Source organism: Acinetobacter sp. AOR12_HL, from assembly GCF_027855275.1.
Classification (GTDB): Bacteria; Pseudomonadota; Gammaproteobacteria; order Pseudomonadales; family Moraxellaceae; genus Acinetobacter; species Acinetobacter baumannii.
In genome coordinates this window covers 402,343-458,895 of the sequence record NZ_JAKTIJ010000020.1, presented here as the reverse complement: position 1 = coordinate 458,895, position 56,553 = coordinate 402,343, and the positions used below count along the sequence as shown (strand labels likewise).

At 37.8% G+C, this 56,553-nt stretch carries 49 protein-coding genes and 1 pseudogene (1 of these 50 only partly in view); 24 read left to right on the top strand and 26 right to left on the bottom strand.

Translation table 11 applies throughout. The features are described 5' to 3' along the window. The first annotated feature begins 76 nt into the window (after positions 1–76). A protein-coding gene (locus tag MKL36_RS10615; protein WP_085944219.1) for an IS3 family transposase occupies positions 77–1,221 on the top strand; the annotation gives its coding sequence in 2 pieces (ribosomal slippage) (positions 77–341 and positions 341–1,221; 1,146 coding nt in all). A 115-nt stretch (positions 1,222–1,336) separates the two neighbouring features. On the opposite strand, the gene chrA is transcribed toward MKL36_RS10615, so the two are convergent. From chrA to MKL36_RS10590, 5 genes and pseudogenes are all read right to left on the bottom strand, one after another. After that, the gene (gene chrA / locus MKL36_RS10610; protein ID WP_002040866.1) at positions 1,337–2,758 is read right to left on the bottom strand and encodes a chromate efflux transporter; all 1,422 of its coding nucleotides are present in this window, start codon (positions 2,756–2,758) and stop codon (positions 1,337–1,339) included. Positions 2,759–2,804: 46 nt separating this feature from the next. Next, positions 2,805–3,743 (bottom strand): chromate resistance protein ChrB domain-containing protein, encoded by a 939-nt coding sequence (locus MKL36_RS10605; protein WP_002065076.1) that lies wholly within the window; start codon positions 3,741–3,743, stop codon positions 2,805–2,807. Positions 3,744–4,076: 333 nt separating this feature from the next. Further along, a complete protein-coding gene (locus MKL36_RS10600; RefSeq protein ID WP_000027438.1) occupies positions 4,077–4,955 on the bottom strand; it encodes a TIR domain-containing protein in 879 nt (292 codons plus the stop codon). Between the two features lie 72 nt (positions 4,956–5,027). Next, a pseudogene (locus MKL36_RS10595) lies at positions 5,028–5,384 on the bottom strand (tyrosine-type recombinase/integrase); the annotation flags it as partial. Positions 5,385–5,700: 316 nt separating this feature from the next. Next, on the bottom strand, positions 5,701–6,231 hold the full coding sequence (locus tag MKL36_RS10590; RefSeq protein ID WP_021511104.1) for an SgcJ/EcaC family oxidoreductase: 531 nt from the start codon (positions 6,229–6,231) through the stop codon (positions 5,701–5,703). Between the two features lie 606 nt (positions 6,232–6,837). Here MKL36_RS10590 and posA point away from each other — a divergent pair. Next, positions 6,838–10,836, top strand: a complete 3,999-nt coding sequence (posA, locus tag MKL36_RS10585) for a delta-poly-L-ornithine synthetase PosA (RefSeq protein WP_021511103.1) — start codon at positions 6,838–6,840, stop codon at positions 10,834–10,836. 72 nt (positions 10,837–10,908) lie between these two features. On the opposite strand, the gene MKL36_RS10580 is transcribed toward posA, so the two are convergent. After that, positions 10,909–11,604, bottom strand: coding sequence for a hypothetical protein (locus MKL36_RS10580; RefSeq protein WP_000143391.1), 696 nt, complete (start codon positions 11,602–11,604; stop codon positions 10,909–10,911). 65 nt (positions 11,605–11,669) lie between these two features. On the opposite strand from MKL36_RS10580, the gene MKL36_RS10575 reads away from it, so the two are divergent. Beyond that, the gene (locus MKL36_RS10575; protein WP_021511102.1) at positions 11,670–12,308 is read left to right on the top strand and encodes a hypothetical protein; all 639 of its coding nucleotides are present in this window, start codon (positions 11,670–11,672) and stop codon (positions 12,306–12,308) included. A gap of 13 nt (positions 12,309–12,321) precedes the next feature. After that, positions 12,322–13,122 (top strand): hypothetical protein, encoded by an 801-nt coding sequence (locus tag MKL36_RS10570; protein ID WP_000075503.1) that lies wholly within the window; start codon positions 12,322–12,324, stop codon positions 13,120–13,122. A 563-nt stretch (positions 13,123–13,685) separates the two neighbouring features. Here the strand turns inward: MKL36_RS10570 and MKL36_RS10565 are convergent. Together MKL36_RS10565 and MKL36_RS10560 are read right to left on the bottom strand one after the other, a co-directional pair. Further along, positions 13,686–14,192 (bottom strand): GNAT family N-acetyltransferase, encoded by a 507-nt coding sequence (locus tag MKL36_RS10565; protein ID WP_021511100.1) that lies wholly within the window; start codon positions 14,190–14,192, stop codon positions 13,686–13,688. Between the two features lie 32 nt (positions 14,193–14,224). Beyond that, positions 14,225–14,482, bottom strand: a complete 258-nt coding sequence (locus tag MKL36_RS10560) for a YjhX family toxin (protein WP_021511099.1) — start codon at positions 14,480–14,482, stop codon at positions 14,225–14,227. A gap of 278 nt (positions 14,483–14,760) precedes the next feature. On the opposite strand from MKL36_RS10560, the gene MKL36_RS10555 reads away from it, so the two are divergent. Together MKL36_RS10555 and MKL36_RS10550 are read left to right on the top strand one after the other, a co-directional pair. Next, a complete protein-coding gene (locus tag MKL36_RS10555) occupies positions 14,761–15,180 on the top strand; it encodes a hypothetical protein (protein WP_000750918.1) in 420 nt (139 codons plus the stop codon). Positions 15,181–15,317: 137 nt separating this feature from the next. Then, entirely contained in the window at positions 15,318–16,058 is a 741-nt protein-coding gene (locus MKL36_RS10550; protein ID WP_086374103.1) for a hypothetical protein, read from the top strand. A 111-nt stretch (positions 16,059–16,169) separates the two neighbouring features. On the opposite strand, the gene MKL36_RS10545 is transcribed toward MKL36_RS10550, so the two are convergent. Next, positions 16,170–16,985 carry a hypothetical protein gene (locus tag MKL36_RS10545; RefSeq protein ID WP_021511097.1) on the bottom strand — a complete coding sequence of 272 codons (816 nt, stop codon included), beginning with the start codon at positions 16,983–16,985 and terminating at the stop codon, positions 16,170–16,172. Positions 16,986–17,341: 356 nt separating this feature from the next. Next, positions 17,342–17,803 (bottom strand): hypothetical protein, encoded by a 462-nt coding sequence (locus MKL36_RS10540; RefSeq protein WP_005109554.1) that lies wholly within the window; start codon positions 17,801–17,803, stop codon positions 17,342–17,344. Positions 17,804–18,489: 686 nt separating this feature from the next. Here MKL36_RS10540 and MKL36_RS10535 point away from each other — a divergent pair. Beyond that, entirely contained in the window at positions 18,490–19,068 is a 579-nt protein-coding gene (locus MKL36_RS10535) for a TetR/AcrR family transcriptional regulator (protein WP_021511096.1), read from the top strand. A gap of 79 nt (positions 19,069–19,147) precedes the next feature. Here the strand turns inward: MKL36_RS10535 and MKL36_RS10530 are convergent, their stop codons facing one another. Beyond that, on the bottom strand, positions 19,148–20,011 hold the full coding sequence (locus tag MKL36_RS10530; protein ID WP_021511095.1) for a metal-dependent hydrolase: 864 nt from the start codon (positions 20,009–20,011) through the stop codon (positions 19,148–19,150). 108 nt (positions 20,012–20,119) lie between these two features. Between MKL36_RS10530 and MKL36_RS10525 the strand changes: the two genes are divergently transcribed. Continuing rightward, positions 20,120–20,737: a TetR/AcrR family transcriptional regulator gene (locus MKL36_RS10525; protein WP_002156263.1), complete on the top strand. Its 618-nt coding sequence runs from the start codon at positions 20,120–20,122 to the stop codon at positions 20,735–20,737. A gap of 114 nt (positions 20,738–20,851) precedes the next feature. Here the strand turns inward: MKL36_RS10525 and MKL36_RS10520 are convergent, their stop codons facing one another. Together MKL36_RS10520 and MKL36_RS10515 are read right to left on the bottom strand one after the other, a co-directional pair. Beyond that, a complete protein-coding gene (locus tag MKL36_RS10520) occupies positions 20,852–21,457 on the bottom strand; it encodes a nitroreductase family protein (protein ID WP_021511094.1) in 606 nt (201 codons plus the stop codon). A gap of 37 nt (positions 21,458–21,494) precedes the next feature. Then, on the bottom strand, positions 21,495–22,277 hold the full coding sequence (locus tag MKL36_RS10515; RefSeq protein WP_021511093.1) for an SDR family NAD(P)-dependent oxidoreductase: 783 nt from the start codon (positions 22,275–22,277) through the stop codon (positions 21,495–21,497). 122 nt (positions 22,278–22,399) lie between these two features. Here MKL36_RS10515 and MKL36_RS10510 point away from each other — a divergent pair, with 122 nt between their 5' ends. Then, positions 22,400–22,966, top strand: a complete 567-nt coding sequence (locus MKL36_RS10510; protein ID WP_021511092.1) for a TetR/AcrR family transcriptional regulator — start codon at positions 22,400–22,402, stop codon at positions 22,964–22,966. On the opposite strand, the gene MKL36_RS10505 is transcribed toward MKL36_RS10510, so the two are convergent. Next, on the bottom strand, positions 22,963–24,120 hold the full coding sequence (locus MKL36_RS10505) for a glycerate kinase (RefSeq protein WP_021511091.1): 1,158 nt from the start codon (positions 24,118–24,120) through the stop codon (positions 22,963–22,965). The two genes, MKL36_RS10510 and MKL36_RS10505, sit on opposite strands and share 4 nt — an antisense overlap. Before the next feature lie 394 nt (positions 24,121–24,514). Between MKL36_RS10505 and MKL36_RS10500 the strand changes: the two genes are divergently transcribed. The 5 genes from MKL36_RS10500 (at position 24,515) to epmA (ending at position 30,448) form a co-directional block, all read left to right on the top strand. Further along, positions 24,515–26,923: an FdhF/YdeP family oxidoreductase gene (locus MKL36_RS10500; RefSeq protein ID WP_021511090.1), complete on the top strand. Its 2,409-nt coding sequence runs from the start codon at positions 24,515–24,517 to the stop codon at positions 26,921–26,923. Between the two features lie 78 nt (positions 26,924–27,001). Continuing rightward, positions 27,002–27,793: a formate dehydrogenase accessory sulfurtransferase FdhD gene (gene fdhD / locus MKL36_RS10495; protein ID WP_000187643.1), complete on the top strand. Its 792-nt coding sequence runs from the start codon at positions 27,002–27,004 to the stop codon at positions 27,791–27,793. Positions 27,794–27,912: 119 nt separating this feature from the next. Further along, the gene (locus MKL36_RS10490; RefSeq protein WP_000119198.1) at positions 27,913–28,305 is read left to right on the top strand and encodes a YkvA family protein; all 393 of its coding nucleotides are present in this window, start codon (positions 27,913–27,915) and stop codon (positions 28,303–28,305) included. Positions 28,306–28,409: 104 nt separating this feature from the next. After that, positions 28,410–29,477 (top strand): 4-phosphoerythronate dehydrogenase, encoded by a 1,068-nt coding sequence (locus tag MKL36_RS10485; RefSeq protein WP_021511089.1) that lies wholly within the window; start codon positions 28,410–28,412, stop codon positions 29,475–29,477. After that, positions 29,474–30,448, top strand: a complete 975-nt coding sequence (gene epmA, locus MKL36_RS10480; protein ID WP_021511088.1) for an EF-P lysine aminoacylase EpmA — start codon at positions 29,474–29,476, stop codon at positions 30,446–30,448. The genes MKL36_RS10485 and epmA overlap by 4 nt, the downstream gene beginning before the upstream one ends. A 58-nt stretch (positions 30,449–30,506) precedes the next feature. Here epmA and MKL36_RS10475 read toward each other — a convergent pair whose 3' ends face one another. Then, positions 30,507–31,487 carry a Tim44 domain-containing protein gene (locus MKL36_RS10475; protein ID WP_000451853.1) on the bottom strand — a complete coding sequence of 327 codons (981 nt, stop codon included), beginning with the start codon at positions 31,485–31,487 and terminating at the stop codon, positions 30,507–30,509. 82 nt (positions 31,488–31,569) lie between these two features. Continuing rightward, the gene (radA, locus tag MKL36_RS10470) at positions 31,570–32,958 is read right to left on the bottom strand and encodes a DNA repair protein RadA (RefSeq protein ID WP_000048860.1); all 1,389 of its coding nucleotides are present in this window, start codon (positions 32,956–32,958) and stop codon (positions 31,570–31,572) included. Positions 32,959–33,447: 489 nt separating this feature from the next. On the opposite strand from radA, the gene MKL36_RS10465 reads away from it, so the two are divergent. The 4 genes from MKL36_RS10465 to dapF all read left to right on the top strand — a co-directional run bounded on the left by MKL36_RS10465 (position 33,448) and on the right by dapF (position 37,343). Beyond that, complete coding sequence (locus MKL36_RS10465) at positions 33,448–34,854, top strand: amino acid permease (protein WP_000070815.1); 1,407 nt, start codon at positions 33,448–33,450, stop codon at positions 34,852–34,854. Between the two features lie 140 nt (positions 34,855–34,994). Continuing rightward, positions 34,995–35,219 (top strand): LPS translocon maturation chaperone LptM, encoded by a 225-nt coding sequence (lptM, locus tag MKL36_RS10460; protein ID WP_001255198.1) that lies wholly within the window; start codon positions 34,995–34,997, stop codon positions 35,217–35,219. Between the two features lie 22 nt (positions 35,220–35,241). After that, on the top strand, positions 35,242–36,492 hold the full coding sequence (gene lysA / locus MKL36_RS10455; RefSeq protein WP_000011144.1) for a diaminopimelate decarboxylase: 1,251 nt from the start codon (positions 35,242–35,244) through the stop codon (positions 36,490–36,492). Positions 36,493–36,497: 5 nt separating this feature from the next. Further along, complete coding sequence (dapF, locus tag MKL36_RS10450; protein WP_000923480.1) at positions 36,498–37,343, top strand: diaminopimelate epimerase; 846 nt, start codon at positions 36,498–36,500, stop codon at positions 37,341–37,343. A gap of 85 nt (positions 37,344–37,428) precedes the next feature. Here the strand turns inward: dapF and MKL36_RS10445 are convergent, their stop codons facing one another. Beyond that, entirely contained in the window at positions 37,429–38,052 is a 624-nt protein-coding gene (locus MKL36_RS10445; RefSeq protein WP_000125206.1) for a LysE family translocator, read from the bottom strand. A 162-nt stretch (positions 38,053–38,214) separates the two neighbouring features. Between MKL36_RS10445 and xerA the strand changes: the two genes are divergently transcribed. The 4 genes from xerA to gyrA all read left to right on the top strand — a co-directional run bounded on the left by xerA (position 38,215) and on the right by gyrA (position 44,318). Beyond that, positions 38,215–39,102, top strand: coding sequence for a site-specific tyrosine recombinase/integron integrase (gene xerA, locus MKL36_RS10440; protein ID WP_162564713.1), 888 nt, complete (start codon positions 38,215–38,217; stop codon positions 39,100–39,102). Positions 39,103–39,538: 436 nt separating this feature from the next. Beyond that, on the top strand, positions 39,539–40,288 hold the full coding sequence (locus MKL36_RS10435) for an electron transfer flavoprotein subunit beta/FixA family protein (RefSeq protein ID WP_000646179.1): 750 nt from the start codon (positions 39,539–39,541) through the stop codon (positions 40,286–40,288). Positions 40,289–40,305: 17 nt separating this feature from the next. Beyond that, complete coding sequence (locus MKL36_RS10430) at positions 40,306–41,238, top strand: electron transfer flavoprotein subunit alpha/FixB family protein (RefSeq protein ID WP_000025985.1); 933 nt, start codon at positions 40,306–40,308, stop codon at positions 41,236–41,238. 365 nt (positions 41,239–41,603) lie between these two features. Beyond that, positions 41,604–44,318: a DNA gyrase subunit A gene (gene gyrA / locus MKL36_RS10425; protein WP_021511086.1), complete on the top strand. Its 2,715-nt coding sequence runs from the start codon at positions 41,604–41,606 to the stop codon at positions 44,316–44,318. A 54-nt stretch (positions 44,319–44,372) separates the two neighbouring features. Here gyrA and MKL36_RS10420 read toward each other — a convergent pair whose 3' ends face one another. The 8 genes from MKL36_RS10420 to MKL36_RS10385 all read right to left on the bottom strand — a co-directional run bounded on the left by MKL36_RS10420 (position 44,373) and on the right by MKL36_RS10385 (position 53,287). Then, positions 44,373–46,019 (bottom strand): ArnT family glycosyltransferase, encoded by a 1,647-nt coding sequence (locus tag MKL36_RS10420; RefSeq protein ID WP_021511085.1) that lies wholly within the window; start codon positions 46,017–46,019, stop codon positions 44,373–44,375. Between the two features lie 9 nt (positions 46,020–46,028). Beyond that, positions 46,029–46,409: a GtrA family protein gene (locus MKL36_RS10415; RefSeq protein WP_021511084.1), complete on the bottom strand. Its 381-nt coding sequence runs from the start codon at positions 46,407–46,409 to the stop codon at positions 46,029–46,031. Then, complete coding sequence (locus MKL36_RS10410; RefSeq protein ID WP_001022407.1) at positions 46,409–47,389, bottom strand: glycosyltransferase family 2 protein; 981 nt, start codon at positions 47,387–47,389, stop codon at positions 46,409–46,411. Before MKL36_RS10410 ends, MKL36_RS10415 begins: the two co-directional genes overlap by 1 nt. Then, positions 47,386–48,180 carry a ChbG/HpnK family deacetylase gene (locus MKL36_RS10405; RefSeq protein WP_021511083.1) on the bottom strand — a complete coding sequence of 265 codons (795 nt, stop codon included), beginning with the start codon at positions 48,178–48,180 and terminating at the stop codon, positions 47,386–47,388. The genes MKL36_RS10410 and MKL36_RS10405 overlap by 4 nt, the downstream gene beginning before the upstream one ends. Before the next feature lie 263 nt (positions 48,181–48,443). Then, entirely contained in the window at positions 48,444–49,535 is a 1,092-nt protein-coding gene (locus tag MKL36_RS10400) for an A1S_2622 family ABC transporter permease subunit (protein WP_021511082.1), read from the bottom strand. Next, positions 49,532–50,662, bottom strand: a complete 1,131-nt coding sequence (locus MKL36_RS10395; RefSeq protein WP_000458055.1) for an ABC transporter permease — start codon at positions 50,660–50,662, stop codon at positions 49,532–49,534. Before MKL36_RS10395 ends, MKL36_RS10400 begins: the two co-directional genes overlap by 4 nt. Positions 50,663–50,665: 3 nt before the next feature. Continuing rightward, entirely contained in the window at positions 50,666–51,787 is a 1,122-nt protein-coding gene (locus tag MKL36_RS10390) for an HlyD family secretion protein (RefSeq protein ID WP_001070874.1), read from the bottom strand. Between the two features lie 12 nt (positions 51,788–51,799). Beyond that, positions 51,800–53,287 (bottom strand): TolC family protein, encoded by a 1,488-nt coding sequence (locus MKL36_RS10385; protein ID WP_001142049.1) that lies wholly within the window; start codon positions 53,285–53,287, stop codon positions 51,800–51,802. 379 nt (positions 53,288–53,666) lie between these two features. On the opposite strand from MKL36_RS10385, the gene serC reads away from it, so the two are divergent. Then, a complete protein-coding gene (serC, locus tag MKL36_RS10380) occupies positions 53,667–54,746 on the top strand; it encodes a 3-phosphoserine/phosphohydroxythreonine transaminase (protein ID WP_001203181.1) in 1,080 nt (359 codons plus the stop codon). A 237-nt stretch (positions 54,747–54,983) separates the two neighbouring features. On the opposite strand, the gene MKL36_RS10375 is transcribed toward serC, so the two are convergent. Continuing rightward, a complete protein-coding gene (locus tag MKL36_RS10375; protein WP_000795874.1) occupies positions 54,984–55,925 on the bottom strand; it encodes a hypothetical protein in 942 nt (313 codons plus the stop codon). Positions 55,926–56,181: 256 nt separating this feature from the next. On the opposite strand from MKL36_RS10375, the gene MKL36_RS10370 reads away from it, so the two are divergent. Then, a protein-coding gene (locus MKL36_RS10370) for a YaiI/YqxD family protein (protein WP_086374099.1) crosses the window boundary here: on the top strand, positions 56,182–56,553 show its 5' portion. It continues 114 nt past the right edge of the window; the window shows 372 of its 486 coding nt (coding positions 1–372); it begins with the start codon at positions 56,182–56,184; its stop codon lies off the right edge, out of view.

Sequence of the window (56,553 nt, the reverse complement as noted above, 5' to 3'; positions counted from 1 at the left end):
AGAGGTGGATCAGGAAATTTGAACAACACTTATAAGTGATATTTTGCTCCCCAAATGATGTTATAAACATCAATATATGGAGTATTTTATGGCACGTAGACCAAGAAGAAATCATTCAAATGATTTTAAAGCTAAGGTAGCACTTGCTGCGATTAAAGCAGAAAAAACACTTGCTGAATTGAGTGCTGAATTTGATGTTCATCAAAACCAAATTATCGACTGGAAAAATCAACTGATTTCAGCTTCCTCGCAAGCTTTCGATCAATCAAAAGCTCCAACAGAACCACCCATCGATCTAAAAAAACTACATGCAAAAATCGGTGAGCAGGCATTAGAAATTGATTTTTTAGAAGGTGTGTTGAAGAAACTGGGCCGCTTCAACCACAAAAGTTAATCGATGACTCACTTCAGATTTCAGTATCTAAGCAAGCTCAGCTGCTGAAAGTCTCCCGTGGTTGTTATTACTATCGCCCAAAACCTGTGAGTGCATCAGATCTGAAGCTGATGCGGTGTATGGATGAGTTACATATGCAATACCCTTTTGCAGGTAGCCGTATGATGCGTGATTTGTTGAATCGTCAAGGACATCATATAGGACGACGTCATACACGTACTTTAATGAAGAAAATGGGCATTAATGCGTTATATTGCAAACCAAATTTAAGCCAGGCTAATCAAGCTCACCGCAAATATCCATATCTGCTCAAAGGATTGGCTATTCAGCGCAGTAATCAAGTGTGGTCTACGGATATAACGTATATCCCTATGGCAAAAGGCTTTGTTTATTTATGTGCTGTGATTGATTGGCATAGCCGCAAGGTACTTGCGCATAGAGTATCGATTAGTATGGAGGTTACATTTTGCATAGAAACATTAAATGAAGCTATTGAAAAATATGGTCGACCTGAAATATTTAATACAGACCAAGGCAGTCAGTTTACCAGTGATGCATTTATTGATGTATTGAAATCAAATGACATCCAAATCAGCATGGATGGTAAAGGTCGATGGGTTGATAATGTGATGGTTGAACGATTATGGCGGAGCGTTAAATATGAAGAGGTGTATCTCAAAGCCTACAGCAATGTTTTGGATGCGAAGAAGCAATTAAACGCATATTTTGAATTTTATAATTTGAAACGACCTCATTCGAGTCTGGACAAAATGACTCCAGATGAGTTTTACTATGACCAGCTACCACAACAAAATAAGGTAGCTTAACTAGAGCAGAGTATCACTTATAAATAAGCTTTTAGTTGTTCAAACATGTGGGACCACCTCTGTTTTAGTTGGACAAATAAGTCCAACTAAAACATTTTTATATAGTTATAAGTGATTAGCCGCTTATCCCGAAAAAGTGAAGAATAATTCCTATAGCGCAGCAACCAGCTAAAGTAGTCATCATTCCAAGTTTGAAACGGAATAAAGCAAGCATAGCTATGATTGATAACATTAGTGACCATGGGTTAATGCTGGATAAAACTGGAACTTGTAAAACCATTCCATATTTATGAATTACATTAACTTCAGCAAATAATGTATGTAATGCAAACCACACTGATAGATTAAGGATCACTCCAACAACAGCTGCTGTAATTGTCGAAAGTATGGCATTTAAAGCCTTATTATTTCTTAATGCTTCAATATATGGAGCACCAATAAAAATGAATAGAAAAGAGGGTACAAATGTTACCCATTTCGCTAATATACCTCCAAGAGTACCAGCCAAGGCAGGATTCAATGATCCTGGGTCTCGATACGCTGCCATAAAGCCTACAAACTGAACTACACTAATCAGGGGGCCAGGGGTGGTTTCAGCCATACCAAGTCCGATCAGCATTTCACTAGGTTTAAGCCAATGGAAGTTTTCGACGGCTTGCTGTGCAACATAAGATAAAATTGCATAAGCACCACCAAACGTAAGTACGGACATTTTGCTGAAGAATAGAGCGATATGCGTATAAACATTATCTTTGCCCATTAAAGTAATAAAAGCTATAAGTGGGCCGAGCCATAAGACCAAACCAATGAGAGTAATTTTTAGAGCTCTTGTATGGGAAGGTTGTACATGCTCTGGGATCTGCTTAGCAAAAGCAGCATCAATAGCTGCTAATGAAGCATTAGAGCTATTAGCGTCAGAATGAGATGAGGAGGCGTTAAATGCTTTACTTCCACTTTTATTTCCGATGTAACCGATAAGCGCAGCAACTAAAATAATAAATGGAAAAGGCAAAGCAAAGATAAAGATGCCGATAAATGACAAGATAGCGACAATGACCATCACCTTGTTTTTTAAGGCTCGACGACCTACACGCATGACAGCTTCAAGAACTACTGCAAGTACGGCTGCTTTTAATCCAAAGAATAATGCTTGAACAATACTAATCTGACCATAACTTGCATAAATCCAGCTTAGTATTCCTAATGCAAGTAGACCCGGTAAAATAAAGAGAGTACCCGCAACGAGTCCGCCACGTGTTCGGTGTAATAACCAACCTATGTATACAGCCAACTTATGTGCTTCAGGACCAGGAACAAGTGTACAGTAATTTAAGGCATGTAAAAAACGCGTTTCACTAATCCATTGTTTCTCTTCAACTAAAATTTTATGCATTACTGCGATTTGCCCCGCAGGTCCACCAAAGCTAAGCGCAGCTACTTTAAGCCATACCCAAAAAGCTTCACGAAATGAAACACCATGAAGTTCATGTGGGGGAATGCTTTCAGCTAAAGCAGTGGAATCTTCATTTGTATTCATTGCTATTTCACCTAAATTTTTGAAATTTAAAAAGTATTTGATGCGTTTAATCATTCAGTACAGAGCTATTTTTATTAAAGCTAGACAATAGGCCATTAAAGATTGCATTTGATGCGACTAATAATTGGTCATCATCTGTAATGTTTTCATGTATTCCTGCAAAGACGGTTTCTATGCCTGAAGCTTCGGGTGGCTCAATCCCGCCAATATCAAGATAGTGGACAATCTCTGCAATTTTTTTCAAAGCAGGTGTTTCTAAATTAAAACTATGTAAAAGAACTTCGAAGGTAACCCAGTGATTGATATGACTGAAAGCTGCACCATCAAAATCGAATCCTAAAGCTTCTTCTGGACATTCACTTGGTGTTTCTAACCAAATAAATGTAGGAGTTGAATCAATAAAAGTCTTGATTAGCCATGCAGAGGCTAGACGATCAATCCAAGGTCTCTTACGAGTTGCCCATATTTTGTTTTGATAACTATTTTTATCTAGAAGTTGAATATGTGCTTGTATTGCTTGAGGCTCATTCACTTCACCAAGTCGAGCTATTGAAAGCTCTAAAGCAGAAAGTTCATTTAGTACCTGTGCTTGAGTCTCATCGGGGTAATAGTCAATTTCTACGAGTGCATCGATACTTTTTCTTAATTTACGGATTTGCTTGAGCAGCTCTTTCTTTTCATCTTTAGATTGACGATCTCTTAACTCAGAGAGTTGTTTATAGAGGACATCGTATTCTTCTTTTCGACTGAAGAAAGGAGCTAATTCAAGGTTTAAAGGCTGCTCCGCATGGAATACATACGCAGAGCCTTGCTCTGAAATAACGTCACTTGCAATAGGATCAAATTTCTCGCTATGAGAAATGGGAAGTAAATACACACCATCTCTAAGGATTGCGGCTCCACTTGCTTTAAGAGAACGCCATACTCTCATACGTGTAGATGTGTTCTGTGTAGGCAAAGAGGATATGAGTAAAGATATTTTCATGTTGTATACTCAACTTATTTGTTAAATATATAACATTAATTTGGCTTGGATACAAATATGAAGAATCGATTTCTTATATCAAAAGAAATATTAAAGGGCGGAAATGGCTAAAGAAGAATTTTTTAAGTTTTTGATTTTATATAAATTATTTGGTTTTATTGTTTCAATATACATCAATATTTGTGAATTCAGTATTACTCATCACAAAAAAAATTGTTTTAGTTATAATTAAATTATTGATTGTAAAGTGTCTAAATTGTAGGGTGTTCAAAAGTTGACTGAGAATTAGGTTATTTGTAAATCTCAGTCAAAATTTTAATTTTTAGAAGGCGCTTATCGATTTAAGATAACATCAGCTAATTGATGGGCAATTTCCTCAATACTATTTACAGAAGTATTTAAGGCGACTTTATCGGCTAAATTCGGACTATAATCTAAAACGTCATTTTTAGTAATTTTGTGCCAAATCGGTAAAATCATTTTATGGCCATTCATTTCTCGAGCTACTAAGCCATCAAGTTCATAGTTGGTCCAGTCTTTCTTAATAAAGTCAGTTGAAAGAACAACGGTACCGTATTTAGAGTTTCGGAGACCACTATCAATTTTTTGACGTAAACTGTCCCCAACTTTTAACGTGAATTCATCGTACCAAACGTTTACTCCAAGTTGCTGTAATGTCTCTGCAAGCGGTCTGACAAAATCTTCTTTATCTTCTGAAGCGTGTGAAATAAACAAATCATATTCTGGTTCCGTCTCAGGTATTGTATTGTTGTAAGATGATATTGAAACATCAGTAATATATTGGGTAGAAGCTTTAATAGCATCAATTTCACGTTTCAGCTTCTTTTGATGTTCAATTTCGTCTTTCTGCTGTTTTTTAGTCAGGACCTCTAATTTTTTTCTTTCCAGTATTTCTTCTTTTATAAGGTTCTGCTTTTCTTTCAGCAGCTTATTATCAATATCAATCTTTTTCTTTTGTAAGTCTGAAAGTTTTGATTGTATACGAGCGTTTTCTTGTTCTTTCCTACTAATTTCTGATAACTTTGTTTTTAATGTAGAGGGGCTAGTTGTCTTCCCGATAGAATTTTGAATTTGTAAAATTTTAGAAATTATATCAGCTCCCTTTTTCTGCTCTAAGCTCATTCGATGAGTAATATCTGCTAACTCCTTATTTAACCTTGTTATGGTACTGCTTATAGTTTGTATTGACATGTTGGCTCTATGATAAATATAAAGGGTAAGATTATTATTTGGTTAGGCGAAATACAAGGTTTATGTGTTACATCACTCTGTAAGCGTAGAGCAGTGCTCTGCCCAATCTGCCATTAATTCTTTACGTTTATCTAGATAATCTCCACGCAAGTAAGAAGCTTCAACTTTATCTGGTAGTTTGTGCGCTAATACATGTTCACAGACTTCACGCGCATAATTAGTTTTTTCCGCAGACCAGTCACGAAAAGTAGACCGAAAGCCATGTGTGGTAATTATACGATTCTGTTTTGGATCAATATAGCCTAAGCCATTTTTTAGTTCTTGTTCATGCATACGCTTGATTAGTGTAGTCAATGGCATGTCGGAAAGCATTTCACCACTACGTGGGGCGGGGAATATAAAATCTTCTAATTGAATATATTCTCGAATGAACTCTTAATTGAGGTAAAATTACATGAACTGTCTTAGAATGGGTAGTTTAAGATGATTTGTAATTTACAATCATTAGCTTACTAAGCAAGAATAGTGTCAGGTGAATGAAATATAAACAAATGATTGGTTGAAATTTTATTGTAGTAAAAATAACAGTAAAAAACTAAAATTAAATTATTTTTTGTATGTTTATCAGTGGTTTGGTTGTTTAATTTGACTAACACCGCTTCCGCCAAAATTCTTAAAAAGCCCTTGTTAATGACAAGGGCTTTTTTTATGCATATAAATTACTAAAAAATGATCGTGCTCCCTTCTATATATTTCTAAGTATGATCTCTCCCGTTCGAGGGTTCGTTAAAGTGACATTTTCTAGCGCCTGAATGTACCAAGAATGATTCTTCTGGGTGAGCACCGTAAGAATGAGAGTATCAATCTGATGAGGCCCTTGAGGATGAGCTACGCCCGCAGTGAGGCGGCTCCAAAAATGTGAAATACATATATCCTCACTCATAGGTATGAGGTCTATCAGCTCATTCTCTAGTGTTGAATCACGATAAATGGTTTCATGAATAGGTTGATGCATTGCAATAATTTCATCAACTCCTTTAACGTAGTGACCGAAACGGTTAACGAAAGTCGCCTCTTTATCAAAAAGAGCAGCAAAGGCCTGCATATCATGCTTATTCCAAGCGGTTTGAAATGCTAAAGGTATTTCTTTTGGGGTTATTATGTGTTGACTCATACCAGCACCACTGTTTAATTTTTTAAGTCCATTTTTAAATATTATAAATAAAGATACTTCGTCATGCTTAAATGAAACAGGTGATCTTAGCTCGCCTTCCAAGAGTATCTTTGTTTAACCCTCACAACTCACCACACCAAATAGGGTCGGTTGAGTTATGAGGAAAGTAGATAAACAACTGCTCGCTCAATCCGCTTAATGGAGTTAAGTTTTTATAAAATCCAGATAAAGATATAAGTTAAAAAGAATTGATGCATACAATTTTAATATAATATTAATAATCAACCATCATGCATAAATTTAAATACACTCTTTTATTTTTTAAGAACTCTTTTAATAATTCAGAACTAAACAATTAAGTTTAAAATATGGAGAATTTGTATACAGGATGGCTTTTATTAGTTTAATTAAAATGAGAACTATATAAATCTTGTGAATTCTAGCTTTTTACTTCATTAGTTTTGTACGTTTTTATCTTAAAGATAATCATAAAATTAGAATAATAATATTAAATATTTGATTTTTATTTATAAATTAAAATTAGTAGCTAAGGTTCTTACTGTGTTGAATAAACAGCAAAACTAAAAAATTTAATCTTGCTTTAAGTTCTCTTAATTAATTTATGGCCTATCTAGATTTCGTTAATGGGTCAGAAAAATAAATTATGACTTCATTTAAGCCAAATCAGAAAATTAAGAGAGTATAAAAATGAACCAGTTTGTAACGAACACGAAAAATGTAATTCGTGGAAAGTATCATCCGGAATTTTTGCAGAATGAAGTCTTATCCGATATTTTTACTCATACTGCACAAACTCTTCCTGATAAAACGGCTTTAATTGAAGCAGATAAAACGCTGAGTTATGGTGAGCTGTATCAGCAAGCCTTAATTATGGCTCAACATCTGGCTTTAAAAGGGGTAAAGCCGGGTCATATTGTAGGGCTATGGCTGCCGCGTGGTATTGAGCTTTTAAAAGCTCAACTGGCCATTTGTTTAAGCGGTGCAGCTTGGCTTCCTTTTGATATGGATACGCCCGCGGACCGTATTGCGGTATGTCTTGAAGATGCCGAAGCAGTAGGAATGATTACTACAGATGAATGGTATGAACATTTAGCTGAAGTGCTGCAAACAAAATGGACCAACACTGAGCTGCAAAAACCACTAAGCGAAAGTGTAAGTTTAGCGAAAACCACTCCAGATCAACCTGCCTATATTATTTATACCTCGGGTTCGACAGGTAAACCCAAAGGAATTGTGATTACTCAAAAAAATATTTGTCACTTTTTACGTAGTGAAAATAGTATTTTGGGTATTCAAGAGCAAGACAAAGTCTATCAAGGCTTTTCAGTCGCTTTTGATATGTCGTTTGAAGAGATTTGGCTTTCTTATTTGGTAGGTGCAACGTTGTGGATTGCACCGAAGTCACTTGTCAGTGACCCTGAGCGGTTATGCCAAACCTTAAAGCAGGAACAAATTACAGTACTGCATGCTGTTCCAACGTTACTTGCCTTATTTCCTGAAGACGTACCTAATTTAAGAATTATTAATTTAGGTGGGGAAATGTGTCCGGACTCACTGGTTGACCGCTGGGCATTACCTCATCATCAAATGTTTAACACCTATGGACCAACCGAAACCACGGTTTCTGCAAGTCTTGAGTTATTAGAACGCGGCAAACCTGTCACCATTGGCAAGCCCTTACCAAACTACGGTATGTTGGTCATTAACTCTGAAAGAGAGTTGCTCGAGCAAGGTGAAACAGGGGAGTTATGTATTTTTGGTCCAAGTGTGGCACAAGGCTATTTAGGACGACCTGATTTAACCGCAGATAAGTTTATTGAGAACCCTTGGGCAATGAGTGTAGAGGAAGAATTACTCTACCGTACTGGGGATTTGGCTAAAATTGATGAGTTTGGTCAAGTACACTGTTTAGGTCGTGCCGATGACCAAGTTAAAATCCGTGGTTTCCGTGTAGAGCTTGGCGAGATCGAAGCTGCGCTTTGCGATATTGACGGAATTGGTACGGCAGCCGTTATTCTTCGTCCTGAAGACGGCATTGATCAACTTATTGCGTTTATTGCACCAGAAATTGATGCAAAGCAAGCTATAGAAATTAAAGAACTACGTCATAACTTGAGTCAGCGATTACCGCCTTATATGGTGCCAAATCGTTTTGAGATTATTGAAGAAGTTCCACGTCTATTATCTGGGAAAATTGACCGTAAAGCTTTAAAAGCAAGACCGCTCACGAGTGTGATAGATCGCAGTGAATCTGACCAGCCACAGAACCCAGCCGAAGAAATCTTGTTTGAAATTTTGAATCGCTTGTTCCCAAACATGCCGATTAAACTCGATTCCGATTTCTTTGATGATTTAGGCGGGCATTCACTACTCGCCGCTGTTTTAATTTCAAATCTGCGTGAGCATGCGGAATATAGCCATCTGACCATTCAAAACTTATATCAAGCGAGAAGAGTAGGCGCGATTGCTGCACTCATGTTAGAGCAGCCTGAGCCTACTTTATTTGATAGCCAAATTGGACAAGATAACCCTCGTAATCAGACCTATAAATGGTTATGTGGTATTGCCCAGCTCGTTACTATTCCGGTTTTAATCTCGATTAATATTTTGCAGTGGTTAGCGCCATTCTTTACCTATCACTACTTTACCGGTGGAACTCGCGACAGTATTCCGTATGCGATTGCGTTGTCTTTATTGGTTTATGTCAGTGTTATTATTAGCAGTTTTGTACTGTCGATTACGGTAAAACGACTATTAATGTTAGGAATTGGCGCAGGGCGTTATCCATTATGGGGATTAACCTATTTCCGTTGGTGGCTAGCAGACCGTATTAGTAATATTTCACCTGTTTATCTTTTATCTGGTTCGACTTTACTTAACTTATATTTGAAAGCACTTGGCGCAAAAATCGGCCACGACGTTACCATTAGTTCTGTACATATTCGTATGCCATCTTTACTGACTATTGAAGATGGCGTGAGTATCGGTTCTCAGGTGAATTTAGAAAATGCCAAAGTTGAACATGGCCACTTGGTTTTAGGTTCAATTCACCTTAAACAAGACAGTTATGTAGGTTCGTATGCTGTATTAGAAGAAAATACAGTGTTAGAAAAACAGGCCCATGTAAATGCCTTAACTTCAATTGAATATGACACGGTTGTACCTGAGGGCGAAATTTGGGATGGAACACCTGCTCAGAAAATAGGGCATATAGATGAGCAAGCTAAATTACCAGAGCGTCCTAAACTATCGTTTATACGTAAAATTGCTGAATATGGATACTATGGCGTTAGCGCATTAATTATTGCCTGTCTTTTCTTTATTCCAATTTTTCCAAGCTTCCTTTTGGTCGACTGGTTAGATGTAAATGTATTTAATATTAACCCGAACAACCATTTGCAAATCGCGCTTTACTATTTCATTTTAGCGATTCCGGCTAGTGCAATGATGATGATGATTACTGCGGTGATTTCTTCAGGCCTACGTAAAATCGCATTGCCGCGTCTTGAAATTGGAACCTATGCGGTTCATGGCAGCACGTATTATCGTAAATGGTTTGCCGCCCAAATTTTAGAAACCAGCTTACAAACCTTACATGGCTTGTTTGCCACTATTTATGCGCCTACATGGTTTCGTATGCTGGGAGCAAAAGTTGGTAAAAATACCGAAATTTCTACCGCAACTGGTGTCATTCCAGAAATGCTGACTTTGGGTGAAGAAAGCTTTATTGCCGATGCGGTAATGCTGGGCGATGAAGAGATTAAAGGCGGTTGGATGTCTTTAAAAGCAACCAAAATCGGTAACCGTAGTTTTGTGGGAAATAGTGCTTATATTGCTGATGGGACAGTGTTACCAGACAATGTTTTAATTGGCGTGCAATCAAAAACACCAGATAACCGTGAAATGTATGACGGACAAACTTGGTTTGGTTCTCCGGCATTGCTGTTACCTGCACGTGAAGCTGCTGAAAAATATCCTGACCATTTAACCTTTAAACCAAGTATTAAGCGCCGTTTAATGCGTGGTTTTATTGAAGGGCTTCGTATTGTATTGCCGGCCGCACTTGCGATTGGGGTGGGTTATATGATCGTACTAGACGTTATTGATGTGATTAATAACTACAATATTGAGACAGGACTGGTTGCATTAACGCTCGCAGGGCTGCTTTATGGCGTTGGCTGTTTTCTTATTGTTGCGCTATTAAAGTGGATTTTGATTGGTCGCTATCAACCGCGTTCGGCACCTATGTGGACCATGTTTGTATGGTTAAGTGAAGGGATTACCAGCTTATATGAATCAGTTGCGATTCCTAACTTCTTAAACTACTTAAGAGGAACACCAATGTTGCCATTCTTCTTGCGTATTTTAGGGGTTCGTATTGGTAAAGATGTTTATATGGATACGGCTGATATTACCGAGTTTGACTGTGTCAGCATTGGTGACCGTGCCGAGTTTAATAGCTTTTCAGGGCCGCAAACTCACTTGTTTGAAGACCGTATTATGAAAATCGGGCAAGTGAACGTGGGGCATGATGTAGTGGTCAATGCGCGCAGTATTATTTTGTATAACGCAAACGTGAGCAATCATGCAGTGTTAGGTCCATTAACACTGGTCATGAAAGGTGAAAATATTCCGGCTAAATCTGCGTGGATTGGTTCACCGGCTGTGCCTTGGGTTCATAAATAATAAATTGTTGAATTGAAAAAAAGCCTCTGTAGAACAGGGGCTTTTTTTATATTTCATATAAATCTTATTATATTAAATAAAGTCAATATTATTAGAAATTTCATTTAATTCAATTATGGTGCTTTGGTCATTTTCAATATGTTTATAAAAATATTGATCTTTTGTTTGGAAAAAGATATCAAAACTACGGCTCATTAATGAATCCACACGACTTTGTTTTATGTAAATTTCTGAAATAGCTGAAATATAGTGATCAACCCAATCTTCTATACGATCAAATGAAGCACGAGGACGTGGATTAGTATAAAGATTTCTTAAATTTTCCGAAATATTTTGAATATTAGGATTAAAGAGCCAAATGATGAGATCATTTTCTCTAAATTCTGATGTTTGATAGATACCTGATTCTTCAGTTGGTTCTACAGAAAAAAGTTTTGCTCCATTTTTACTATAACTAGAATACAGAATTTTAGATAATTGAATCTGTTCATGGCATCCTATTTCCATTTCTCTAACTTGTTTTGAAATATTTAAACATATGGGAAGCTTTTCAATTTCAGAGTTAAAATTATTAATGAAAAGATGAATTGCTTTATCAATGACATAATGCTCACCTACACCAGTAATAAACCCACTGTGCCATGTATACAGTTTAGAGTCCAAATATTCCATATATTGATCTAAACTTTTATATTTTAAAATTAAATATTTATTGTCTATTGCAACAACAATACTATCTTTTAGTTGAACAGCAATAAGAAAAGTCATATTTATAAAGATAATTAAGTTATGCTAAGATTGATTTTATCTATAATAATATAAATGGCATAGTCATGGCGGGTGGTTCACAAATTATAATTTCCTCTGATGGTATTACTATAAAAACACCAAAAGAATTTAAAGTATTTGCAGAACAACATATTTTTTCTGGGCCATCTGTAGCTAGTTTAAAGAGTACTCATATACAGCATTTATTACCATCAGATCAGATAACTCCTAAAGCTAAAATTACACCAAATATACACTTTCCTATAACGGGAGTTCTTGCTCGGATAGAGAGATTAGATGGGAAAAAAATAAATTCAACAGATAAATTGGTGATTAATGGAACTCCATTAAAGGAAGTATGGATTAGTGAAAATGGAGTGGCTTACTTTATTCCTCCTAAAAATATACCCCAAGTCAAAAGTATTGAAATTAATGGGGAATCATTGAATTTAGAAAAAAATTTAAGACAATTTCATACAAATAAAGAAGGAATTGATTCAATTTCTGAACAAGTTGAAATATTGAATGAAGCTTTACGTGAGCATAAGAAACAATTTTCAAGTGAAAATAAATCTGATGTTATTGTTATGCAAGGTGTTTTTAGGTATAGCCTTATTTTGGATTATATTGACCAATTGGATTGGGATTATGAAAGTCAGAAGTATTTATTGAGTAAAAGATTAAATTTGAAAGTAGATTTTTAAATGAGGAATAACGATGTCTCCAGTAGAATATAAAAAGGAAAATGACCTTCATATTATTAAAATTACAGGAAAATCTCGCTTAACTCCTATTGTCCGCGATGGTGAAGAACTTTTTAGTGCAACTGTGCAAAGAGCACAATCAAAAGCAAAATTAACGGTGTGTATAAATGGTTGTTGGTATGGTTTAACAGATTCAGGAAAAGCGGATGCATTTGTTGGACACGACCCAGTTCCAAGTGCTGATACATTAAATGAAGGTTTTGCATTATTAGGTACTGGGGCTTTACATGGTCATAGTGCGCCTAATATGTTTTATATTGCTCAGAAACTAGATTATACATGGTTTATGGGACAAGGGGATTTAACAAAAAATCGGGGTTATTATACGGGTATTGGTGGATTATGCCCTTTGGTATTCAAAGGGTTAAAATATGGTGACGGTAATTTATATAGTAAAGAATTACCAAATGCGAAGTTAACAGGGGAGCCTCTACCTGCTCATAAACCTTTTTTGACTCAAAGAAATAATAATAGATATGCTGCGCTTTCACGTTTAGACAATAGAACAGGGCGAGGGGGAATAGGATTTACACCTACTGCTGATATTGTGGTGATTGCTCAAGAGCACGGTGTAGGATCAGTTTCTTTTGATACCTTTAGAGATACTTTTATTAAACATGGTTGTACAAATGCCTGCGCTGTAGATGGTAGCGATTCAGTGTTTTTATGGTATGACGGAGGATTTAAATTTATGTCAGCAGAGAATAAAGATGAAACACAAACTTTTGGTATTGGAATAAGAGCAGAAACCTAATGTTAAAAAAAGCTTTATTTAGCCTAATCATTTCAGTTGTAGTATTGCTCACAATTTCATTTGTAGATTTGTATTGCACGCATACATCTTTTAAATTTTTTAAAGTTTGGTTAGTAGAATTTAACGAAATTAATAATTATTCAATTTTTATCAATAACTCTATAATTAATTTATTAATTATTTTTTTAATCATTTTTCTAATTGTATATTTTATAAAAATTAAGAATAATTTTATTTATATAGCCTTGGTTCTACTATGCCTTTCACTTGGGAACTTCCTTATGAAAACATCTATAAATTTAACTATGGATAGTAGAAAAGAGGTTCCATCGAGGAATTTGGTTGATAAAAGTTTAGCTTTTTTATTGATGCATAAAAAAGTTGAGTGTGAAGACTGAAATATGGTTAATTCTAGAAGTTAGAGTTAATTTAAAGCTAATGTATGAATTTATAAAAATGAATAATTATTTGTTTTTTAATGTTTTATATAACTTTACGATGTTAAAGTAATACAAAGCCTCTATAAATAGAGGCTTTTTACTATGTGTGGTAAGCGAACTTATTTATTTAGTTGCCGTAAAAGCATCATGGTAAGTAACTTCACCTGAGGGAATATGATTGCTGAAACTTAGAGCTTGAAAGTATTCATTAGGTACATCAGGTAAATTTAAATCAGGGTAAGATTTAAAACCAAATCGTCTGTAATAATTTGGATCACCTAATAGAACGCAACCTTTTCCGCCTAATTCTTTTAACTTTTGAAGAGCTGCATTCATTAAAAGAGAACCAATGCCAATTCCTTGTTTCTTTGGACATACAGAAATAGGGCCTAGGCCATACCAACCAGTTTCATCTGACGTGATTGTAACTGGTGAAATAGCCACATGACCTATAATTAAGTCATCTTCTATAGCAACCAAAGAAATCGTAAGTTGCTTATGTTTCCGAAGGCTATTCACAATGAATTGTTCAGTGTGGCTAGAATGCTCTTCATTTAAGAATGCGGCTTTCGTCAACGCTTCGATATTTTTAATATCTTCGGGTTGTTCATCTCGAATTATAATATTCATATTTTCTTTCTCTTAATAAATAGCAACTTATATCAACGATTGTCTAGTTGAGGGCGGACAGTCTGGAGTCCTAACAATGTAATTTGATAAGGTTGGCTATTTTTAGACTTGATTAAACGTTTTGCTTTTAGCTTTTTAAATACATCTAAGGAACAATCAGATAACACGAAACCTTCTCGTGTATAGCATTCAACGAAATAGACTGTGCCTGATGCGTCACGTTGGTATTTAATATGTCCGCCTTTAACAAGGACATGGAGAGTTCGCTGTTCGAACTTTGAAAGATTCATGTTGGAGCCTTGATAATAATCAAACGTGCAAATAGAGGTGATCAGAAATATGACCACAGAAAAATTGCGACATTGATAATCAACTCAATAATAGAAATTGAGAGTGATTATCAGATGATTACTATCTCCAACATATAAACCTCTTTGAGAAGGGGGATACTTTTATTCAAAGGATATATTAACTGTATATATTACTTAATAACAAATGTTTTTTATATTAATAGACCTTTCATTTATATAAAATCAGGCAACAAAAAATTATGTATGAGTTTTAGTAAATGAAAAAAACAATTTTTAGCCTAATTTTCGCTACCTGTGCAGCTTTTTCAAATAGTATTCAAGCAGAAGAAGTTTATTATCAACAAGAAGATATCGCTTATGCTTTTGAATTAGATTCAATCGAATTTTATTTACCAAGTAAAAGTAAATTTAAAATTACTGCTACCAGAAAACTAGTTGGCGTACCTGAAACAAAATTTTATACAGGTGATTTTGATAAAGATAATATCGCACAATTCCATATGGCTTTTGACTGTTCACATAAGACGATACAGATTTTAGACTTTATGATTGGTGATAAAAATAATGGTGAACTTAAGTACAAGAGCGATAAAAAGAGTGAAGTAATGAAAGCCACGGGTGATAATGATTTAGCTATGCTTAATTTAGTGTGTGAAAATGCTAAGGCTATAAAATAGTGTCTGTGCATCATAAGGCTTGTTTTTAATACTCTTATATACAATTTTCTTGGCGACCCATCCTTTGAAAAAATGAAATTAAAGATTTAACAATTATGATACCTGTACAGACATTCTCGGTTTTTGCAATTTTTTTGTTGTTTATTACTCCATTGATTGATGTTGTACTAACGCTAGGTTTATTAGTGAAAGCACTATTCTTTTGGCGAAATAAGGCTCAAAAGCCTGTGAGGTTTTTCTCTCAAAAAACATTATTCATTACGCTAGTGGCATTAATATGTGACCTGTGGGCAGGTTATTTATTTTATATGGCTGCATCGGTAGAGTATGAGTTCGCACTTAAGCAGCATTACAAGGAACGTCGCAGTCATTTCGTTTTATCTCAAGATGCACAATATGGCGAACTGTTGATTCCCAAAGGGAGTTTAATTAGTCGTTACGATGCTTTTGACAACGGCGAGCCACAAGTACCCTTTAGCTTATGTGGATTAGAGGCTGTACGTTTTCCTCATCCTGTACAGGTTGCAGGAATGTGGGTAACTGCGATGGAGCCTCCTCGAATGGAATTGGCATGGGATCAGCATGTAGGTCCAGTTATGCGCTTTGATCCTAATGAGGCCGATGGCTATGGTAAATGGGTTTACGATACGAAACGTCCTACCATCGCTTGTTCTCGTGGAGACATCGTGCTACTTGAAATTCCACTCATTGATTATGATATTCAAAAAGAGTTTGGTAAACCTGAGCCTGATGGAGCTAATGCACGTTTTCGCCCGAGTGAGTGGGGTGTTCAACAATGCGAAAAAGGTCAGGGACCAATTAAGGTTAATCCTGCATATACTGGGACTGCACCAAAGAAACCTTGGTTTTATAAATAATAAGTTGTTGAATTGAAAAAAGCCTCTGTAGAACAGGGGCTTTTTTTATAATTTAGATAATGCCCATAATATTAAATTGATCAAAAATTAGGTTAAATATTGGGAGTCAGTTCATTTATGCACATTCCAAGCCTTTAATAAACGCCAGATATTTTTATCTACCTTTTTCCAATCTTTTAATGATTCGTAAGGCATTGTCCATTTTATACTTATATTTGGATATAGAGGTGTTTCAACTTCTGTAGTCACTACAATTTGATTATTTCCATCATGTTGTTTAGCAATTGTCATTAAAAATTCAGAATGATAGGAGTCTGATGCATTTCCTATACAATGATAAAAACGAGAAATATGAGCTTTCAAATTCTTAAGTGAGTAACATTCTAATTCAAATTTTTTGAATAAATCTTCATCTTTAATAACTTCTTGAGAAGTAAAATAATTTATCCACTCTCGTGGTGTTTTTTTATATCTTAAATATATTGGATCAGCAGTACTAAAATTTTCTACTATTACTTTTACTTGGTTTTGATGACTTGTATCATAGAAATTATTAATTTCTATATTTTTAGTATTATTCAAAAGTAAGTTAAATTGCATAGGATTTTCAGGGTCTGCAACATTTTCGATGGTATCATTTTTACTTAGATTTTTTATTTTAGGAATAAAGTTAATAGGAAACTGACCAAGAAAAGGGCTCTTTAAAATAGTACCTTTTGCAATATTTGTTTTATCACCTACAACTGTTTTTAAAATTAAATTTGATGAAATACCCCAAACAACTAAATCCCCTTGTTTAGAAGTGTCTTTATAATATTTGACATTAGATTTTTCAGATAAATGTTGAGATGCTGTTTTCGATGAGTCTGTGCATCCGAATATAGCAGTACATTGTATTAGAATAATTATAATTTTCATAAAGTTCATAATGAGAATTTTCCATTCATGTCTAGATTAGAATATATAACTATGTGGCTTATAGAGAAATTCAGAGATAAATAAGAATATTTACTTATTAAATTTCTATAAAATCAAAGTAATACACCTTATACGGATAAAAAATGGGAGCACTCAGCTCCCATTTTTTATTTTTGCTCATGTTCTTTGCAGTATTGATGTGCTCTCTTAGAATTATGCTTCCAACTTTTAGCCACTTTGTGGAAATATGTTAGAAGATCATCCCAAATAATTAATTATAAAGGGATTTTATTGTCATATTCTATGGGGTACCCATTATGTTAAATAGACCTTTGGTCTATTACTACTTTTAAATCTCAATCAGATTAATGGGAAGGCTTTTGAAACGCCTTTCTATATTTTTCTTGATCCTGATACTTACTAAAGTTTTGTAATCTTTGTACGACTTTTGGATCATTCATCATGGATTCCGTTGCATAACGTCCTAAATACTCAAATGATTGTGTTAGCGCATTAGTTCCTTCATTTTCTACAACTGCATTAACTGCTTGAGTACAACTTTGCGTCATGATTTTATCAAAAATATTCGCAACCCTGCGGTCTACACGTTCTAAATCTGCGGCTGATATTTTTGCGTAGTTTGCTAAATCTTGTTTTGCAGCAAAACCAAAAAACATCCATTGCACCATATCCTTACGGTCTTGTTCGGTAACTGAACTTTTTAAACACTGAACTAATTTATCCTGATATTCCCCAGCATGGCTGAATGAAGTAATAAATAGAGAAGACATTAGTAATAAAATAAATTTTAATTTGTATGAATGCATAAATAAGCTCTAGCAAAACAACTAATTGATATTGAAAATTAAAATAACATATTCTTTGTATATAATGTTAGTGGAAGATAAAAATCCCAAACAGTGATATTTTGATTTTATAAACCCCCATTTAACAATAACTCACCCATTATTTATCCTTACTTTTTAATGATCTAATTTAAAACAAATGTCATTTTGTGTGCTTGACTGCAAAAGGGTTGAGCACTATTCTTTGCCTGCTGGCCACATTGCCAGCCGGCTTTGACAGGCTGATTCAAACGAGCATTAAAGGTTTTATACTTTTAGTGTGTACACCCTCGTGCCCCCTCTGCGGCGGAACGGGAGGGGGACACCTTTGGGTGTGCTGGCCTCGTTTGACCAGTCTGTCAACCCTCTTTCGTTCTGCCACCATAATTCCTATTCATGTCTGGCAGAACTCCCAATAAAAAGGAGTTGGCTTTGCACATCCATTATTTCTTGGCAAGCTTTGCCAAAAGCTATAACGACACCACATAAGCTTTAAAGCAGTTTGAGGGCCATTAGCGCTTTCAGGCTTTAAATCGTCACAACCAAAAACTTAGCAACAATAAAACTTGAGATGTGCCAAGCACAGTCTTTATAGGCTTTGCTGTGCCTTTTTTTCTCCCAAAAAAGTATCTCATTTACAAACAACAAGAATTTATAACGGTAAAATTATGCGAAATGTAGTTCTCCCAACACGTGCCTTATATGTTGTAAATAAAGCAATTGATCTGTTTCACCACCGTGGATTTCATCTGATTGGGGTCGACAGAATAGTGAAAGAATCAGAGATTACAAAAGCGACTTTTTATAATTATTTTCACTCTAAAGAAAGGCTTATTGAAATCTGTCTGATGGTGCAAAAAGAAAAGCTCCAAGAACAAGTAGTCGCAATGGTCGAATATGACTTAAGTACCTCCGCAATAGATAAACTCAAAAAACTTTATTACTTACATACCGATGTAGAAGGGCCGTATTACTTATTATTTAAAGCCATTTTTGAGGTTAAAAATAGCTATCCCAACGCTTATCAAACCGCGGTACGCTATAGAACATGGTTGATCAATGAAATTTATAGCCAACTTAGATTGCTTAAACCCGATGTCTCTTTTACCGATGCCAAACTATTTTTATATATGGTGGAAGGCATAATTATTCAGCTTTTAAGCTCTGGTGGGGTAGATGAAAGGGAGAGATTACTAGATTATTTTCTTGGTCTAAGTGATCTGGGCCGATTCAAAATAGAAAGTTAAGGTCAATCAAAATGCATAAAAATTAAAAGAGTTATTTCTATAAAAGCCCGCTGATGAGGGCTTTTATAGATTAGTTTTTTTAGCTGAGGTAGTCTCTAAGAAAGCCTGCTTGGCCAAATAGTTTTTCTCGGAATTCGGCTTCTAATTGTTCTGTTTGCATGTTTAACGGGTCAAAATTTTCTGCTCTAACATCCAGCATATCTACAAATGCTTTAGACAAAATTCCGACCCGATTGATTCCACCAAAACCTAAGTAAATACCATCCTTCAACTGTTTCAAAGTGAAGTTAATATCTTTTCTTTTTAAGATTTTTATCCAATATTTAAAAATAATAGGCGTGATGAGTTTTGCAACTCTAGCTAAAGCTACTTTTCTGTTTCTGCTAGAATTTCCTCCTATCGCATTTAGTACATCAAACGCGACCGATTTATGCTCAAGCTCTTCGAGGGCATGCCACTCCCACAGATTTCTGCTCTCTTGCGTGGTTTTTGCTTTAATTAACGAGTCTGTGAGTAATAGACGGGCAAGTGTGGCGGTATAGTGTTCCATCACGACTGTAGCAGCGACTTGTTCGACTGCTGAAAGTTGACGTAATTTATCCAAGCGTGCTTTGGTTTTGGCCTCAATTTCGACAACTTCAGGATAGTTCGAATGGATGAGGTGATTGTTTAGCGTTTTATGTTCGCGGCTATGGAAAGCTTCTTGAGCAATAAAGGCTTTTATATCTTCTAAAAGTTTTTCATCCTTAATTTGATTGCGAACGTTTCTAATGCTTTCTATAAAAAACATTTCACCAGCGGGAAACATCGCTGAAAGTACAACGAACAAGGAAGTAACAACAGGATTTTCCTCATAATAAAAAGAGTAACTTTTATGATGATCGTAAGTCAGTTCAACATTACGACGAAAAATTTTTTGATCCGATTTTAGAGCTGTATTCATTTTTTTAAACTCATCTTTATAAAATAATTGATCAAATTTTGATTTATACTAGAATTTATCAATGAATTTATACAGAAAAAAGACGGATTATTAGAAGGATAAATCATTATGGTAACTATAAGAAAACCAAAACAAAATAGAGCAATAAACACCTTTGAATCTATAGTTAGTGCCGGATTTATATCTGTTATGAAAAACGGCTTGGACCATACAACAGTACTTAAAGTGTGTGAGATAGCAGGCGTAGGATCGGGGAGTTTTTATGAGTACTTTAAAAATAAAGAAGCACTTTTTGTTGAGATGCAGCAGCACTTTATTGCAGAAATCTCAAAAGTTATTTATGGCGTGATTCCTGAAATTTTAGATTTAGAGATCCCTGAAGCAATCAGAACAATTTTTTTAAAAATTGGTGAGTTTTTGGCGAAAGATAATAATAAATATTTTTATTGGCTCAGTGTTTCTTCTAAATATAGTACTGAGGCAAGTCATGTAAAAGCCGTAAAAGCGATCAATGTCTTGGCCATTGAATATGCCATGAAGCATCCTGAAGTATTAAAAATAAAAAATTTAAAAATGATGGTTTATATTTTAATTCATTCAAGTATTGCTTTAACAATGAACTTTTTTACTTCTGAAAATATGGGTTTTACTTTTGAAGAGTTAGTGGACTGCTTAATTAATATTACGATGTCATACATAGAAGATGATAGAAATAAGGTCGCTTAATTTCCATTCGCCAATTTATGATTTTTAGCGCCTAAATGTATGCCAAATTAAAGGCTTCCATCTATTTATCATAAAACTAAAAATAGAATGAAAGCCTAAAATTTCAATTACAACTTAGAATGTATTTTGAATAATGACATCATCGTAAGGGAGTTTGCCCACACGTGGATAAGGTTCTGAAGCAGATTTACCAACCGCAATCATTAAACACACCACGTGATCTTCAGGTAAGTTAATGAGCTTTGCCATTGCATCAAAGTCAAAACCATCCATTGGACAGCTATCTAAACCATGCTCTTGAGCAAGTAACATAAGGGTTTGAGCAAAGATACCCGCACTACGCATCACTTCGTCACGTTGGGTTTGTGGGCGGTCACGGTAATACTGGTCGATTGCACCAACCATAATATCTTGAACTTCTGGAGAAGCTCCATCCCATACACGTTTAGCGTCAACTTCCCATGTATTTACTTTGGCACATAACACAATCAGTAATGATGACTCTGTTACTTGTGGTTGGTCCCAAGCAATCGCGCGAATTTTTTGTCTTAACTCTGCATCTTCAACAATGACCGGACGCCAATGCTGCAAGTTAAAAGCGCTTGGTGCATTTGCTAAAACTTCTTGCAATAACTGCTTCTTGTCATTTTCAGAGAGTTGAAAAGCAGGGTCGAAGCGTTTAACTGCACGGCGTTTGCGGAGAGCATCAATAACATTCATAAGATTTTCCTACTTGAGAGTTGGGTAGCCGTAGTCGTTAGTTTTTATAACGTTGGGCTACTTCAGCCGAAGAGAAGTTTGGTAATAATGTCATACGCGATTTTTCAAAATTATTCCATTGATTTTCATCTTTCAGCACAGGAATTGTAATTGTTTCTTTACGATCAAAACCAATCAGGGCTGCATCGACCAAATCATTGACATCCATTAATGGCGGAACTTGGCTTAAATCTATACCTGAACGTTCCCAAATTTCGGTTTTAGTGGCAGAAGGCAATACCGCTTGAACGTGTACCCCATGATCTTTTAGCTCTAAATGTAAGCCTTGGCTAAAAAATTGGATGAAAGATTTACTTGCGCCATAAATGGTAGAACCAAATTCAGGTGCTAAGCCAAGCACAGAGCCTAAATTAATAATGGCGCCTTTACCTTTACGTATAAGGGATTGCGACATTGCATGAGACAACCGCACCACCGCAGTCATATTTAAAGTCAAAAGTTTTTCAATCTCATTACGATCTTGAGTTAAAAAGTTTCCGTTCAGGGCAATCCCAGCATTATTTACCAAAATTTCAATATCAGCATCGTGTTTGAGTACATCTTCAATTTTGCGAATGTCTTGATCATTTGATAAATCGGCTTGAATAAACTCGACCTGTACGCCGTATTTTTCTTGAAGATCTTTTGAAATTTTATCTAAACGGTTGGTGTCTCGTGCCACCAAGATTAAGTGATAGCCACGTTGAGCAAATCGATCTGCATAAACAGAACCAATTCCTGACGAAGCCCCTGTAATAAGTACTTTTGATTGAGCTGACATGTGATGTCTCCACGCTTTAATTTTTAGATGATGATCATAATCTAAAATATGTAGGTTTTGATGTCAATCATAATCAATGTATAATGATGACGAGTAGGGTAAATAAAAGTGAGCGCACCAACATGAAAGTCAGTAAAACTCAGGTAAAAGAAAACCGAGATAAAATTGTTGAAAAAGCGACTCAACTGTTCCGTAGTAAAGGCTACGACGGGGTGGGCATTGCCGAATTAATGTCTAGCGCAGGCTTTACTCATGGTGGGTTTTATAAACATTTCAGCTCGAAAACAGACCTTGTTACTATTACTGCCAAACATGGTCTTGAGCAGGTTTTAAAAAGAATAGAAGGTTTAAACTTAACCCAATTTATTCAAATGTATGTGTCTCGTACACATCGGGACAACCGTGATCAGGGCTGTACCTTAACAGTGCTATCTTGTGATGCCGCAAGACAGCCCGACGAAGTAAAAGTCGAGTTTGAAGAGGGCATTGAGCAGCTTATTGAGTTCATTATGAATGAACGCGCAAAACAAGTTTCTTTAGAAACAGAAGAGCTGAGAAAGCAAGCTATTAATATTCTTGCTCAGTCAGTAGGGGCAATTGCATTGTCACGTGCATGCCCAGACCAATCAAACCTTAGCGATGAAATCTTGGAGAGCTGTAGAGAGAGTCTTTTAAAATTAGCCGATTAGGCTTTTTTATCATTTAAGCTGGTTTGGCTAAACTGAATTAATCTCGCTATATCGACTGTTCGCTCATAAATGAGTTCTGCTGCATGTTCGCAGGCGTGTTCTAGGGTAATGGGACCATTGGCTAGTGAAAAAGCAGCGCTTACACCGTGCTCATAAAGTGCTTGGTAGTCTTCACCTAAAGTCCCTGCAATCACAATGACCGGAACATTGTGGGCTTTGGCAATTTGGCTTACCCCAAAAACGGTTTTACCGCTTAAGGTTTGTTGGTCAAATTTACCTTCACCCGTAATTACCCAATCTGCGTTAGAGATTTTATGCTCAAGCTGATTCAGTTCAGCCACAACTTTAACTCCAGCTTTAAAGTCTGCATTTAAATAACTTTTGGCGGCAAAGCCCAAACCACCAGCAGCCCCAGAACCCGCTTCATCTCGTTTGTCGAAACCTAAAAGCTCAGCAGAGACATCGGCAAAATGGGCAAGGGCTGCATCGAGTAACTGGACTTGAGCAGGAGAGGCCCCTTTTTGTGGGCCAAAAATATGTGATGCGCCGTTTGGACCGCAAAGTGGATTGGTTACATCGGCAGCCAATAAAAACCGTGTGTGCTGAATACGTGAGTCGAAATGTGTTAAATCAATTTTGGATAGGTGGCTAAGGGCAAGACTGCCCGCGGGTAAAACCTTTTGGTTAGCATCGAGTAAAACTGCACCTAAAGCACTAAGTAAGCCTGTGCCGCCATCATTGGTCGCACTACCGCCCACAGTTAAAATAATATCTTTTGCACCCGCGTCTAAGGCATTCAAAATAAGCTGGCCTGTGCCAAACGTTGTGCTGTGGCAGGCATCACGTTCAGACGGTGGAACTAACTGTATGCCACTCGCTTGAGCCATTTCAATCATGGCAATTTTTTGTTTTTCTAACCATCCCCATTTGGCCTGAACAGGCTGACCTAATGGCCCGACTACAGTTTTTTCACGCCATTGACCATCGCAGACTTCTAAAACAGCTTCAATGGTTCCTTCGCCGCCATCGGCCATTGGGCACAAAATCGTTTCTGCATGAGGAAATACCTCTTGCCACCCTTGGGCAATGGCTTGAGCTACCTTTAAAGCCGATAAGCTATCTTTAAATGAATCAGGGGCGATCACAACCTTCATAAATGCTCTAATGCAGATAAATTTTTAATTGTTTTATACTGCTTAATGCGAAAAAAACATAGATAAAGTCGTGTAAGTGTCAATTTTAAAAAGCTTTCAGTCTGTTAAAAATGAAACCCAATAATGTTTTTATCTGTAAAAGATAGAATTAATATCTGTTTAAATCATTGTTTTATGTATTTTTATGCAAATAACGTGGTTGGCTTGAATTATTGTAATTGTAAAGAATATGGCACATATTATAAGAACGGTTGAGCCGGCTTTTAGCATAGTGGCAATAATATAAAAAGTGGACTCTACTCATCGGTAAACAGCGGGTAGCTTTGATAAAACCATAATTAAATTGTGATTTCACTGAGCCTGTTGAGTGTAAAAAAGATAAGAGGATGAAAAAGTGGATAATTCAGAAGAACAAAAGCACATACAGGAAAATAACGGTTTTGCGCGAATTGAGCCATATACTCATCCTGCTGGCGGGTGGGGCGCACTGCTCAGTGTTGCTCGAAACTTAAAGCGACAAGATATTTTAGGTAAAGGTTCAATTACCTTACTCAACATTAACCAGCCTACAGGTTTTGACTGTCCCGGCTGTGCATGGCCAGAAAAGAAAGATGCTCACGCATTTAACTTCTGTGAAAATGGTGCAAAGGCGGTTGCCTTTGAAGCGACTAGTAAAACCGTCACTCCTGAATATTTTGCAGGTCATACCGTTAGTTGGCTATCAGAACAAAGTGACTTTTTTCTAGAAGACCTAGGCCGCTTAACAGACCCAGTTCGTTATGATGCTGCAACCGATAAATATGTGCCTATTTCATGGGACGATGCCTTTAAGCTCATCGCTCAACATTTACATGCGCTAGACCATCCAGACCAAGCGGCATTTTATACCTCTGGCCGTGCCAGTAACGAAGCTGCATTTTTATATCAATTGTTTGTACGAAGCTTTGGTACAAATAACTTTCCCGACTGCTCAAACATGTGCCATGAAACCACAAGTGTTGGTTTGCTCGACTCGATTGGTTTAGGAAAGGGCACAGTCACCCTAGAAGATTTTGATTTAGCCGACGCCATTTTTAGTTTTGGGCACAACCCGGGAACCAACCATCCACGTATGTTAGGTACTTTGCGTGAAGTGTCTAAACGCGGCGGCAACATTATTGCGATTAACCCTATTAAAGAGCGAGGTCTCGAACGTTTCCAAGATCCGCAAGCACCGCTTGAAATGATGACCAATGGCAGTACACCAATTAGCCGCTATTATTTCCAGCCTAAAATTGGCGGCGACTATGCACTGATGTTGGGTATTTTAAAGCACTTACATGAGTGGGATAAAAAGGCGCTTACCTCAGGCAAACCAAGCGTTTTTGACCGAAACTTTATTGCAGTCAATACTGTTGGTTTCGACGAAATGATTGCTGAGGTAGAAAGAACGGAGTGGGCAGATCTTTATAAGCACTCAGGTCTGTCGCCTGAACATTTGGAAAAACTGGCTAAACTCTTTTTAGAGTCAGAGCGTTCAATTTTCTGTTGGGGTATGGGGATTACCCAGCATCGTCACGGAACTGCTAACGTACATATGCTGGCAAATTTATTGTTGGCGCGTGGTCAAATTGGCAGACCGGGTGCAGGGCTTTGTCCGGTTCGTGGGCACAGTAACGTGCAAGGCGACCGCACTATGGGCATTAATGAACTCCCAAGCCCGAAACTTCTCGACAATATTGACCGTGTGTTCGGTATTAAATCACCAAGAAAAAATGGATATGGTGTGGTTGAAACCATTAAAGCCATGGCCGAAGGTGATATCAAAGTCTTTATTGGTTTGGGTGGAAACTTTGCCGTTGCAACACCTGACACCGCTTATACACAAGAAGCGCTTAGAAAATGTAATTTAACCGTACATGTGGCAACCAAGTTAAATCGTAGCCACTTGGTGTGTGGTAAAGATGCGCTTATTTTGCCATGTTTAAGCCGTACCGAAATTGATGAGCAGCTTCATGGCCCACAAGCCATTACAGTTGAAGACTCAATGAGTAATGTTCACTTGTCGGCAGGGCGTAATACTCCAATTTCTAAAAATATTTTGTCTGAACCCGATATTGTGGCAAGAATGGCTGAGGCCGTGCTGCCAGAGAGTCAGATTAAATGGAAATGGTACATTGAAAGCTATGACCGCATTCGTGACTCAATTGCCGATGTGTTTGATGAATTTCATGACTTTAATTTACGCGTTTATAAACCCGGCGGTTTCCATTTAGAACATCCAGCTAATCAGCACATCTGGAATACAAAGAGTGGTAAAGCGCAATTTCTGATTACGCCACTTGAAGAAGTCTATGCGGATAAAGAAAATCAGTACGCTGCCGCATATACCGAAAGTAAGGTTTATACCTTAATGACCACCCGATCTCACGACCAATACAACACCACTTTATATGGTCTGGATGACCGTTACCGTGGGGTGTTTGGTCAGCGCCGTGTGTTGTTTATGAACCAAGCCGATATTGATGAAGCAGGCTTTGAAGCAAATCAGTGGGTTGATATTGAAAGTGTTTTCTCGGATGGTGTGAAGCGCATTGTGCACAGCTTCCGTATTGTGCCGTACAACATTCCACGCGGCAGCTTAGCGGCTTACTATCCGGAAACCAATCCTTTGGTGGCCTTAAGTAGTCATGATAAATATGCCAAGATTCCGGCTTCTAAAAGTGTTCCTGTGATTTTACATCCCGGAAATGCACCAGAGCATTTTAACTTGGCAACAGCCGTTGACCCTGAAGATGCCAATAAGAAAGTCAGCAGTCTTTAAGTGAATCTGATTTTTTAAAATGAAATTTAAGCAAAAGGCGCTCTAAACAAGCGCCATTTTGAAGTAAAGGAAATAATTTTGACACCACATGCTTATGGGGTTGAAACATTGCCAGTACAGCGGTTTAACAAAACCGAATCTGAAAATGTCTTAGATCATATTGTGCAAGAGTACCCAATTGCCTTGGTATATAACGGTATTTCGCATGCGGTGATGATGGCGACACCGACCGATGTCGATTTATTTGCTAAAGGTTTTAGTCTCTCGGAAGGAATTTTAACCAGCTTAAAAGAGCTATATACCCTTGATGTGCATCAAAATGAACTAGGCATTACGGTGGAAATGACCATTTCATCGAGAGCATTTGCCGCCCTAAAGGAACATCGCCGTATGATGGTAGGCCGTACAGGCTGCGGTTTATGTGGAATTGAAAGCTTAGAGCAGTTTCAGTTAGACGTGCCAAAAATTACAACGCATGCATCAAAAATATGGCTTGAGCAAATTCCGAGTGCTATTTCCCATTTAAAAACTCAACAAGAAATTACTGCTTTAACGGGTGGGGCGCATGCCGCAGCGTGGGTAGTTGACGGTCAAATCGTGGCTTTATTTGAAGATGTGGGCCGCCATAATGCCTTAGACAAATTGCTCGGTTATTTAGCGCAAGAAAATTACGACACCAGTTTAGGTTTTGTGGTGATGACCAGTCGGGCAAGTTATGAACTGATACGAAAATGTGCTCAGCTCAATATTAGCTTGCTTGCTTCAATTTCAGCGCCTACCAGTATGGCCATTCAGTTAGCCAAGCAATCGGGCCTGACTTTGGCAAGCTTTTGTAGGGGCGATGGATTTGTTTTATATACGGAAATATAAAATATATCTTTTAATGTGAAGGAATTAGGGCTGGGTTCATTCGATATTCCTTTCACTTTTAAGCTAAGGTTAGTTTTTATAGATTATTATAAAATTCTAAAGGTTCAGAGTCTGTCCAAATGTCTTGGGTACAATCAATAAAAGAATGGGCAAAACGTCTAAAAAAACAAATTATTATGCTTTGGTTTGCCTCAAGGCATCCTCAAATGCCGTGGTTACCCAAAATTATTGCTGTGGTAGCGGTGGCTTATGCGTTTAGTCCAATTGACTTAATTCCAGACTTTATTCCTATTTTGGGCTTTATTGATGACGCGGTTATTTTACCCATACTCATTTGGTTAGCAGTTCGTTTTACGCCTCAGCAAGTCATTTTTGATGCTGAACAACAAGCTAAAGAATGGCTAGATGAACATGAAAAGCGGCCAAAAAACTATTTGGTTGCCGTACTTATTATTTTAATTTGGCTCACACTTGCCGTGATGGCTTACTTTTATTTTGGCGGTGGTTTGTAAGTGAACTGAGTCTTGAAACCCTGTACTAATTTAATACCCTTAACATTGTACTTTGCCACAACTCAAAGGATAATAACGTTTTTATAAGCTATGGGTTGCAGACCATGAAAATCGTCGCAGATGAAAATTTGGCGTTTACCGATTACTTTTTTTCAGAGTTTGGCGATATTCAACATAAAGCAGGGCGCACCTTAACGCATACAGACGTACAAGATGCTGAAGCTTTATTGGTCCGTTCAGTCACCGCAGTAAATGAAAGTTTAATTCAAAATACCGCCCTAAAATATGTGGGTAGTGCCACAATCGGGACCGATCATTTAGATATTCAAGCTTTAGAAAAGCATGGCATTACATGGGCCAATGCCGCAGGTTGTAATGCACAGGCGGTTGCTGAATATGTGATTACAGCTTTACTGCATTTAGATGCTAGCCTTTTAGAACAACAAGAAAAATTTACGCTAGGCATTGTGGGGCTTGGCAACGTGGGTAAGCGCTTGGCCTATATGGCTCAGTTGCTTGGTTGGAAAGTGATTGGCTTCGACCCCTATGTACAGTTAGATTCAATTGAAAATGTAAGCTTTCAAGCCTTGTTGCAACAAGCTAATGCAGTTTCAATTCACGTGCCGCTGACCAAAAAAGGCGAACATGCGACATATCATCTGTTTGACGAAAAAGCTTTTGCAGCGCTTCAACCGAACACAATTTTGATTAATAGTGCACGCGGTCCGGTCGTAAAAGAAGCCGCTTTAATCGAAGACATTCAACGTACCCAGCGTAAAGTGGTGCTCGATGTATTTGAGCATGAGCCAGTGATATCTGAAGAGCTTTTAAATATGTTGGCTTTGGCGACACCGCATATTGCAGGTTATAGCTTGGAAGGAAAAGCTCGTGGTACTCAAATGATTTATGAGGCGTTTTGTCAAAAATTTGGCTTTGATATCAATAAGCGTTTCGAAACCCAGTTGCCTGCATGTGAAGACTATTTTTCAGGACATGATTTAAAAGCAGTGTTAAAGCAAAAACTATCTCAAATTTATGATATTGCTCAAGATGATGCCAACATCCGTGCTTGTATTAAAGATGGCAAAGTAGAGCAAAAAGCATTTGATTTATTACGTAAGAATTATCCGCTGCGCCGTGAATGGGCAGCTCACGAGGGACCACAGGCATGAGTTTAAGTTATCAACCTACTTGTTCAATTGATGCTTTAAAGGCTCGTGCTAAGCTTTATACCCAAATTCGTCAGTTCTTTGCAGAACGTGGCGTCATGGAAGTTGAAACACCCGTAGTTTCACAAGCAGGTGTGACTGACGTACATTTAGCCTCGGTTCAGGCTTTGCGTCATATTAACGGCAAATTGCAAACACAATATTTACAGACTTCACCAGAGTTTGCCATGAAGCGTTTATTGGCGAGCGGTAGTGGGCCGATTTATCAAATCTGTAAGGTTTTTCGAGATGATGAACACGGGCGTAAACACAACAGTGAATTTACCATGCTTGAATGGTACCGTCCGGGTCTGGACTTAAAAGCGTTAATGCATGAAACAGCCGATTTATTACAAACCTGTTTGCAGCATCGTTTTGGCGAAGTTCGTCCATTTATTTTAAGTTATAAGCATGCTTTTCAGGACCGTTTAGATATTAACCCGTTGCAAGCGACTTTGAAGCAACTTAAAGACACAGCAAATCGTGTTGGGTTAAATCTCGACTTGGGCGACGACCGTTTGGCTTATATGGATTTGTTGTTTTCTCATTTTGTTGAACCAAGTTTAGGGTTTGATGCACCTGTCTTTTTAACTGACTTTCCTCCAGAAATGGCATCTTTGGCAAAAGTGAAAGTAGATGAAGATGGTGAAGAGGTCGCAGCGCGTTTTGAGGTTTATATCGAAGGCTTAGAGCTTGCCAATGCCTATGATGAATTGCTCGATTCAGACGTGTTGCGTTCTCGCTTTGAAGCAGATAATGCAGAGCGAGCTAAACAAGGACTTCATGTCATGCCATTAGATGAGCACTTGTTGGCTGCGTTACCTCATATGCCTGAATGTTCAGGGATCGCTTTAGGAGTTGATCGATTACTCATGGTTGCAACCAATCAACTTAAAATTGAAAAAGTCATCGCATTTCCAGCCGAAATTGCCTAAAAACAATGAAATAAAAAAGCCACAATAATGTGGCTTTTTTATTTAGAACTTATTTAAGTTAGGCTTGTTGAATACCTGCAACAACCCAATCTTGCTGTGAACCAACAGGTTTTACAAAGTGCCAGATTTCAGTAAATGGCTGTGGCAAGCTGTTTAAATCTTCACTTACTGTACCTGTGAAACGTACGCTCACAATGTATTGACCATTTTCAGTCGCACTGTCTACAACCATTGCATTTAAGTTACTAAACTCAGCAACGTCCTGATCTTGGTTCTCCATGATGTCGTTATACATAGAGTTGTAAAGTTCAGGGGTTAAGTAACGACGAATTTCTTCAATGTTACTTGCACTATTGATTGACTGAATGTGGTTAAAACGCTGACGGGCAACGCGTAAGAAAGAAGCAGGCTCACTACCATCTGGTAATTGGTTACCGCTATTCGTCGTTGCGCTACCAAAAGGAGCTTGTGTTGCTGCACCGCCACCTACAGATTGACCAAAAATATTGGTATTGTCACCTGTATTGGTTGGAGCTGCCGAGCGGCCAAATGGGTTTTGACCGCCATTGTTTGGTGCATAAGGGTTATTAGCTGCTAATTTTTTTTTTGATCCCAATTTACGGAATACAAAGAAAGCTACAGCGGCTGCAAGTAATACCCAAAGCCAGCCAGGAATACCACCTTTTTTCTCTTCTTGGGCTTGAACAGCTTGTTCATTACCCGGTTGAGTTACTTGGTGTTCAGCTGATGTTGATTTGTCATCTGCTAAAGCATTTGCTGCAACAGCACCTACGGCAGCACCAGCCACACCAGCGGCAACCATTGAACCAACACCCGGACCAGATCTCTGAGGTGCTGTAGTAGCAGGTTGTTGAACTGGAGTCACTTGACGAGGTTGTTGATAAGACTGGCTTGAAGTAGTAGAACGTGCCATACCGTGGCTTTTACCACCACCTGCACGTTTAGCTTCAGCAAGCGGAGAAATTGCTAAAGCAGCCATTAAAATACCGGTAATCAAGCCACGCTGGTGTACTTCCATAGGAAATTCCTGTTTAAAGTTAATTTGTAATAGTATTTATGCAGGTATTTACTCTAAATTTCAACCTTAAAAGTATGTTTTTTTATGTCAATTCATCACTAAGTTGCATCGCCTCAGTCAAGGCTTCATGCAGGCGGGCAACTGCAATCACTTGTACGCCCGGAATTGCTTTTTGCGGGGCGTTACCTCTTGGTAAGATGACGTATTTAAAGCCATGTTTTGCTGCTTCTTTTAAACGTTCCTGACCATTAGGTACAGGTCGGATTTCACCTGAAAGACCAACTTCACCAAAAACTGCAAGCTGCTGAGGTAAGGCTTTTGTTCGTAAACTCGAAGCACATGCAAGTAAAACAGCCAAGTCCGAACCTGTTTCGGTAATTTTTAAACCACCTACAATATTGACATACACGTCTTGTCCGGTGGTTTGTACACCACCATGACGATGCATAACAGCAAGCAGCATGTTTAAACGGTTTTGTTCAAGACCAAGTGCAACACGTCTTGGTTGTCCTTGAGCATCATCGACTAAAGCCTGAACTTCAACTAAAAGCGGGCGAGTTCCTTCACGGCTGATCATGACAATTGAACCGGGAATGGCTTCGTCATAACGACTTAAAAATATAGCAGAAGGGTTAGCCACTTCACGTAAGCCTTTATCGGTCATGCCAAATACACCAAGCTCATTGACTGCACCAAAACGGTTTTTCACTGCACGAATCATTCGATAACGTGAGTCTGATTGGCCTTCAAAGTAAAGTACGCAGTCCACCATGTGTTCTAAAACACGAGGACCTGCCAATGCACCTTCTTTGGTCACGTGACCAACAATAAATAGCGCTGTGCCACTATTTTTCGCATAACGGGTTAATAACGCAGCAGATTCACGAATTTGTGAAACCCCACCCGGCGCAGATTGAAGCGTTTCTGTGTAAAGCGTTTGGATAGAGTCCAAAATTGCGACAACAGGACGTTCTTGTTCTAAAACTTCACAAATGCGTTCGACACAAGTTTCAGCCATGACTTTTAACTGGTCTGTTGGTAGGTCAAGGCGTTGGGCACGTAAGGCAACCTGTGACAGCGATTCCTCACCCGTAATATAAAGCGCAGAACTTTTTGCACTTGCCATATGAGTTGCTGTTTGTAAAAGAATGGTCGATTTACCAATACCTGGGTCACCACCAATGAGTACTACAGAACCTGTCACCAAGCCACCACCAAGCACACGGTCAAATTCGCTAATGCCTGTTGGTAAACGGGTTTCATGAGAAACAGAGACTTTATTAAGCGTTGTAATATTGGCGACTTGACCCGCATAACCCCCAACTTTAGGACGTGCACGATGAGCAGTAGTAGGTTCTAGTTTGACTTCATTAAGACAATTCCATTCACCACACTCTGAACATTGACCTGCCCATTTTAGATGATCGGCACCACATTGCTCGCAACGGTAAACGGTTTTGACTTTGCTCATATTCGTCTTCAGTGAGATAACTTCATAATCATTAAAAGCAGAGTATAGCAAAAAGCCCAATAGAGAACTTAATCGATATGGAATACATTTTGCTTAAGCTTCGGTGAGCAAAATTAAAGAGTAAATGTCATGTTTTAAAAATAGAGAGATAACGTAGTAGTCAGTCAAATTTCGAGAAAGTATTAGAAGCTCGAGAGGGAATTGGTAGTTAAAAAGTTGATCAATTGATATGGCTTTTTAATTTAAAAATCAAAGTGGTTCAAGTCTTAATTTTAGACTGAAAAGTGCGTTGTATTGCTAGGTTCTTGTGCGTATTATCGGATTTAATTGTATGTATCTTGAAATTATCAGCAATACAGACAAAAATTGGTTAGCTGAAAAGTTGTCAAAAAATATACATTTAAAAGATACCTGCAAATGGTGCGATATCGTCTTTTTGATTTGATTTTAGCTAACGGACTAAAAAAATTACTGGAGTGTATTCATAAAATGTCGAATCAAAATCTGAGCGACCCTCATGAACAAGGTGAGCTCCATCGTAGTCTCTCTAATCGGCATTTACAGCTGATCGCGATTGGTGGTGCCATCGGTACCGGATTATTTATGGGTTCAGGTAAAACAATTAGTCTTGCCGGACCTTCTATCTTATTTATTTATATGATTATTGGTTTGATGGTGTTTTTTGTCATGCGTGCGCTTGGCGAACTTCTTCTGTCAAATTTAACCTATAAATCATTTATTGATTTTTCTACCGATTTAATTGGCCCATGGGCTGGTTACTTCGTGGGTTGGACCTACTGGTTGTGTTGGATCACGATTGGTATCGCCGATCTGTCTGCAATTATTTATTACTTACAGTTCTTCAATAATGGCTTACCTTTCTCGCCTGTTGAAGGCGCAATGATTAGTGTTGCCGCGATTGTGTTCATTATGGGATTGAACTTATTAACAGTTCGATTGTTTGGTGAATTAGAGTTCTGGTTTGCACTTATTAAAATCCTTGCGATTATTATTTTAATTGCAGTGGGTCTGTGGATGATCTTTACAGGCTTTACGTCTACTACAGGTGAAGTCGCTTCATTTACTCATCTTTGGGCAAATGGCGGTTTCTTCCCAACAGGTGTGCATGGCTTCTTGGCTGGTTTCCAGATTGCAATTTTTGCTTTCGTGGGTGTTGAACTTGTGGGAACAACAGCCGCGGAAACTAAAGACCCTGAGCGTAATTTGCCTAAAGCGATTAACTCAATTCCAATCCGTATCATTATTTTCTATGTATTGGCGCTACTCATTGTAATGTCAGTAACACCATGGAACAGAATTGATCCAGCGATCAGTCCATTTGTAAACCTGTTTAGTCAAGCAGGGGTAGCGGCAGCCGCGATTTTGATGAACTTGGTGGTATTGTCATCAGTCATGTCATCCATGAACAGTGGTGTATTCTCAACAAGTCGTATGTTGTTTGGTTTATCTCGTGAAGATCAGGGGCCAAAAGCTTTTGGTAAGCTTAACAGACGTGCAGTACCGGCAAATGCATTGTATTTCTCTGCTGCGTGTTTATTGTTAGGTGCAGCATTACAGTATTTTGTACCAAATACAGTTGAAGCATTTACGCTTGCAACAACACTTTCAACGATTCTCTTCATCTGCGTATGGTTGCTTATTATCTGGAGTTACATCCGTTATTACACCACGCGTCCTGAACTGCATGCCAAATCAACATTTAAATTGCCAGGTGGCTTATTTACATGTTGGATCACGATTATTTTCTTTATTGGTATGATTTACGTATTGTCTTTAGAGCCAGACACCTTTAAAGCGCTTAAAGTCAGCCCAATTTGGTTTGTTATTTTGATCATTGGTTATTTCTTCTTCTATAAACCACGTCATAAAAAATAATTAAATTTATTTGGTTATGATCAAACGCTGGCTGAAAAGCTGGCGTTTTTTATGCATATTGTTTTTCTATTCAAGTTTACTCTTTAGCCGCTTGCCTGATCACGGTATACTGCATCGAATTGTTTAAATCAGGTGCTCAGATGCGTCGTGTCATTTGCCTCATCAGTTTATTGAGCAGCAGTATTTTGCTTAGCGCTTGCGGTCAGTCAGGAGCATTGCAGCTACCTTCTGATCCAAATTATGACAAACGTGCAAAATACTTGCTCTATCGTAATAAAGAACAGAAACAAGTTGTGCAACAAGATGAACAGGCTGAACAGTCAGTCGAATCATCAGCCGCTCAACCACAAACTACATCACCTTAAGCTTTGAAATAAGGACACCTTCATGAGTTTCACCCGCATTAATGGAGTATTGCATGCAGAGCAATGTTCTCTAGAGCAGCTTGCGCAGCAATTTGGCACACCGTTATATGTTTATTCAAAAGCAGCTTTTGAAAAACATTATTTAGATATGGATCGTGCCTTTGACTTTATTGATCATCAAATCTGTTTTGCGGTGAAGTCGAACTCAAATATAGCTGTTCTTAATGTCTTGGCAAAACTTGGTGCGGGTTTTGACATTGTGTCTGGTGGTGAGCTAGCACGTGTTTTAAAAGCAGGTGGCGATGCTTCTAAAATTGTTTTTTCAGGTTTAGGTAAAACTGAAGCTGATATTGAAACGTCATTAAATGTAGGTATTGCCTGTTTTAATGTCGAGTCTTATGCAGAGTTGGACCGTATTCAAAAAGTAGCAGCTCGCCTAGGCAAAAAAGCGCCTATTTCTTTACGTGTAAATCCTGATGTCGATGCAAAAACGCATCCTTATATTTCAACAGGATTAAAAGAAAATAAATTTGGTATTCCAAGTGATGCAGTTTATGAAACTTATCAATATGCTGCATCTTTACCTAACCTTGAAATCGTAGGTATTGATTGCCACATTGGTTCACAGCTCACTGAAACTAAACCATTTGTTGATGCTTTAGACCGTGTCATTGTGATGATTGATGAGTTGAAAAAACTAGGCATTAATCTGAAACATATCGATATCGGTGGTGGTTTAGGGGTTTGTTATAAAGATGAAACACCACCAAGTGTTGAAGAATATGCAAACTCTATGAAGCCGGCTTTAGAAAAATTAGGCTTGAAAGTTTATATGGAGCCGGGTCGTAGCATCAGTGCAAATGCAGGTGTACTTTTAACCAAAGTTGATTTGCTTAAACCAACGACGCATCGTAACTTCGCGATTATTGATGCAGCAATGAATGATTTAATTCGTCCTGCTTTATATGAAGCTTGGATGGATATTCAACCTGTTGTACCACGTATAGATACCGAAGAAAAAACTTGGGATTTGGTTGGTGCAATTTGTGAGACAGGTGATTTCATTGGTAAAGACCGCTCACTCGCATTACAAGAAAATGACTTGTTGACTGTACTTGGTGCCGGGGCTTATGGTTTTGTCATGAGCTCAAATTACAACACGCGTGGCCGTGCAGCAGAAGTCATGGTATCAGGTGAAAAGAGCTATTTAATTCGTGAACGTGAAACGGTTGAGTCGCTTTGGGAAAAAGAACGTTTATTGCCTGAGGAGTAAATGAGATGTTATTAGAATTTACCAAAATGCATGGTTTAGGCAATGATTTCATGGTGGTTGATCTAATTAGCCAAAGAGCTTATTTAGATACTGCAACAATTCAACGTTTGGCAGACCGACACTTTGGTGTGGGGTTTGATCAGCTTTTAATTGTTGAACCACCAGACGTACCTGAAGCTGATTTTAAATACCGTATTTTCAATGCAGATGGTTCTGAGGTTGAGCAATGTGGTAATGGTGTGCGTTGTTTTGCCCGTTTTGTCCACGAACGTCATTTAACCAATAAAACCAACATTACCGTACAAACCAAAGCGGGTATTGTAAAGCCAGAGCTTGGGCAAAATGGTTGGGTGCGCGTAAATATGGGCTACCCAAAGTTTCTACCAAATGAAATTCCATTTGTGGCGGATGAACCTGAAGCTTTATATACCCTTGAGTTGGCAAATGACCAAAACATTAGTATTGATGTGGTCAACATGGGTAACCCACATGCGGTCACTATAGTTCCAGATGTACTAACCGCAGATGTAGCTGGTATTGGCCCGCAAGTTGAATCACATAAACGTTTCCCTGAGCGAGTTAATGCTGGTTTCATGCAAGTGATTGATGACAAACATGTTCGCTTACGTGTATTTGAACGTGGTGTGGGTGAAACACTTGCGTGTGGTACAGGAGCATGTGCTGCTGCGGTAAGTGGCATGCGCCGTGGTCTACTTGCGAACTCTGTAGAAGTTGAACTTGCTGGCGGTAAGCTACAAATTGAATGGCAAGAAGGCGATGTGGTCTGGATGACTGGTCCAACAACTCATGTATATGATGGACGTTTGGATTTACGTTATTTCCAAGGTTAATCGCATGGCCTAAATAGAAGCCTCTTTTCATCAGTTAAAGTGATAAAAGAGGCTTTCTTTTATATGTACAATATTTTTGATTTTATTACCTTTTACTCAACGCCAATTTCAAAGCAAATAGAACAAAAATACTGCCCGTAATTCGGTCCATATATTTTACAAACTTGGGTTGCTTTAGATAACGTGAAAGTGGCTGCATAGCCAGAATTAATAGACTTGACCATAACACGCCAATCACCACATGAATCATTACAAGCCCCATCACCCAAGTAACAGCCGATGCTTGCGCTGGAATGAACTGGGGAAGAAATGAAATATAAAAAATACCAACTTTTGGATTGAGTAAGTTGCCAAAGAAACCTTTAATAAACCAATTCTCCGAAGTAGAGCGATTTGAATGATTGTCTTGTATATCTGCGAGCTGACTACGAGGTTTTAAAATCATATTTAAACCCAGCCATGCTAAATAAGCGGCGCCCATCCATTTCAATATATTGAATGCTAAGTCGGATGCCATCAGTAGGGCACCTAAACCGCATGCCACGACAATTCCCCAAGCAATACAGCCAAGACTAATTCCTAGAGCTGCTTGAAACGCTTTAGATTTTCCTTCAAGTGTTGCAGTACGAATAATTAAAGTTGTATCTAAACCAGGGGTAAGGGTAAGTAAAGTAATGGCAATTAAATAAGGAATGAGTATGGCGGTCATGGTGTAAGGTCCAACGGATACTTGGTATAAATTGTAATATATAAGTTAGATTTATTATGCTGTGCGATATCAAATTTTCCTGATTAAATAGTTTTTGGTACACTCAAAAAAATGGGCAAATAAATGGAGAGCAATTTGGATTTTGCATTACAACTGCTCTCAATGTGGTTAAAAGAAAGAAAAATTCAAAACCAGTCTGAGCATACAATTACCGCTTATGAGCGAGATGTTAAAAGCTTCCTTGAATTTTGTGAGCTTAAAAAAGTTGATTTAAGAAATGTTGAAGCTTCAGATTTGCGTGAATATTTGGCTCAACGTGTTGAGCAAGATCAGTTAAGTTCAAGTAGCATGCAACGTCATCTTACTTCTATTCGTCAGTTTATGAAGTGGGCTGAACAGGGCAAATACCTAGAAATTAATCCTACTGACGATTTTAAATTGAAACGTCAGCCTAGACCTTTACCGGGCATGATTGACATAGAAACGGTTAATCAAATTTTAGATCAACCCATGCCTGAAAAACCAATTGATCAGCAGCTTTGGTTAAGAGATAAAGCCATGTTGGAACTACTGTACTCAAGTGGTTTACGGCTCGCTGAACTGCAAGGCTTAACGATTAAAGATATTGATTTTAATCGTCAACTCGTTCGTATTACAGGTAAAGGAAATAAAACCCGTATTGTACCGTTTGGGAAAAAGGCAAAAGAAAGCTTATTGAATTGGCTAAAAATTTATAATATCTGGAAAGGCCATTTTGACCAAAATGCTTCCGTTTTCATTTCACAGCGAGGCAGTGCATTAACTCCTAGGCAAATTGAAAAGCGTGTAAAACTTCAGGCACAAAGAGCGGGTGTAAATGTCGACTTACACCCACATTTACTTCGACATTGTTTTGCTAGCCATATGTTATCAAGTAGTGGTGATTTACGCTCAGTTCAAGAAATGTTAGGTCATAGCAATTTATCGACTACTCAAATTTATACACATATTGATTTTGATCATTTGGCCCAAGTGTACGATCAGGCCCATCCACGAGCCACCAAGCATTAAGCCGCTTTAGCTGGGTTAAAAAAGCAGAATGTAGAGATCATTTGTATTTTTTTACAAATTTGTTTAAAGGAAATCGATGAAATTACCCAATTGACCATTTTGATCTTTGCCTATTTTGTCGGCATATATAGTCTAAAAACTATAAATTTTGACTCATTTTTGAGAGTCTTATCCTTCTGACTAATAAGGTAAATAAGATAAAAAGATAATAAAAATCAATGTATAAAATAGACTTTAAAAAGAGTAAAATAGGAGTTAGATATGTATAAAAATTTTTTTATGAACTGATGATTTCATTTTTTTTGCCCCGTTCCAGAAAATTGTGACTTGACCGAAATGCCAAACACATTGCAAGATAGGGTACCTAAAAAATTTTAATCGAAGAGTTAATATACTTTTCTCAACATTTACTTTTGCTAGAACAGCCGAGGATTACATGAAGGCTCTTGTTGCTGTAAAACGTGTGGTTGATGCCAACGTTAAAGTTCGTGTTAAGCCGGACAATAGTGGGGTTGACCTTACCAACGTTAAAATGTCAATTAACCCATTTTGTGAAATCGCAGTGGAAGAAGCGGTTCGCTTAAAAGAAAAAGGAACAGTATCAGAAATCGTTGTTGTTTCTATTGGTCCTAAAGAAGCTCAAGAACAAATCCGTTCTGCAATGGCTTTGGGTGCAGACCGCGGTATTTTAGTTGAAACTACTGACGAAATTGGCGCTCTAGAAGTTGCTAAAATCTTAAAAGGTGTTGTTGACGCTGAAAAACCAGAACTTATCCTTCTTGGCAAACAAGCAATTGATGATGACTCTAACCAAGTAGGTCAAATGCTTGGTGCATTATTAGGCGCTGGTCAAGGTACGTTTGCTTCTGAAGTGAAAGTGGATGGCGGTAAAGTACAAGTGACTCGTGAAATCGACGGTGGTTTACAAACTGTTGAACTTGCACTTCCTGCAATCATTACAACTGACTTGCGTTTAAACGAGCCACGTTATGCTGCATTGCCTAACATCATGAAAGCTCGTAAAAAACCGCTTGATACTAAATCTCCTGCTGATTACGGTGTTACAGCTGGTACTAAGCTTAAAACGATTAAAGTTGAAGCGCCTGCAGAACGTAAAGCTGGTGTACAAGTGAAATCTGTAGATGAGCTTGTTGAAAAATTGAAAAATGAAGCGAAAGTGATCTAATACGGAAGGATAAAATCATGAGTATTTTAGTTATCGCTGATCACAACAACCAGACACTTAACGGTGCTACTTTAAACGTTGTTGCTGCAGCTCAAAAAATCGGTGGTGATATTACTGTATTAGTTGCTGGTTCAGGCGCTCAAGCAGTTGCTGACGCTGCTGCTAAAGTTGCTGGTGTGAGCAAAGTATTACTTGCTGACAACGCTGCTTATGCAAACCAATTAGCTGAAAACGTCGCTGGCTTAGTTGCTGACTTGGCTAAAGGTTACAAATACGTTTTAGCTGCTTCTACTACAACTGGTAAGAACATTCTTCCACGTGTTGCTGCGCTTCTTGATGTAAGCATGATTACAGACATTATTTCTGTTGAATCGGCTAACACATTCAAGCGTCCAATTTACGCTGGTAACGCAATTGCAACTGTTCAATCTGACGAAGCAATCATTGTTGGTACTGTTCGTGGTACAGCATTTGATCCAGTTGCTGCGGAAGGTGGTTCAGCTGCTGTTGAAACAGTTGGCGAAGTAAAAGATGCTGGTGTTTCTAAGTTTGTATCTGAAGAAATCGTTAAACTTGATCGTCCAGAATTAACTGCGGCTCGTATTGTAGTTTCTGGTGGTCGTGGTGTAGGTTCTGGTGAGAACTACCACAAAGTACTTGACCCATTAGCTGACAAGCTTGGTGCAGCACAAGGTGCTTCACGTGCAGCAGTTGATGCAGGCTTTGTACCTAACGACTTCCAAGTTGGTCAAACTGGTAAAATCGTTGCACCTGAGCTTTACATTGCTGTAGGTATTTCTGGTGCGATCCAGCACTTGGCTGGTATGAAAGATTCTAAAGTTATTGTTGCTATCAACAAAGACGAAGAAGCGCCAATCAACAGCGTTGCTGACTACTGGTTAGTTGGTGATTTGAACGCTGTAGTACCAGAGTTGGTATCTAAGCTTTAATCTTTATTGATTAAAGTTAAAAACCCCTAGTTTTGAACTAGGGGTTTTTTGTTTTACAGTCTGAAGTTAGAAGTAAAAATTAGAAAATTTATGCTTTGGATGTTTGATTTTTATAAAATAAAATTCACATAGTTTTGATTAGGCATGAAGATAATGATTGCAGCTAAAAGAGTAGAATAATATGCAATTAAATTATACAAATATCACCAGATTGGCAGTGTAGATTCCGCACATTACAAAGCGCTTTTATGCTATAGTATACAGCTATATTTTTTTCGATTTTAGTTCACTTTCCGGAACTAAATTTTTTGCAAGATCAAGACATATAAACGGATAGAAATATCTATCTGTAAGAAGGAGTATGCATGAGCGTATCGGAAATCCGACCGATTGCCATTGAGGACGAACTCAAGCATTCATATTTAGATTACGCGATGAGTGTAATTGTATCTCGTGCATTGCCGGATGTGAGAGACGGTCTTAAACCTGTTCACCGTCGTGTGCTTTATGCCATGCACGAATTGGGCAATGACTATAACAAAGCCTACAAGAAATCTGCTCGTGTCGTTGGGGACGTAATCGGTAAATATCACCCGCATGGTGACTCAGCTGTTTATGAAACCATTGTTCGTATGGCTCAAGACTTTAGCTTACGTTATTTATTGGTTGATGGTCAGGGTAACTTCGGTTCGATCGATGGTGATAGCGCTGCGGCAATGCGTTATACCGAAGTCCGTATGACTAAGCTGGCACATGAGCTTCTTGCAGATTTAGAAAAAGACACAGTTGACTGGGAAGATAACTACGACGGTTCGGAACGTATCCCTGAAGTACTTCCGACACGTGTTCCAAACTTGTTAATTAACGGTGCTGCTGGTATTGCTGTAGGTATGGCAACTAACATGGCACCACACAACATGACAGAAGTTGTGAATGCATGTTTGGCTTATGCTGACAATCCGAATATCTCGATTGAAGGATTGATGGAATACATTACTGGTCCTGACTTCCCTACAGGCGGTATTATTTACGGTAAATCAGGTATTGTTGATGCCTACCGTACCGGTAAAGGTCGTTTACACATTCGTGGTAAATACCATTTCGAAGAAGATGAAAAGACAGGTCGTACAACCATCGTCTTTACTGAAATTCCATATCAAGTAAACAAAGCAAGAGTTATTGAACGTATTGCCGAGTTAGTAAAAGAGAAAAAGCTTGAAGGTATTTCAGAACTTCGTGATGAGTCTGATAAAGAAGGTATGCGTATTGCAATTGACTTGAAACGCGGTGAAAACGCAGAAGTCGTTGTAAATAACTTATTCTTAAATACCCAGCTTGAAAACTCATTCAGCATCAACATGGTTTGTCTAGACAATGGACAACCAAAATTGATGAATCTAAAAGATATTATTGCGGCATTTATTCGTCACCGCCAAGAAGTTGTGACACGCCGTACCATGTTCGAATTACGTAAAGCACGTGAACGTGGTCATATCTTGGAAGGCTTGACAGTTGCCTTAGCCAATATTGATGAAATTATTGAAACCATCAAAACTTCTGCAAACCCTGCTGAAGCGCGTGAGCGTTTACTTGCGGGTGAGTGGGCAGGTGGTGGCGTTGTTGCACTACTTGAAAAAGCTGGTGCAATTTCTGTTCGCCCAGATGAAATTGAAGGTGAAGATCCAAATCGTCCATTTGGTTTAAGTGATTCAATTTACCGTCTGTCACCAACACAAGTAGGCGCAATTTTAGAATTACGTTTACACCGTTTAACAGGTCTAGAACAAGACAAGTTACACGCAGAATATACTGAAATTTTAGGTCAAATTGCTGAACTGACGGCAATTCTAAACGACTTCAACTTGTTGATGGGTGTTATTCGTGAAGAGTTAGCACAAGTATTACAACAATATGGCGATGCACGTCGTACTGAAATTGTTGAATCTCGTGTTGATTTCTGCCGTGAAGATTTAATTCCAGAAGAACAAGTGGTATTAACTGTTTCGCAAACGGGTTATGCAAAAACTCAACCACTTTCAGACTATCAGGCACAGCGCCGTGGTGGACGTGGTAAGTCTGCAACCTCTATGAAAGATGATGACTTTATTCAACATCTGATTGTGGCATCGAACCACGCGACCGTACTTTGCTTTACCAACGTGGGTAAAGTGTACCGTCTGAAAGTATTTGAGGTTCCTCAAGCATCACGTGGGGCAAAAGGCCGTCCAATTGTGAACTTGTTACCTTTAGATGCAACAGAAACAGTTACTGCTATCTTGCCTTTAACAGAGTTCCCAGAAAACCACTATGTGTTTATGGCGACAGCTTCTGGTACGGTTAAGCGTGTTGAGTTAGAACAGTTTGCAAACATTCGTTCAAATGGTCTACGTGCTATTGAACTGAATGAAGAAGATACCTTAATTGGTGTTGCGATTACTGATGGTAATCAGCAAATCATGTTGTTCTCTAACGAAGGTAAAGCAATTCGTTTTGCTGAAACTGACGTACGTGCAATGGGTCGTACAGCGAAAGGTGTACGTGGTATGCGCGTGAGCTTCGCAAGCAGTACCTTAAGTGAAGAAGATGCAGATGTTGAAAACGATGAATCAGATGATAATGATGATTCAGCAGATTCAAGTCTAGTAAGCCGCATCGTATCGCTTGTCGTTGTACCTGAGACTGGTGAAGTATTGTGTGCGAGTGCCAACGGTTACGGTAAACGTACTCCTGTAAATGATTTCCCGACCAAGAAACGTGGTGGTAAGGGCGTTATTGCGATTAAAACAAGTGAACGTAACGGTGAGCTAGTTGGTGCAGTTTCTATTGATGAAACTAAAGAGTTATTGTTGATTTCTGATGGTGGTACGCTTGTTCGTACGCGTGCAGCAGAAGTTGCAATGACAGGTCGTAATGCTCAAGGTGTTCGTCTCATCCGTTTAAGCGAAGAAGAAACTCTTGTTGGCGTAGTTTCAATTGAAGCTGTAGAAGACGAAGAAGAATTTCTTGAAGGCGAAGTAGATACGACTGAAACCGATAGTGAAGAAGTTGTATCTAATAATGAAGATACTTCTGAAGAGTAAAACGTTTTAAAATAAAAAAGGAAGCTCAGGCTTCCTTTTTTATTTCTGATTTATTTATTTTGCTGAATGGAAAATAAACACATCATAGTTTCTGTAATGCAAAGTTTTTACTGACGGGTCTTTAGTTGCAAAATTATTAGGTTGGCTTACCACGATCAAATCTTGCTTTTGAGATAAAGCATCTTTGAGCTGTTGTTCGCTCCACAAATACTTTTTAAGTTGTGGTTCAAATAACAAGCCATCTTTAATTTCTAAAGAAGCGCTATCAGAGTGAACACTATCCCATTCATTTACAATATAAACAGGCTGTTTAAGCTGTAAAAGGAAAGGCACATCATAAAAATAGTAATTGTAGAAAACTATTTTTGTAGATGGGGTGATGTACTCAGCAAAATCTGTTTGGCCCACATTGTTTTTGGTATCTAAAATACGAACAGCAAAAGGAACCGAACTACATAGAACAATTAAACTCATAAAAATATAGTTTAAATAGCTCACTTTCTGCTTTTTATATAACCATACTAAAACCAGTGGAAGCACAATTAACAGTGTACCAATGGTGTAAATGAATATGGCTTGATGTTGAAAAAATGGTTGATTCGCACGGAGAAAATGTGGGGTGGCCACAATACCAATCCCAAGAATCATAATAAATACAGGAGTACCCCATACCTGTAATTTGGTTTTATAACTGCTTTCAAGAACTTTATTAATCACAAGCGCCAAGAAAATAGTAAGGGGTGGTACAGCAGGTAAAATATAGCCTGCTAGTTTAGAAGGCGGAATAGAGAAGAAAAACGTAACAGAAATAAACCACCATACAAGCAGTGCAAATACACCTGATTGCTTATAATCTTTAAAGACGGACTTAATAGACTCAAATCTACTCGCAAAAAACCAAGGTAAAGAACCGATAAACAAAATAAGCAGATAGAAGCACCAAGGTTGCTTATTATTAAATTCTTTTGAACTAAATCGACTAAATTGTTGGTCAATAAAGAAATAATGTAAAAATTGAGGATATTTGCTTTGTACTGCGTACAACCATGGACTAACAATAAGTAAGAATAGCAAGATAGCCAATGGGTTAAGCAGAGAAGGTATTTTTTTCCATTGTTTTGTGTAGAGTAACCACGGCAACAGGATCATACCTGGAATGAGCACACCAATAAGTCCTTTACTTAGAAAGGCGGCTGCACCAGCTACATAACCTAAAAATAAAATAGGTTTTCGCGCAGAAATGGTGAAATCAGCAAAGCATAAAACGCTTAATGTAATTCCCGATGCTACTAATAAGTCATGGTTAATATATTGACTACTACCAAAAAAAAGTAGGTTAGTCGCTAAAATAATAACCGTGAGTTGCGCTACACGCTCTGAAATATGCTTTTTTACAAATAAGAATAGACCCACTAACATGAGGGTACCCGCTAAAACAGGTACTAACCGTAACACCCATACATGTACACCAAAAAGCTCCATAAACATAGAACTTAACCAGTGTAGTAGTGGAGGTTTATGCATGAATGGCAAACCATCGATTCGTGGAGTTAACCAATCTCCAGATTCGACCATAGCTCGGCTAATATCTCCATAGCGGCCTTCGTCAGGTACCGATAGAGGTCTTATCCAGGAAAGAAGAAGTAACCAACACGGTAAAAAAAATAATAAAAATTTGGAATTACGAAGCCATTGCTGCATACACAATCCTTAATGTTGAAATGCAAAAAAACGGTTAAGCAAAAAAGTCACGACAGAGGTCAGAACAATTGCAATACACACTAAGGTTGAAACAGGAACGTTAAAATAGAGGTTTGAGAGTAAAAGAAAACTTTCATTAAATAAAAAACCTAAGCCAGCAACCAACGTGAATTTTGGGAGAGTCTGCCGATGCGTAAGATGTTGCGCTTTAAACGTAAAAACGCGGTGCCCAAAATAGCTCACCCAATAGGCGAGAAGAAAAGCGAATAAATTGGCATATTGCAGTGCAACATGTTTCTTAAATAAAAGCATGGCTACACTATAATGAGTAAGTGCTGCTGCGGTTCCGGTAGTAGTAAACCGCGCAAGCTGAAGAATATGAGCAAACATTAGAAACTAGAGAACGTATTTTCTTGGTGGGCGATTGAATGTTCCTGCTTAGTACGAGAATGTTCGGTAGAAATAATATATTTTGGGCGGTTTTTAACTTCAGCATAAATGCGGCCAATGTATTCACCTAAAATTCCAATGAATAACAATTGAATGCCACCTAATAGTGTCATACCTGCCGCAAGTGTTGCCCAGCCCGGAATGGAAATTCCCTCAATCAAAGTTTTAATGATAATCCACACTCCGTAGCTCATCGCACCTAAGGCCAGAATTGCACCTAAGTAAATACATACGCGTAAAGGTAAATCAGAAAAACCCGTTAAACCTGACATGGCCAAGTTAAAAAGAGATTTTAAGTTGAAGCTAGAACGGCCATGTTGACGTTCTTGCTCAGAAAAATTAATGCCTATACTTTTAAAGCCAACCCAAGCATATAGACCTTTCATATAACGATTTTTTTCTGGTAATTGTTTGATAGCTTCAACAACTTTTGCATCAAGAAGTCGGAAATCTCCAGCACTTTCTGGAATATCAATAGGTGAACTTAAGTTTAAAATACGGTAATAAGCTTGGGTTAGAACACGTTTAAGCCATGATTCGGTTGTACGATTACGAATACCATAGACCATGTCATAACCATTTTTCCAAAGATTAATCATGGTTGGAATTGCTTCAAATGGATGTTGAAAATCAGCATCAATCAGTAGAGCAACTTCACCAGTCACATGGTCTAAACCGGCACTTAAAGCTGCTTCTTTGCCAAAGTTCCGTGAAAGCTCCAGCACAACTAAAGGATAATCTTCAATCATTGTTTGTAAAATTGGGATGGTATCGTCTTTACTTCCATCATCTACCACAATAATTTCATAGCTAAGATTTTGCTGTTTTAGACTATTTGCCAAAGCAGGAATAAAGGTTTTTAAATTCTCTGCTTCGTTGTAGGCTGGAACAACGCAGGATAAAAAGGGTTTTATATTCATTGCATTGCCCCTAGTCTGGTGAGCTGGATACCGTATTGTTGACAATCAAGTTGGAACTGAGCCGAACTGAGGTATTGATATTCTTGAATTCGGGCGTGTTGAATTGGATCTTGATCATTTGATTGTGCAAGTGCTGGATGGCACATAATCAGTAAATGGTCTTTTGCATTCGCAAGCCAATATTGATTGAGTTGGCCATAATTGGTCAGTTTGAAATCATAGATGCCAGCAAATTGGCCATTTTGATTAAAGTGATATGTCTGGCAAGCTTTTGCCAAAGAGTTAGAACCTAATGCTGAGAGCATACGAGTTTTAAAACGGTAATGAGGGGGATTGATCGGTTGTTGTAAATTTCGAATCCAACCCGTAAATTTTTTCTCTTTTAATAATTGCAGCAAAATATCACGTATAAATGGAAATTGATGAATATGTTGATGACCATCTATAAAGTCAGGTTGTTTTCCTAATACTGAAACAAATAAGTCCCATTGCTCCTCAATACATTGAGTGATTAATTCGCGATTAAGACTTGCAAACCATGCTCGGACTATAAGCATAGGTAAGGGAAAAACCAGATTACCCGAAGCGAAAGCATAAGTAAGATTTAAATGTAAACCGATATCAACTCGATCACTAAACGGTTTTAATTTGGCAGCAGCAGTTTCCCATAAATCAGATTGGGTCATACATGAGGTGGCTTGAAGCGCACCTTGTTCAATAAGTTGAATAATTGCGTCAGATATCTCTGCATTCATTGCAAAGTCATCTGCGCAATAGCACACCTTTGCCATATCTAAATTCCACTATAGGGCAGGGTTACAGAATTATTCTGCTTAGCTGCTGAAAAACTATACGTTTTTAATATGGAGAAATTTCCTTAATTCCAACTTAAAGTTTTCTTAAGGTTTTATGACAATTGATGTAAATTAATTTATTGAATTTATTTGATTTTTTATAAAATTTAAGTCAATTTTTTTAAGAAATAAGCTTTAACTATAAGATTTTATATAAATAAAAATATAATCTGTACACTTTAATTAGCCTATAAATAAGTTTATTTAGATACTTTTAAACGTGAATAGGCAGTAATTAAAAATATAACCCCAATAGTCGCAAGAAAAATTAATTTCGGGACCACGACATTTAAAGGAACGCCCATTTGATTAAGTTGTACAAACATCTGTACGCCGTATGTAGAGGGTAAACACCAAGCAAACCATTGCAACCATTCAGGCATGGCTTGATGAGGCCAGGCGGCGCCAGTTAATAAGAAAAGAGGAACTGAGCTAAATACAATAATATGTCCGGCACGTTCCGGTATATCTAAAAGTGAGCCAATCAGCATACCTAATCCAATTACACAGCTAATGAAAATAGGAACAGCGACTAGCAAACCGACAAAGTTTCCACCGTGTGGATAGCCATTGAACCACAAGGTAAAACCAAAAAGATAAAAACTTCCTAAACAACCAATTGTAAAGATACTGGCAAAAATTCCTGCAAAACGAATAGGGGTAATTTTTTCATGTTGTTCGCGGTAACTTGCAACCAGCATGGCCAAACCTAACACAATTGTTTGGTGAATAATAAGTGATGCAACTGCAGGAAAAATATAACTACCGTAGCCTGAAAGCGTATTAAATAAAGGCATTTGATGAATAGAAAGAGTAGGCTGGAAGTGTGTACGTTGTCCAAACCTTTCAATATATTCCTTTAAAGTTGCTTCAATAGAGGTGGCAAGACCTAACCCAATTTCTTTAGTTTTTAAAAAGTTGGTTGTGCTTAAGTATAAACCGATTCCGCCAGTTTCTCCGCGGCGTAAGCTCTGCGTTAAATTGCTTGGTAAAAGTAAAATACCATCGGCTTTTTGTTCGCGAACCATTTGTTCAGCTTCAAGAAAATTAGCAGTGACATCAACAATTTTAACGTGAGGGCTATTGGCTGTTTGGCCAATGACTTGAGAAGTTAAAAGACTTTGTTCCTCATCAACAATGACAATTGGAATTGATTCTGCGCGCTCAGCTTTATAGGCTGTCGGATAAAAAAAGCTATAAAGAATGACGGATAAAATAAGTGTTGTGAAAACTGAACTGTTACTAACAATATCTTTAAATGTTTGAACGTAAGCCTTTAAAAATTCCTTCATGGTGTTGCTCCTTGAACCAGTTTTTTAAGCAGCAAACAACTTAAAAAGAAATAAATAAGGCAGTAGCCAATAAGTATTAAGAAGGGAGACATCGAAATGAAAAGTGGACTTCCAATCACCCATTGTTCGGTCTGGAGCTTTGCATAAGGGGTGTACGGAATAATCAATGACCAAAATTTAGTGAAAATCGGTGCATTATTTAAAGGTAGAGTAACGCCTGCAAAACTTAAAGAAGATCCGCCATATACTGCAATAAAACCAAAAGTTTTACTTAAATTTTTGGTCGCGAGAATGACGGTACTACTAATTAAAGCATAAGAAAAATAAAGTAAGAACTGAGCAGCTAATAAGAAACTTAGTGAACCTGCTACAAACCAGCCTCGAATTTCAACCAGCCAAAACATCCATAACCAAGTCCAGAAACAGAAAATAAAGCTATACAGCAAATTTTTAGCCAATAAGCCTTGAATAAAACTTTCTCGGTTCACCCACTGTGTTAGTGTGCCGCGTTTAATTTCTTGTCCAATGGCAAATGCCACACAGCAACATAGTAATAAATGTAATACGGCTGGAACCATGAAGGGTTCTAAATAGAACTCATAGCTCATGCTCGGGTTATAAAGCGTTGAAATTTTGACGTGTGCTGTAGGGACATCTAAATAGGGAATATTATTTGCAAGATAATTCTGGCCAGCATAGTCTGCTAAAGCATTGAGAGTGCTGACTAACATCGCCGAGGAAATCGTGTTCCCGACACTAAAAAAAGATTGGTTAAAAGCAATACTGATTTGTGCATCTTGAGCTTTCACAAAACGTTTTTCGGCACCATCCGGAATAAAAACATAACCCCATATTTTGGTTTCATTGAGTAATCTCTCGGCTTCACTTGAGCTTGTAGTAATTGTTTTTACATCGACTGTATGATTTAGTGAAAGATACTTTCCAATATTACGGCTCAGTTCACTCTGGTCTTGATCAATAATGGCAATGGGTAAATGTTCAGCTTTACCTGCATAAAACATGCTGCTAAACAAAAAAATGATAAAAGCAGGGATGAGTGTCACCATACACAAATCCCATTTATTGCTTTTTAAATAGTTTAGTTCACGTAATATGCTGGCAAACATGTTTTATTTTTCTTCTTTAATTTTAAATAGAACACTCATGCCAACTTTTAAGTCTTTGACAGGACGTTCAGGCACCAAATGTAATTTAAAACTACGAATGTCATAACCACCAGTCTGACGTGTGGTTTTAATGGTGGCAAATTCACCTTCGGCATCAATATTTTTCACTTTAAACATCACACTTTGATTCAGCGCAGGAATGAAACCTTCCAGCGTTTTGTTTTTATAAACAGAAGCGTATTGGTTTTCACCGACATTTAAACTAACCCACAAATCATCATCTTCTAAAATGCTGACAACAGGTACACCCATAGCAACGAGTTCAGAAGGTTTGCCATAAGTTTTTGAAACTGTACCTGAAATAGGAGCGAGTAAACGAGTTTCTGCCTCAAGTGCTTGAGCTTCACTTACCGCGGCTTTTGCAATCTCAACTTGTGCATCCGCTGTAGATTTCTGCTGACTGGTACTTCCGCGCTTTGCTCGAGCATATTGTTGATAAGCTGCTTCACTTAACTCTTGAGCAGAAGTTTGTGCGGCTAACATCTCATCTCGTCTTTGACGAGAAATAACACCTTGTCTATATAAATTTTCTCCACGTTGATAAGTGGTTTTAGCAAGGTTTGCCTGTGCTTTCATACTCTGCCAATTGGCATAAAGAGTATCAATATTTTCCTGTTGAGAGCCTCGGTCTACCGTAGATTGAAATGCCAAAGCTGATTGTAGGGTGGCTAAAGCTTGTTGTTTTTTAGCTTCTATTTCAGGGCTGACTAAACGAACAAGGGGCTGACCTTTGGAAATTTTCTGGCCCTCTTGCACATAAATTTCTTCAATACGGCTCGGAACCTTAGTACTGACATGAACTGTTTCAGCCTCAACTCGGCCTTGTAATTCAATAGGCTTAGGTTGATAGCTTTTCCACAAACCGAAAATGATTAAACCTAATAGAGCAATAACCACGACCGCAATAATTAGTTTAATTTTCGAATTTTTAGGAGGTTGAGAATCACTTTTACTCGTTTTTACTTCTTGAGTATTGTCGGTTTGAGTATTTTGCTGATTTTGGTTAGTTTCTGCCGTATCCGCAACTGGAGAATTTTGTTCTGAATGAGCTGAGTCTTGATTCATGTTATGTCCCCATTAGCGGATATAGTCAGTGTGTGGTTGAGTCACATAAGCTTTAAACTGGTCCATAGAACCATGGCTTTGTAATAGCGTTGCGAGCGACATGACATATTTATAAGCATTTAAAGCCATTTCTGTTTTTAAAGCACTTAATGCATTTTGTGCATCAATCACTTGAGTCGCTGTACCCATGCCTTCTCTGAAAGAAAGTTCCTGAATACGTAAGTTTTCTTGAGCTGCGCTGATATTCCTTTGTAATAGCGTATGACTTTGCTGTGCTGAATTGAGCTCGTTATAAGACTTATTCAATAATGCTTCAATCTCTTGTTTAGTTCGTTCAGTCATGAGTTCTGAAGCATAACGTTTTAACTCGGCAGCATGAATATTCTTATTTTTATCTACGCCAGAAAACAGATTGTATTTTGCCATAACACCTACAATCCAGTTTTCATTTTCATCGAGTGAATACTCACCAAAAGCGAAAAGACTCGGTTTTTTTGCTGCTTGTTGAGCCTGAATATTTGCATTTGCCAATTGAGTGTCTAACTGCATTTTTTGCACAAGGCTAGATTTTTGAGAGTAACTGCTTAAAAGAGATTCTAACGATTGGCTACGAACAGTATTTACAAAAAGAGGAGTACTTAAATCAGCATTATTTTGCTGGTGCAAAAGATTGTTTAAATTAAATTGGCTAGCATTCAGATTTGCCTGCGCATTTTGTAGAGTTCGTTCGGCATTGTTACGAGCAACTTCAAACTGCATACGTTGCCCTTTACTAATAAAACCTTGCTGTTCGAGCTTTAACGCATTGCTGTAATGTTTTTGCATCGCATTAAAGTTAAATAGACTACTTGCGACCAGTTGTTGTTGTAATTGCACATTAAAATAACTTTGTACGACTTCGAAGCGCTGGATATCTTGTTGTTGTTGGCTTGAAAGCTCGGAGCGTTGAGCCTGAATGTTGGCTATTTTTTTTGCACTAGTCGTTAAGCCCCCTGTGTAGAGCGGCATCACCACTGAAATAGATGGTCGGACTACTTGGTCTTCTACAGTCAAATTAGCGTAGTCAGGAAAACGATTTATACCGTCATGTATGATTTGGTTTGAGCCTTCCTGAACTTGACCTAAAACATCTGATGGAATGACATTGTTCCACTGGGATAATTTATCATTGAGTCCTTGGCTTAAATCATTTTCAAGTTTTTGTTTAAAAGAGCCTAAGGGTACATCTGTTTCACTATGAAAAGCATATGCCCTCACATTTAAATCAACTCTGGGGAGTCCTAAACCTTTTACCGCTTCGGCTTCTAACTGAGAGGCTTGTTGTAATGCTTGGTTGGCTTGAGTGCTGTATGAGCTTTTTAAAGCCTGTTGTTCTGCTTCAGCATAACTTAAACTTTGCGCATAAATAGGCGTTGCAATTAATACTCCCAATACCAACGCAAGGTAATTGGGTTTAAACAAAAAAGGACGTTTAGACTGTCGATATTGATGTGTTGGCATTTTATATAACAATTTTTGATCATCCCTTATAGTTTAAATTTCTTGTTATTAAATTCAATTATCATATTGTTTATTATACAATTGTATAAAAGCACAAAATGATTTTGAGTTTATTTTTGCTTGATGGAAAATCATACAGCAAGTTTTTATATGTTCATCACAGTATGGGAAACTATATTCACAAGTCAAGTTGAACTTTATTTAATAAAACTTATAAAAAAATAAGTGAAAGCAATGAAATAAATAAAATAGTTATTGAAAAAATAGGCCTAAATACGCCCTAGCATTGAAATATTTACTAGAGAAGCTGCTGCAACCTTAAGCAATCTGTGGTTAAATGCCTTTTTTTATTGTGTTTCACTTTTACAAGGGAAAAATCATGCGCGCGTACAATTTCTGTGCTGGTCCTGCTGCATTACCTACTGCCGTTTTAGAAAAAGCTCAACAAGAATTGTTGGATTGGCAAGGTAAGGGTCTATCCATCATGGAAATGAGTCACCGTAGTGCTGACTATGTTGCTGTTGCGGAAAAAGCTGAAGCAGATTTGCGTAAGCTCATGAATATTCCTGAAAACTATAAAGTGCTATTTTTACAAGGTGGCGCGTCATTACAATTTTCAGCAATTCCTTTAAATCTGCTTGGAAAAAATAACAAAGCAGATTATATCCATACTGGAATTTGGTCTGAAAAAGCTTTAAAAGAAGCAAAACGTTATGGCGATATTAATGTTGTAGAAGCTGGTATTAAAGTAGACGGTAAGTTCGCAATTTCTGAGCAAAGCGAATGGAACTTGTCTGACGATGCAGCTTATGTCCATTATGCTGATAACGAAACAATTGGCGGTTTACAGTTTGCTGGCGTTCCTGATGTTAAAGCACCACTGGTATGTGACTTCTCATCAAGCATTTTATCTGCTCCACTTGATGTTTCGAAATTTGGTCTCATCTATGCAGGTGCGCAAAAAAATATTGGTCCTGCTGGTTTAACAATTGTTATTATCCGTGATGACTTACTGGATCAAGCTAAAGCAGAAATTCCAAGCATTTTAAAATATGCTGATCAAGCCAAGAATGGCTCTATGGTAAATACACCATCGACTTATGCTTGGTACTTGTCTGGTTTAGTATTTGAGTGGTTACTAGAGCAGGGTGGGGTAGATGCTATCCACAAAGTTAACCTTGAAAAAGCTCAGTTACTCTATGGCTATATCGATTCAAGCGACTTTTATAATAACCCGATTGCCATTCCAAATCGTTCAATTATGAATGTACCATTTACTTTGGCAGATGAAGCTTTAGAAAAGCAATTCTTGAAAGAAGCTGAAGCAAATCACTTATTGAACTTGGCAGGTCACCGCTCAGTAGGTGGTATGCGTGCAAGTATTTATAACGCTGTACCATTAGAAGGCGTTCAGGCGCTTATCCGCTTTATGGATGATTTTGCTAAACGTAATGGTTAAGTTATAAAATGAATAAAGCCCTCAAAAAGAGGGCTTTATTTTTATATAAATGATCAATTAAAAAGGCATAAAACCAAATTGATGTATCATCATTGCGGCTATGAACATACCCAAAACGAAAAAGCAAAACGCACCAGTATCGACCCTTATACGTGGGTTACTAGTTTGAATGAGGCTGGTGGTTTGTTCAGGTATAATCTTCATTCAATAGCCTAATTTTTAAAATATTAGTGAAATTCAATTAGTTTCACTATTTTTAGCATAAATATTCGCCTGAATCCAGATATTGCCACGAATATATTCGCCAATATTAAAGTTTTTGTACAAATCATTTTTTGTAGCAATGCGCACTAATATGGCAGGAAGGTTGTCTTCTAAAACTAAAGTGACATCATAAAGGGTATATTCTGCACCCATAAATGACATTGAAGTTTTACCGACAATATTACCTTGGAACCAAGCTTCATCTTCTTGACCAAGATTTTCTCCATATAAATATGCAACCATTTTAGAAAAATCAACCGTTACAGGTTCTTGATCTTCTTTAGTTTTTGGTTGCCATTCATTAATCAGTTCTTGTAGGTTTTCGGGTGCAATTCCATTATGTTCAGTTAAAATCGCATTTAATGCACGGTGATGTTTAATTGACGCTGGATCATCTACGACAATTGTTTCTCCCGCAGGCACTGATTCTAATTCATAGGCCCATGCATTAAATTGGACTTGATAAGTTTGGGTTTTGTCATATTGGCAACGATTAACGCTAAATAAATTATCAAATGCATAAATCGTTGTACTTTTATTTAGTTTTAAACTTAATACTGCTTGAGTAGCAGAGTCACAAGTAATGATGCGCTCAATTTGGGCATTATATTGATAGGGACTATCAAAACTAGGGAAGGCAGTTTTTAAAGCACGAGGTTTTTGATTTTCAACTGCAATAATTTGATTAATGGTGACCTTCTGACCTTGTGGACCTTGAATGAGCCAAAAAGATTGATCCATTTCGTCTTCATTTTGGCATAAACCCATTGGCATTACAGGAGCATCAAGCGCTAGTCCAAGCCATTTTGGTACATCTGTCTCTGGATGGGAAGTCAGTAGATTCCAATGCTCTCCATGACTACCAAAATTTTGGTCGTTTACCGTAATAACTTCTGGACTGTTTTGATTTTTCATAGGTACGATTGATGTTGGGTTTATCTCACTTGATATATTAAATCGAGGGTAATTGCTATTTTTCAAGTCAACATATGTAAATTCTCTTGTAAAAGCACGTATTTAGTTATTAAAAAGTTCTCCACCTAGCAAAACATGTGCTGTTAAGAGTACATATAAATAATCATTAACGTATTGTTCAAATTAAATTTAAAAAACAAGTTTTATATTTAGCGCTATTCTCTAATAAAATGCATCTGTTAGACTTATATTTTTAGTGGAAATAGAGAATAACGTGCTGCCATTCAAGTTGTGGGTAGACGCAGATGCATTACCTAAAATTTTGCGTGAAGTCATTTTAAGAGCTTCGGATCGTTATCGATTAGAAGTGATTTTTGTAGCCAATCAAAATGTCGGTATTACCCCTTCAGTGCGTATTAAATCTCTGCAAGTTTTAAGTGGAGCCGATCAAGCCGATCAGGAAATTGTGAATCGTATGTCTGAAAATGACATTGTCATTACGCAAGATATTCCACTCGCAGCTCAAGTTATTGAGAAAGGTGGTATTGCGATTCACCCACGTGGTGAGGTGTATACCACAGCGAACGTAAAAGCACGTTTGCACTTACGTGATTTTATGGATACGTTG

What these genes read in the sequence shown, in the direction of transcription:
- chrA (WP_002040866.1), bottom strand. Translation starts at nt 2,758, where the DNA reads ATGAATACAAATGAAGATTCCACTGCTTTAGCTGAAAGCATTCCCCCA.
- MKL36_RS10605 (WP_002065076.1), bottom strand. Translation starts at nt 3,743, where the DNA reads ATGAAAATATCTTTACTCATATCCTCTTTGCCTACACAGAACACATCT.
- MKL36_RS10600 (WP_000027438.1), bottom strand. Translation starts at nt 4,955, where the DNA reads ATGTCAATACAAACTATAAGCAGTACCATAACAAGGTTAAATAAGGAG.
- posA (WP_021511103.1), top strand. Translation starts at nt 6,838, where the DNA reads ATGAACCAGTTTGTAACGAACACGAAAAATGTAATTCGTGGAAAGTAT.
- MKL36_RS10580 (WP_000143391.1), bottom strand. Translation starts at nt 11,604, where the DNA reads ATGACTTTTCTTATTGCTGTTCAACTAAAAGATAGTATTGTTGTTGCA.
- MKL36_RS10575 (WP_021511102.1), top strand. Translation starts at nt 11,670, where the DNA reads ATGGCGGGTGGTTCACAAATTATAATTTCCTCTGATGGTATTACTATA.
- MKL36_RS10570 (WP_000075503.1), top strand. Translation starts at nt 12,322, where the DNA reads ATGTCTCCAGTAGAATATAAAAAGGAAAATGACCTTCATATTATTAAA.
- MKL36_RS10565 (WP_021511100.1), bottom strand. Translation starts at nt 14,192, where the DNA reads ATGAATATTATAATTCGAGATGAACAACCCGAAGATATTAAAAATATC.
- MKL36_RS10560 (WP_021511099.1), bottom strand. Translation starts at nt 14,482, where the DNA reads ATGAATCTTTCAAAGTTCGAACAGCGAACTCTCCATGTCCTTGTTAAA.
- MKL36_RS10555 (WP_000750918.1), top strand. Translation starts at nt 14,761, where the DNA reads ATGAAAAAAACAATTTTTAGCCTAATTTTCGCTACCTGTGCAGCTTTT.
- MKL36_RS10545 (WP_021511097.1), bottom strand. Translation starts at nt 16,985, where the DNA reads ATGAACTTTATGAAAATTATAATTATTCTAATACAATGTACTGCTATA.
- MKL36_RS10540 (WP_005109554.1), bottom strand. Translation starts at nt 17,803, where the DNA reads ATGCATTCATACAAATTAAAATTTATTTTATTACTAATGTCTTCTCTA.
- MKL36_RS10535 (WP_021511096.1), top strand. Translation starts at nt 18,490, where the DNA reads ATGCGAAATGTAGTTCTCCCAACACGTGCCTTATATGTTGTAAATAAA.
- MKL36_RS10530 (WP_021511095.1), bottom strand. Translation starts at nt 20,011, where the DNA reads ATGAATACAGCTCTAAAATCGGATCAAAAAATTTTTCGTCGTAATGTT.
- MKL36_RS10525 (WP_002156263.1), top strand. Translation starts at nt 20,120, where the DNA reads ATGGTAACTATAAGAAAACCAAAACAAAATAGAGCAATAAACACCTTT.
- MKL36_RS10520 (WP_021511094.1), bottom strand. Translation starts at nt 21,457, where the DNA reads ATGAATGTTATTGATGCTCTCCGCAAACGCCGTGCAGTTAAACGCTTC.
- MKL36_RS10515 (WP_021511093.1), bottom strand. Translation starts at nt 22,277, where the DNA reads ATGTCAGCTCAATCAAAAGTACTTATTACAGGGGCTTCGTCAGGAATT.
- MKL36_RS10510 (WP_021511092.1), top strand. Translation starts at nt 22,400, where the DNA reads ATGAAAGTCAGTAAAACTCAGGTAAAAGAAAACCGAGATAAAATTGTT.
- MKL36_RS10505 (WP_021511091.1), bottom strand. Translation starts at nt 24,120, where the DNA reads ATGAAGGTTGTGATCGCCCCTGATTCATTTAAAGATAGCTTATCGGCT.
- MKL36_RS10490 (WP_000119198.1), top strand. Translation starts at nt 27,913, where the DNA reads ATGTCTTGGGTACAATCAATAAAAGAATGGGCAAAACGTCTAAAAAAA.
- MKL36_RS10485 (WP_021511089.1), top strand. Translation starts at nt 28,410, where the DNA reads ATGAAAATCGTCGCAGATGAAAATTTGGCGTTTACCGATTACTTTTTT.
- epmA (WP_021511088.1), top strand. Translation starts at nt 29,474, where the DNA reads ATGAGTTTAAGTTATCAACCTACTTGTTCAATTGATGCTTTAAAGGCT.
- MKL36_RS10475 (WP_000451853.1), bottom strand. Translation starts at nt 31,487, where the DNA reads ATGGAAGTACACCAGCGTGGCTTGATTACCGGTATTTTAATGGCTGCT.
- radA (WP_000048860.1), bottom strand. Translation starts at nt 32,958, where the DNA reads ATGAGCAAAGTCAAAACCGTTTACCGTTGCGAGCAATGTGGTGCCGAT.
- MKL36_RS10465 (WP_000070815.1), top strand. Translation starts at nt 33,448, where the DNA reads ATGTCGAATCAAAATCTGAGCGACCCTCATGAACAAGGTGAGCTCCAT.
- lptM (WP_001255198.1), top strand. Translation starts at nt 34,995, where the DNA reads ATGCGTCGTGTCATTTGCCTCATCAGTTTATTGAGCAGCAGTATTTTG.
- lysA (WP_000011144.1), top strand. Translation starts at nt 35,242, where the DNA reads ATGAGTTTCACCCGCATTAATGGAGTATTGCATGCAGAGCAATGTTCT.
- dapF (WP_000923480.1), top strand. Translation starts at nt 36,498, where the DNA reads ATGTTATTAGAATTTACCAAAATGCATGGTTTAGGCAATGATTTCATG.
- MKL36_RS10445 (WP_000125206.1), bottom strand. Translation starts at nt 38,052, where the DNA reads ATGACCGCCATACTCATTCCTTATTTAATTGCCATTACTTTACTTACC.
- xerA (WP_162564713.1), top strand. Translation starts at nt 38,215, where the DNA reads ATGTGGTTAAAAGAAAGAAAAATTCAAAACCAGTCTGAGCATACAATT.
- MKL36_RS10435 (WP_000646179.1), top strand. Translation starts at nt 39,539, where the DNA reads ATGAAGGCTCTTGTTGCTGTAAAACGTGTGGTTGATGCCAACGTTAAA.
- MKL36_RS10430 (WP_000025985.1), top strand. Translation starts at nt 40,306, where the DNA reads ATGAGTATTTTAGTTATCGCTGATCACAACAACCAGACACTTAACGGT.
- gyrA (WP_021511086.1), top strand. Translation starts at nt 41,604, where the DNA reads ATGAGCGTATCGGAAATCCGACCGATTGCCATTGAGGACGAACTCAAG.
- MKL36_RS10420 (WP_021511085.1), bottom strand. Translation starts at nt 46,019, where the DNA reads ATGCAGCAATGGCTTCGTAATTCCAAATTTTTATTATTTTTTTTACCG.
- MKL36_RS10415 (WP_021511084.1), bottom strand. Translation starts at nt 46,409, where the DNA reads ATGTTTGCTCATATTCTTCAGCTTGCGCGGTTTACTACTACCGGAACC.
- MKL36_RS10410 (WP_001022407.1), bottom strand. Translation starts at nt 47,389, where the DNA reads ATGAATATAAAACCCTTTTTATCCTGCGTTGTTCCAGCCTACAACGAA.
- MKL36_RS10405 (WP_021511083.1), bottom strand. Translation starts at nt 48,180, where the DNA reads ATGGCAAAGGTGTGCTATTGCGCAGATGACTTTGCAATGAATGCAGAG.
- MKL36_RS10400 (WP_021511082.1), bottom strand. Translation starts at nt 49,535, where the DNA reads ATGAAGGAATTTTTAAAGGCTTACGTTCAAACATTTAAAGATATTGTT.
- MKL36_RS10395 (WP_000458055.1), bottom strand. Translation starts at nt 50,662, where the DNA reads ATGTTTGCCAGCATATTACGTGAACTAAACTATTTAAAAAGCAATAAA.
- MKL36_RS10390 (WP_001070874.1), bottom strand. Translation starts at nt 51,787, where the DNA reads ATGAATCAAGACTCAGCTCATTCAGAACAAAATTCTCCAGTTGCGGAT.
- MKL36_RS10385 (WP_001142049.1), bottom strand. Translation starts at nt 53,287, where the DNA reads ATGCCAACACATCAATATCGACAGTCTAAACGTCCTTTTTTGTTTAAA.
- serC (WP_001203181.1), top strand. Translation starts at nt 53,667, where the DNA reads ATGCGCGCGTACAATTTCTGTGCTGGTCCTGCTGCATTACCTACTGCC.
- MKL36_RS10375 (WP_000795874.1), bottom strand. Translation starts at nt 55,925, where the DNA reads ATGAAAAATCAAAACAGTCCAGAAGTTATTACGGTAAACGACCAAAAT.